Origin of the sequence: Streptomyces camponoticapitis, from assembly GCF_014646115.1 — a bacterium.
Taxonomy (GTDB): Bacteria; Actinomycetota; Actinomycetes; order Streptomycetales; family Streptomycetaceae; genus Streptomyces; species Streptomyces camponoticapitis.
Genome location: NZ_BMMV01000016.1, coordinates 114,191 through 171,861, shown reverse-complemented (window position 1 = coordinate 171,861; position 57,671 = coordinate 114,191). Strand labels below are relative to the sequence as shown.

Here is a 57,671-nt window from a genome sequence, read left to right as displayed (position 1 = left end):
CCCCGGCAATGTCACGGCGCTCCTCGCCGAACGCTGGCCCACCGCCCACATCACCGGCTTCGACCTCTCGCCCGAGATGCTGGCCGAGGCGGAGAAGGAGTACGCGGGCCCCACGCCCGGCGGCGGCCGGCTGGACTTCCGGCCCGCGGACGCCGCGCACTGGACACCCGACGAGCCGTACGACCTGATCGTCTCCAACGCCGCGCTCCAGTGGGTCCCCGACCATGCCGAGTCCTTCGCGGGCTGGATCGACGCCCTCACCCCGGGCGGCACGTTCGCCTTCCAGGTCCCCGGCAACTTCACCGCCCCCAGCCACGCGCTCCTCGGCGAGCTGTGCGAGACCCCGCGGTGGAGCAGCCGCCTCGACACCCACGGCCGGCGCTTCGTCCACATCCTGGACCCGGCCGACTATCTGGTCCGCCTCACCGACCTCGGCTGCACGACGGACGCGTGGGAGACCACGTACCTCCAGCTGCTCTCCGGCGAGGACCCGGTGCTGGACTGGGTCAAAGGCACGGCTCTGCGTCCCGTCCTCACCGAGCTCGCCGACGACCCGGAGGAGACGGCGGAATTCCTCGGCCAGTACGGCGACCTGCTGCGCAAGGCGTACCCGCCGGGCCCGCACGGCACGGTGTTCCCGTTCCGCCGGATCTTCGCGGTGGCGAGAAGGCCGGTCTGACGCCCGTCCGGGCCGGCGTCCCGGACATGACGTCTCCCCGATGAGCGACACGCGGTCCGGCCGCACCGGGACGACACGGCCTCGTAGCGTCCCGGTGTCGTCGCGTTCCGGCCTCGTAGCGTCCCGGTGTCCGTCCGCGGCTGAGCCGGGGGCGGCCGGGCGGCCCCGGCTCACACCTTGCGGTGCCCTATCAGCCGTGGCTTGGCCTCCAGATTGCCCAGACCGTGCCAGGCCAGATTCACCAGATGCGCCGCGACCTCGTTCTTCTTCGGGCGGCGGGTGTCCACCCACCACTGGCCCGTGAGCGCCACCATGCCCACCAGGGCGTGGGCGTACAGCGGGGCCAGCTTCGGGTCGAAGCCGCGGGCCTTGAACTCCATGCCGAGGATGTCCTCGACCTGCGTGGCGATGTCGCTGATCAGTGAGGCGAACGTGCCGGTCGACTGGGCCACCGGCGAATCGCGGACCAGGATCCGGAAACCGTCCGTGTACTCCTCGATGTAGTCGAGGAGCGCGAACGCCGCCTGCTCGCACAGCTCGCGGGGATGGCCCGCGGTGAGGGAGCTTGTCACCATGTCGAGCAGCTGGCGCATCTCGCGGTCGACCACGACCGCGTACAGCCCCTCCTTGCCGCCGAAGTGCTCGTACACCACCGGCTTGGAGACCCCCGCCTTCGAGGCGATCTCCTCCACCGACGTGCCCTCGTAGCCCTTCTCGGCGAACAGGGTGCGGCCGATGTCCAGCAGTTGCTCGCGACGCTCCTTGCCGGTCATCCGGACCCGGCGCGAGCGCCGGGGCGCTGCGGAGGTCCGGCTCTTGTCGGTGTCGCTCTTACCGCCGTCGATCGCCACGTTGCCAATCATGCCGCGTTGGGATGGTCAATTCTCCGTCGGGCGTTCAGCCGTCCGGCGTCGGGCCACCGCACACTGTGCACCCAGCCGAACACCTCGAACCAGCGGATCAGCCGGGCACTGGAGTCGATCTGACCTCGCAGCACACCGTGCCGGGCGCTCGTCGGGTCCGCATGGTGCAGGTTGTGCCATGACTCGCCACAGGACAAGACCGCCAACCACCACACATTGCCTGACCGGTCACGCGACTTGAACGGACGTTTGCCCACCGCGTGACAGATCGAGTTGATCGACCACGTCACATGGTGCAGCAGCGCGACCCGGACCAGCGAACCCCAGAAGAACGCCGTGAACGCGCCCCACCAGGACATCGTCACCAGCCCGCCGATGAGCGGCGGCAGCGCCAGCGACACGAAGGCCCACAGCAGGAACTGCTTCGAGACCCGCCGGATCGCCGGGTCCCTGATCAGATCCGGCGCGTACTTCTGCTGCGACGTCTGCTCCTCGTCGAAGAGCCAGCCGATGTGCGCCCACCACAGGCCCTTGAGCAGCGCGGGAAGCGTCTCGCCGAACCGCCACGGCGAGTGCGGGTCGCCCTCCGCGTCCGAGAACTTGTGGTGCTTGCGGTGATCGGCGACCCAGCGGACCACCGGACCCTCCACGGCCATCGACCCCGCCACGGCCAGCGCGATCCGCAACGGGCGCGCCGCCTTGAAGGAACCATGGGTGAAATACCGGTGGAAGCCGACCGTGATGCCGTGGCAGCCGATGAAATACATGGCGACGAGCAGGCCCAGGTCGAGCCAGCTCACACCCCATCCCCAGACCAGCGGAACGGCGCCGAGCAGGGCGATGAAGGGCACGACGATGAAGAGGAGCAGCGTGATCTGCTCCAGCGAGCGTTTGTTCTCCCCGCCGAGCGTGGCGGAGGGAACCGAGGCGGCGAGGGGCAGGGAGGAACCGTCCGGCGCAGGCTGGGCCTGTGAGGAGTCGCCGAGAACGTCAGGGCTTGTCGACATGGGTGTGTCCCCTGGAGGTGTGGAATGCGGCATTCTGCCTGTCTACGGGCGCGTAACCTACGGCAACGTAAGTATGGCAGCGTGGAGGCACGCGACAAGGGGCCTGTGGATAACGACGCGCGAAGGCCACCTATCCTTGTGACGTCGGACAGCGCGGTCCGGTCGAACAATCTCTCCAGAACCTCTCCTCCCGACGTGCTCGAACACTGCAAGGAGCCGCACCTGTGAGCAGTGCCGACCAGACCCCGACCGCCGCCGGAACGGCCGCCGACCGGCCGTCCGCCGCCGAGGGCACCGTGACCGAGAGCAGCACGACCGCCAATGTGGAGCTGCGCTCCGACATCCGCCGGCTCGGCGACCTCCTGGGCGAAACACTCGTACGCCAGGAGGGCCCGGAACTCCTCGACCTCGTCGAGCGTGTCCGCGCCCTCACCCGCGAGGACGGCGAGGCAGCCGCCGCGCTGCTCGGTGACACCGACCTGGAGACCGCGGCGAAGCTCGTGCGCGCGTTCTCCACCTACTTCCACCTCGCCAACGTCACCGAGCAGGTGCACCGAGGCCGTGAGATGCGCGACCGCCGGGAGGCCGAGGGCGGGCTCCTCGCCCGTACCGCCGACCGTCTGAAGGACGCCGACCCCGAGCACCTGCGCGCCACCGTCAAGAACCTCAGCGTCCGGCCCGTCTTCACCGCGCACCCCACCGAGGCCGCGCGCCGCTCGGTGCTGAACAAGCTCCGCCGGATCGCCGAACTCCTCGAAGCCCCCGTCATCGCCGCCGACCGGCGCCGCCACGACCTGCGGCTCGCCGAGTCCATCGACCTGATCTGGCAGACGGACGAGCTGCGCGTCGTACGGCCCGAGCCCGCCGACGAGGCCCGCAACGCCATCTACTACCTCGACGAACTGCACGCGGAAGCCGTCGGCGACGTCCTTGAGGACCTCGTCGCCGAGCTGGAGCGCGTCGGCGTCGAACTGCCGCCAGGCACCCGCCCCCTCAGCTTCGGCACCTGGATCGGCGGCGACCGCGACGGCAACCCGAACGTCACCCCCGCCGTCACCTGGGAAGTGCTGATCCTCCAGCACGAGCACGGCATCAGCGACGCGCTGGAGCTCATCGACCAGCTGCGCGGCCAGCTCTCCAACTCCATCCGGTACGCCGGCGCCACCCAGGAACTCCTGGACTCGCTCGCCACCGACCTGGACCGGCTCCCCGAGATCAGCCCCCGCTACAAGCGCCTCAACGCGGAAGAGCCGTACCGCCTCAAGGCCACCTGCATCCGGCAGAAGCTCGTCAACACCCGCGAGCGCCTCGCCAAGGGCACCCCGCACAACGAGGGCCGTGACTACCTCGGCACCGCGCAGCTGCTGGCGGACCTCACCCTCATCCAGACCTCCCTGCGCTCCCACCGCGGCGGACTCTTCGCCGACGGCCGGATGGACCGCACCATCCGCACGCTCGCCGCGTTCGGGCTCCAGCTCGCCACCATGGACGTACGCGAACACGCCGACGCCCACCACCACGCGCTCGGCCAGCTCTTCGACCGCCTCGGCGAGGAGTCTTGGCGGTACGCGGACATGCCGCGCGAGTACCGGCAGAAGCTGCTCGCCAAGGAGCTGCGCTCCCGCCGGCCCCTCGCCCCCACCCCGGCGCCGCTGGACGCCGCCGGCGAGAAGACCCTCGGCGTCTTCCACACCGTCAAGCAGGCCTTCGAGCGCTTCGGCCCCGAAGTCATCGAGTCCTACATCATCTCGATGTGCCAGGGCGCCGACGACGTCTTCGCCGCCGCCGTCCTCGCCCGTGAGGCCGGACTGGTCGACCTGCACGCCGGCTGGGCGAAGATCGGCATCGTGCCGCTCCTGGAGACCACCGACGAGCTGCGCGCCGCCGACATCATCCTCGACGAGATGCTGGCCGACCCCTCCTACCGGCGGCTCGTCTCGCTGCGCGGCGACGTCCAGGAGGTCATGCTCGGCTACTCCGACTCGTCCAAGTTCGGCGGCATCACCACCAGCCAGTGGGAGATCCACCGCGCGCAGCGCAGGCTCCGCGACGTGGCCCACCGCTACGGCGTCCGCCTCCGCCTCTTCCACGGCCGCGGCGGCACCGTCGGCCGCGGCGGCGGCCCCTCGCACGACGCGATCCTCGCGCAGCCCTGGGGCACCCTGGAGGGCGAGATCAAGGTGACCGAGCAGGGCGAGGTCATCTCCGACAAGTACCTCATCCCGGCCCTGGCCAGGGAGAATCTGGAACTGACCGTCGCCGCGACCCTCCAGGCGTCCGCGCTGCACACCGCGCCGCGCCAGTCCGACGAGGCGCTGGCCCGCTGGGACGCCGCGATGGACACCGTCTCGGACGCGGCCCACGGGGCGTACCGCGAGCTCGTCGAGGACCCGGACCTGCCCGCGTACTTCTTCGCGGCCACCCCGGTCGACCAGCTCGCCGACCTGCACCTCGGCTCACGCCCCTCCCGGCGCCCGGACTCCGGCGCCGGACTCGACGGGCTGCGCGCCATCCCGTGGGTCTTCGGCTGGACCCAGTCCCGGCAGATCGTCCCCGGCTGGTACGGGGTCGGCTCCGGTCTCAAGGCGCTGCGGGAGTCGGGTCTCGACCCGGTCCTGGACGAGATGCACGAGCACTGGCACTTCTTCCAGAACTTCCTCTCCAACGTGGAGATGACCCTCGCCAAGACCGATCTGCGGATCGCCAGGCACTACGTGGACACCCTCGTGCCCGACGAGCTGAAGCACGTCTTCACCGCCATCGAGACCGAGCACGCGCTCACGGTGCAGGAGGTCCTGCGGATCACCGGCAACGAGAAGCTGCTGGGCTCCAACCCGGTGCTGCGGCAGACGTTCGCCATCCGCGACGCCTACCTCGACCCGATCTCCTACCTCCAGGTCTCGCTCCTCGCGCGCCAGCGCGCGGCGGCGGCGCGCGAGGAGACACCGGACCCGCTGCTCTCGCGGGCGCTGCTGCTCACGGTGAACGGGGTGGCGGCGGGGCTGCGCAACACCGGCTGACCGCGAGTCTGTTCAACGGGCGAGCGCCGGACGGGCCGACGGGTCCGTCCGGCGCTCGTGCCCGTCCAGAGGCGCCGATCCGGGGGGTCCGTTCCGAAGGCCGGCGTCAGAGCGCGAAGAACGCCGCCGCCAGCAGCACCGCTCCCGCGATCGCCGTACCCCACGCGGTACGCGTCAGCCGCAGCCCGCCGCCGACCACCGGCGCCGCCAGCAGCAGCGCGCCGCCGAGCGGCACCCACGCGAGCAGGCCGCCGGACGAGCCCGAGCGGACCAGTTCGCCGGAGCCGGGCTTCCGCACCACCTCGTACTCCTGGCCCTTCTTCACCGCCACCGACCGCTCGATCGGAGTGCCGGCACGCGGGCCGGCGCTCCCCTCGGGGTCGTACGTCCCCGTACAGGTCGTCCCGCCGCACTCGGTGACGGCCAGCGTCCCGTGCTCGCGGCCCTTGGAGAGCAGCACGTGCTGCGCCGTACCCCAGGACGTCCAGAAACCCGCGACGACCAACAGCGCGGCGACGAACGCCATCGCGGCACGACGGCCCACCGACAGTGCCAGTTGCGACGAGCTCCGCTTCATGGATCGCGATCCTTGGCCATCCGGACGCAGTCGGTCAACTTGTGGCAGACAAATGGTCGTTGAGTGGACAAAGAATGGCGGTGTATGTGCGTGTGTGTCAGGAGTTGTACGCGCTCTGCGCCCGCTCCAGCCCTTCCGTCACCAGACACTCCACGGCGTCGGCCGCGCGGTCCACGGAGAAGTCCAGCTCCTTGCGCTCCACCGAGGAGAAGTCCTTCAGCACGAAGTCGGCGACCTGCATCCGCCCCGGCGGCCGGCCGATCCCGAACCTGACCCGGTGGTAGTCGGGGCCCATCGCCTTGGTCATCGACTTCAGACCGTTGTGACCGTTGTCGCCGCCGCCCAGCTTCAGGCGCAGCGCGCCGTAGTCGATGTCCAACTCGTCATGGATCGCCACGATGTTGGCCGTCGGCACCTTGTAGAAGTCCCGCAGCCCGGCGACCGGGCCCCCGGACAGATTCATGAACGACAGCGGCTTCGCCAGCACCACCCGCCGGCTGCCGGGACCCATCGGCCCCACCCGGCCCTCCAGGACCTGGGCCTGAGCCTTCTGGGCACGCTTGAACGAGCCGCCCATGCGGCCCGCGAGGAGATCGGCCACCATGAAACCGACGTTGTGGCGGTTGGCCGCGTAACCGGGGCCGGGGTTGCCCAGGCCCACGATCAGCCACGGGGCGGTCGCATCGGTCGTCATCTGCGCTGCGTCTCCTTGAGGACGAAGAAGAACGGGGTGGCGGGCACCGGCCCGCCACCCCGTCGGGCAAAGCGTTTCAGGACCCGTACCCGGGCCCCGTACTCAGGACGAAGCCGAGGCTCAGACCTCCGCGGCGGCCTCGTCCGCGCTGTCCTCGGCCGACGGCTCCTCCGCCTGCGCGGCCAGGACCTGGATGACGACCGCGTCCTCGTCCGTCACCAGCGTCGTGCCCTCGGGCAGCGGGACGTCCTTCGCCAGGATGGAGGCACCGGCCTCCAGGCCCGCGACGGAGACCGTGACGGACTCGGGGATGTGCGTGGCCTCGGCCTCGACGGTCAGGGTGCTGAGCACGTTCTCCAGCAGGAACGGGCCCGGGGCCAGCTCGCCCTCGGTGTGCACCGCGACCTCGACCGAGACCTTCTCGCCGCGCTTCACCGCGAGCAGGTCGACGTGCTTGATGAAGCCCTTGAGCGCGTCACGCTGGACGGCCTTGGGGATGACGAGCTCCTTGCGGCCCTCGATGTCGACGCTCAGCAGGGCGTTGGCCGTCTTCAGCGCCATCATCAGGTCGTGACCCGGCAGGGAGATGTGGACGGGCTCGGCGCCGTGGCCGTAGACGACCGCGGGAACCTTGTTCTCACGACGGGTACGGCGGGCGGCGCCCTTGCCGAACTCGGACCGGATCTCTGCGGCGATCTTGATCTCAGCCATGGCTGCACTCCTCGTAGATGATTCATCGGTGACGACGGAACTGGTGGTCACCCGGCCACGACAGGCCTGCTACGAAGAGCGCGTCGATAACGGACAGCCGCGAATGAAAGCGGCCTCCCTCGCCGAGCAACTCACTGAGTCTACCCGGCGGGGAGGCCGCCCAGAAATCGATCTTCAGAGCCCCGCGCCGGGGGCCTCAGCAGACGTACGACGCGGGTGCGCCTACGCCTGCTCGTCGAAGAGGCTCGTCACCGAACCGTCCTCGAACACCTCACGCACCGCACGCGCGATCGTCGGCGCGATCGACAGGACCGTGATCTTGTCCATCTCCAGATTGCCCGGATCGGGCAGCGTGTCCGTGAAGATGAACTCGCTCACCTGCGAATTCTTCAGCCGGTCCGCGGCCGGACCCGACAGCACACCGTGCGTCGCCGTCACGATGACGTCCTCCGCGCCGTGCGCGAACAGCGCGTCCGCGGCGGCGCAGATCGTGCCACCCGTGTCGATCATGTCGTCCACCAGGACACAGACCCGGCCCTCGACATTGCCCACGACCTCATGGACCGTCACCTCGTTCGCGACGTCCTTGTCACGGCGCTTGTGCACGATCGCGAGCGGCGCGTCCAGCCGGTCGCACCAGCGGTCCGCCACCCGTACCCGGCCGGCGTCCGGCGAGACCACCGTCAGCTTCGTACGGTCGACCTTCGTCGCCACGTAGTCCGCCAGGATCGGCAGCGCGAACAGATGATCCACCGGGCCGTCGAAGAAGCCCTGGATCTGGTCCGTGTGGAGATCCACGGTCAGGATGCGGTGCGCGCCGGCCGTCTTCATCAGATCCGCGACCAGACGGGCCGAAATAGGCTCACGCCCACGGTGCTTCTTGTCCTGCCGGGCGTATCCGTAGAAGGGCACGATCACGGTGATGCTCCGGGCGGAAGCCCGCTTCAGAGCGTCGATCATGATCAGCTGTTCCATGATCCACTTATTGATCGGAGCGGTGTGGCTCTGGATCAGAAAACAGTCCGCACCCCGGGCCGACTCCTGATAGCGCACGTAGATCTCACCGTTGGCGAAATCGAAAGCCTTGGTCGGCACTATCCCGACGCCCAGAGTGTGGGCGACCGCCTCGGCCAGCTCGGGGTGGGCGCGGCCGGAGAAGAGCATCAGCTTCTTCTCGCCGGTCGTCTTGATCCCGGTCACAGCACAGTCTCCTCAGACGTGTTGATTGCTGCTGCACCCGCGCGTCCCTGCGAGCCAGCCGAACGTGAGCATCTATCACGGTACGCGCTGAACGGAGCGCCTGTTTCCGGTCAGCTTTCGAGCGCGAGCTCGTCGGAGGCCGCCGCGGCGGCCTGCGCGGCGGCACTTCCCGGACGCTTACGAGCCACCCAACCCTCGATATTCCGCTGCTGGCCCCGCGCGACGGCCAGCGAACCCGACGGCACGTCCTTCGTGATGACCGAGCCGGCGGCGGTGTAGGCACCGTCCCCGACAGTGACAGGCGCCACAAACATGTTGTCTGAACCTGTCTTGCAGTGTGAGCCGATCGTCGTGTGGTGCTTCGACTCGCCGTCGTAGTTCACGAACACGCTCGCCGCACCGATGTTCGTCTGCTCACCGATCGTCGCGTCACCCACGTACGACAGATGCGGCACCTTCGAACCGTCCCCGATCGTCGCCTTCTTCATCTCGACGAACGTCCCCGCCTTCGACTTCACGCCGAGCTTCGTGCCGGGACGCAAGTAGGCGAACGGGCCCACCGAAGCCCCCTCGCCCACCTCGGCGTCGATGGCCACGGTGTTGTCCACGCGGGCGCCCTCGCCCACCATCGTGTCCGTCAGACGGGAGTTGGGACCCACCTCCGCGCCCTCCGACAGATGCGTCGAGCCGAGCAGCTGCGTCGCCGGGTGCACGATCACGTCCGGCTCGTACGTCACCGTCACATCGATCAGCACCGACCCCGGGTCCACCACCGTCACACCGGCCGTCATCGCCTGCTCCAGCAGCCGCTCGTTCAGCAGCCGGCGCGCCTCCGCCAGCTGTACGCGGTTGTTGATGCCCAGGATCTCGCGGTGGTCGCCAGCGACCGACGCGCCGACGCGGTGCCCGGCCTCGCGCAGGATGCCGAGGACATCGGTCAGATACTCCTCGCCCTGGCTGTTGTCCCTGCTGACCTTGCCCAGCGCGTCCGCGAGCAACTGCCCGTCGAAGGCGAACACCCCGGAGTTGATCTCCCGTACCGCGCGCTGCTCTTCCGTCGCGTCCTTGTGCTCCACGATGCCGGTGACCGCACCGCTCGCCTCGTCCCGCACGATGCGCCCGTAACCGGTCGCGTCCGGCACCTCGGCGGTCAGCACGGTGACGGCGTTGCCGTCGCCCTCGTGCTGCGCGGCGAGTGCGGCGAGCGTCGAGCCGGAGAGCAGCGGGGTGTCGCCGCACACGACGACGACGGTGCCGTCGGGGGCCTGCCCCAGCTCCTCCAGGGCCATCCGGACGGCGTGCCCGGTGCCGTTCTGCTCGGCCTGGAACGCGGCGCGCACACCGTCGTACGTGCCGGAGAGATGCCCCTCGACCAGCTCCCGCGCGTGCCCGACCACGACCACGAGATGTTCGGGCTCCAGCTCGCGCGCGGCGGAGACGACATGACCGACGAGCGAGCGCCCGCAGATCTCGTGCAGAACCTTGGGGGTCTTCGACTTCATGCGGGTGCCCTCACCCGCTGCGAGGACGACGACGGCGGCCGGGCGGTTGGCGCTCACGGGAATGCCCTTCGGCTTCGGATGCTTGGCGTGACGGACATCCGCAGGATACCGGGGGGTTTCGGGGCGGAAACGAAGGCGGGTCCTGACCGGAGAGGTCAGGACCCGAAACCGTGTGGCTCCCCCGCCAGGACTCGAACCTGGACAGATGGCACCAAAAGCCACAGTGCTGCCAATTACACCACGGGGGATCATAAGTGCTAAAACGGACAGCTTGCTGAGCGGGCCGAATCGGCAGCCAACACTATGCCGTACCAACCCCCTTCCACGCGACGTCATAGGTCGGCGCTCCGCGTGTTCGTGTGCTGATAGCACTCGTCGCGCACTCCCCGGAAATTGACTCGCGGGCGCCCTTAGGCTGGACGGCATGACCACAACGGGGGCACGCGAGGAGGCCGAGGGTCCGACCGCCCGCGGGCTCTGGTGGTGGAGACGGCGGCGCAGTGTCGTGCTGGACGTGGGGCTGGCCGGTGTGTCCGCCCTGGAGTGTGCGTTCGAGGGGATCCGGTTCGCGGGCAATGCCCAGCTGCCGGTGGCCCTCGGGGTGGTCTTCGGGGTGCTGGTCGGGTCCGTGCTGCTGTTGCGGCGGCGGTGGCCGATGGCCGTCGTGCTCGTCTCCGTCTCCGTCACCCCCGCCGAGATGGGTGTGCTGCTCGGTGTGGTCGGGCTCTACACGCTCGCCGCCTCCGACGCGCCCCGGCGGATCATCGGGGCGCTCGCCGGTATGTCGCTCGTGGGGACGCTCATCGTCGCCTTCGTACGGACGCGGCAGGATGTCGTGGGCTCGGACCTCGCGTCCGCCACGCGCTGGTACATACCGCTGATAGCGGTCTTCATGGCGCTGAGCCTGTCCCTGCCGCCCGTGCTCCTCGGCCTCTACGTGGGAGCCAGGCGCCGGCTGATGGAGAGCCTGCGGGAGCGCGCCGACAGTCTGGAGCAGGAGTTGTCGCTGCTCGCCGACCGGGCCGAGCAGCGGGCGGAGTGGGCCCGTACCGAGGAGCGGACGCGGATCGCGCGGGAGATGCACGACGTGGTGGCGCACCGGGTGAGTCTGATGGTGGTGCATGCCGCAGCGTTGCAGGCCGTGGCGTTGAAGGACCCGCAGAAGGCCGTGAAGAACGCGGCGCTGGTGGGGGACATGGGGCGCCAGGCGTTGACGGAGCTGCGGGAGATGCTCGGTGTGCTGCGTGCCGGGGAGCAGCAGGCGGCGCGGAAGGTGGCCGACGCGGGGCCGGGGGGCGGTGCGGGCGGTTCGGCGGTGCCGTTGGCCTCGGTGGGTGCCGCGGCGGCGGCGGCCGCCGCTGCCGCCGCGGCGGAGGACGGGCCCGGCATGGGTGACATCGAGACGCTGGTCGGTCAGTCGAGGGACGCGGGGATGGTGGTGGAGTTCGCGGTGCAGGGGGTGTCGCGGGCGTACGCGCCGGAGGTGGAGCAGACCGCGTACCGGGTGGTGCAGGAGGCGTTGACGAATGTGCACAAGCACGCGGCGGGGTCGAAGGTGATGGTGCGCCTGGCGCACCGTGAGGCCGAGATAGCGATGCAGGTGGAGAACGGACCGTCGTACGGCGCCGCCGACGCCGGGCTGCCCAGTGGCGGCAACGGGCTGGTGGGGATGCGGGAGCGGGTGCACGCGCTGGGCGGGGTGTTCGTGTCGGGCGAGACGGACGCGGGGGGGTTCCGGGTCTCGGCGGTGCTGCCGGACCGGGCCGCCGCGTAGGGCGGTCCCGTACCGGGGCGCTCAGTCCGACGTGAGCCGCTGCGGCTGCGCGCCCGTCACCAGCGCCGCCAGGGCGTGGTCGATGTGGGGGCCCAGGAACCAGTCGCCCGTGTGGTCGATGGAGTAGACGCGCCCCGAGGCGTCGACCGCGAGTACGGCCTGGCCGTCGCCCTCCTCGCCGATCGGGCTGATCTCCGTGTCCAGGGAGCGCCCGAGGTCGCCGAGCGTGCGGGCGAAGTGGATCCCGGCCAGCGGGTCGAACCGTACGGTCGTCGGCGCGATCTGGCGCCCCGGTCCGGGCCCGGTCACCGAGAGCCCGCCGAACTCCGCCCAGATCTCCACGACGGCGGCGAACACGGCGTGCACGTGCCCCGCGGGGGTGATGTGGGCGCGCAGTGTGTCCGCCCACTCCTCGGCCTGCCGCATGTCCCAGCGGCCCGGCTGCCAGCCCGCCTCGCGCAGGGCGACGTCGACGTTGACGGGGAATCTGGTGGTGGTGAGGTCGGGCACGGGGTGGTCAGCCCTTCTGCGTCGGGTCGACGGGGCGTACGCCGAAGTGGGCGAGCATCGCCGAACAGGAGCGGCAGGGCGGCGCGTAACTGCCGTGGAGCGGGTCGCCGTCCTCCCGGATGCGGCGGGCGGTGAGTTTGCCGTGCTTGAGGGAGCGGCGGGCCTCGCCGTGGGTGAGGGCCTTGCGCTGGGCCCGTTTGGAACGGGAGCCCTCGACGGCGGTGAGGTGCCGGGACAGCAGGATCGCTTCCGGGCAGCGCCCGGTGAATCGTTCCCGCTGACCGCTGGTGAGCGTGTCCAGGAAGTCCTGTACGAGGGGGTGCAGGGCGGGCGGCTGGTCGGCCTTGCCGGCGGTGCACGTGAGATTTTCGCCACGCACGGAGAGCGCCGCGGCGACGGCGGGCAGGATGCCGTCGCGGCGCTGGCGCAGGGCGGGCGGCCGGTGCGGTTCGGTGCTGCTCCAGCTCAGGCGCGGGTCTCCGGAGGCGTCACCTGCCGAGGCCGCGGCGGTGGTCCTCGCCGCTCGCCCACCGGCGTCGTCGGTGCCGGGGCGCTCCGACGGCGCCCCCGAGCCGTCGGGTGCGCGGAGTCGTGGATCGCCCGAAGTGTCCTGCTGTGCTGTGTGCAAAGCGTCGTTCCTCTCTGCCCAATCCCCACGCAATCCCCCGAGTTGCGGGGGACAGCCTGCCAAATGTGACATGCCGTGGGGAAGCCGGGGCGGTATCGGGGCGCGCCGTCGTCACTGCGTGACCTGCGGTGACCGTTTGTCACCGGCACCCGAACGGGCGTATCGGCGGCGGTCTTCGAGGGGCTGGACGGGGCGGCGTCCCCTGTTGCTTCACCGCATAGGCTGTGCCGAACCAGTCAGAAGCCAGCAGGGGGCATCCGCCATGACGACAGGTCGGCTCGGGCAGCAAGCCGCGCCACCGAATGCGGCCTACGCCGGGCAGGTCGTGCATTTCCCGGACCCGGTCCGGGCCTCCCGCCACCCCAGGGGTGTGCCGGTGGACGGCAACGGCTTTCCGGACTTCTCGCCGTACGCGCGCGCGGCCGCCGAGATCGCCGAACCCCCCGAGGGTTTCGGCGTGGACGAGCTGCGGCTCACGGACTACGTGTCCGCCAACGCCGCGCTGCACGCCGCCGGTCACGACCTGTGGGACACCATCCCCTCCGTGGCCACCCCGCACGGCTGGACCTGGCACCACGCGGCGGGCTCGCGCCGGCTGCTGCTGGTTCCGGTGGAGGTCAAGGCGCTGCTGCGGCATCACGGCGGGCTGGCCACGACGCTGGTGGATCACGGCAAGCGCGGGACACGTCCTCTTCAGGAGACGAGGCCGGTGCATTTCGGGCTGCCGAAGAGTTCGGTGTCGGTGACCGAGCAGCAGCTGCTCGGTGTGGAGGAGGATCTCGGTTACCGGCTGCCCGGCCCGTACCGCACCTTCCTGAAGGCGGCGGGTGGTTGTGCCCCCGTCGGCGCCGCACTCGACGCGGAGCTGGGGCTGCTGGTGGACCAGCCGTTCTTCACGGTGCGTGAAGAGGCCGCGGTCAACGACCTGTTGTACGTCAACAAGTGTCTGCGGGACCATCTCACCAAGGACTATCTGGGCGTGGCGTTCGTCCAGGGCGGCATCCTGGCGCTCAAGGTGCGGGGAGATCAGGCCGGTTCGGTCTGGTTCTGCGCGTACGACGACGCGCGTGACCGCGACGGCTGGAGCGTGCAGGAGCGGGTGGAGCGCCTGCTGCTGCCCTGTGGCGCGGACTTCGACGCCTTCCTTACGAGGCTGGCGGGCAATCCGCCGGAACTGGACACGGTGGCGAACCTGATGGTGGACGGCGGCTTCGCCCGCGCCGTCCCGGTGGAGGGGTGAGCGCGATGGTGACATTCGCTCAGGCGCAGGAACGCGCGGACGAGTGGGTCAACGGCGACGTGCCCGCGTATCAGCACCGTGAGGTGCGGGTGCGGGAGTTCGAGCTGGGGTTCGTGGTGTGGGCCGAGGACCGCGCGGACGGTCCGAGGTCGGACGGCGGAGTGCAGCGGCTGGTGATCGCGCGGGACAGCGGTGAGGCGACGCTGTGGCCGGGGCTGCCGGTGGGTGAGGTGATCCGGCGGTACGAGGAGGAGTACGGGTCGCAGGCGGGGGCTCCCGAGCCGCCGAGGGCGCCGCAGCGCATCGATCTGAACCAGACGTCCTTCCTGCTGACGCCGCCGGAGTGGTTGCAGGACGCGGCGGACAAGTTGGGGACCCCGGGGGCTTCGGGCGCGGGCGCGGGGCCCGGCTCCGGCGCGGCTCCCGCCGGACCGTCCGTCCCCGCTCCCGCTTCCGCTCCCGGACCGTCGGCCGCTCCGGCGGCCGGGGCGACCCCGTGGGCCGGCACGGACACCAACGCCGCCGGTGACGACGGATCCGTGGGTCTCCCGGCGACGGTCTTCGCGCCCCCGCTGTCCGGGATGGACGACGACGGTACGCCGCCGCCCGGTCTGGCGGCCGAGGCGCCGACGGCGCTGATGTCGGGCGGCAGTCAGCTGCCTCGTACGACGGTGGCCCCGGGCCTCGGTCCGGCGTCCCCTCCTCCGGGGAGCCCCGGGGACATCGCCGACGCGGCGACGAGCAAGGCGACGGGCCCGCCGCGCGGCGCGCGTGGCGGCCCGCCGGCTCCGCCCGGTGCCCCGGGGGTGCCCGGCGCCCCCGGCACCCCCGGTGGTCCGCCGCCCGCTCCGGGTGCGCCCGGCGCGCCGGCCGGTGGCTACCAGCCGACACAGCTCGCCTCGCACCTCGGCCCCGGTGGGCCCGCCACCCCTCCGCCTCCGCCGGGTGCGCCTGGTACTCCTCCGCCCGGTGGTGTGCATCACGCGGCGACGATGTTGGCGGATCCGAGTCAGGGTGGTCAGTCGCCGTCGGGGGGCGGTCCGCGTCCTCCGGGTCCGCCCGGTGCTCCGGGCATGCCTCCGCCTCCGCCGGGTGCGCCTGGTACTCCTCCGCCCGGTGGTGTGCACCATGCGGCGACGATGTTGGCGGATCCGAGTCAGGGTGGTCAGTCGCTGTCGGGGGGCGGTCCGCGTCCTCCCGGTCCGCCGGGTGCTCCGGGCATGCCTGGGATGCCGCCGGGTCCGCCCGGTGCCCCGGGTGCGCCAGGTACTCCTCCGCCCGGTGGTGTCCACCACGCGGCGACCGTGCTGGCCGGGCCCGGCGGCGTACCGGGTCCGCCGCCCGGCGTCCCAGGTCCGCCCGGTCCGCCCGGTGCGCCTCCCGGCGCCCCGCCCGGCACGTACGGCTATCCGCAGCAGCCCACCGGTATGCCGACGGTCGGCCCCGGCTACCAGGCCGTGCTGCGCTACCGCGCGCCCGACGGCTCCGAGGCCCAGCTCATCCGCCGCTCGGCGCCCGGGACCCCGCACCCCGAGTGGCAGATCCTGCACGAGCTGCGCGCGATGAACGTGCCGCCGCAGCAGGTCCTCGAACTCCACACCGAGCTGGAGTCCTGCGAGCTGCCCGGCGGCTACTGCGCGCGGATGATCCGGGAGACCTGGCCGCAGGTGCGGATCACCAGCGTCGCGCCGTACGGCAGGGACCATTCAAGCCGTCAGCAGGGCATGCGGCATCTGCTCACCCACCAGGGCGAGTTGCACCAGGTCGCGGACGGTCCGGCCCGTCCGGCCCCGGTACGCGCCCCGCTGCCGCAGGTGCCGCCCGCGCAGCCGGTGCCGCCGGAGGCGATCGCGCAGGAGCTCGCGGGCGCGTTCGGCCCCCAGGGCATCTGCCGCTTCGACCAGCGCGCGGTGTCCCGTCAGGGCGTACCGGAGATCGTGGCGCGCACGCTCGTCTGGGCCGGCCTGCCGGGCGACTTCGGCCCGTTCTTCTGGGCCCAGCCCGCGCAGCCGGTGGTGCCGACGCTGGCCGAGCTGGCCGCGCAGCGGCAGGTGCAGCCGGCGGCGGACGCGGGCTCGTACCTGGTGATGGGCAGTGACTTCGGCCGGGCGATCTGTGTCCAGTACGGAACGGCGCACATCATGGCCGTCTCCGTGGAGACGGGTCCGGGGGGCCAGACGATCCCGCCGCAGTTCGTGAACACCGGGCTGCCGGAGTTCACCCGGTCGATGGCGCTGCTCGGTCGCATGTGGCGGCTGCGTTTCGGCCTGAATCCGGAACAGGCGGGCCGCTGGACCGTCGATTTCCAGGCACAGCTCGCCGCGATCGATCCGGCGGCGCTGTCGTCGCCGGAGAGCTGGTGGTCGGTGCTGCTGGAGCAGATGTGGGACGGGCTGCTCTGACCGTACGGCCCTGATCCGGCGGTGAGATCCGCCACGCAGAACCGCGCCCGAGGCGCCCTCCGTGATTCACGGGGGGCGCCTCGGCCGTTGCGGCACGTGCCTCGGGCGATGGCTTGAACGCGTCGGCCGCGCGATCGGCGGCGGAAGAGGAATCCGGCGCCCGGCGTCAAATGCCGCATCCTTGAGCAGGATGGACGGGTGGGGCGTTTCGCGGGGACGCCCGTCCCGTCACCGTATGTTCGGAGAGAGGCTTCAGTAATGGCTGCTGCACGCGCATCGGCTCACGGCTTCGACTCCGTACGGGGCCGTGGTTACCGCCCCGAGCAGGTCGACCGGCGGGTCACGGAGCTGTCGAGGGACCAGGAGGTCGCCGAGGCGCAGGAGCGGCGGCTCGCGGCTGCCGCGGAGCGCCTTCAGTTGGAGGCGGAGCTGCTGCGGCAGCAGGTCGAGGCGCTGCCGCCGCAGACGTACGACTCACTGGGCGAGCGCGCCCAGAAGATACTGGCCCTGGTCGTCGACGAGGCGGACGGGGCGCGTGCGGCCGCGCGGGACGACGCGCAGGCGCTGACCGACGCCGCCGCCGACGCGGTGCGCGGGGCGCGTGAGGCGGCCCGCGCGTACACGGAGGCGGTCACCGCCGATGCGGACGCGTACGCGAACCGGTCCCTGGAGGACGCCCAGGGCGCGGCCGACGAACTGCGCACGGCCGCGCGCCGGGACGCCGAGGAGCTGCGGGACGCGGCGCTGGCGCGCTTCGACGAGATCCGGCAGCGTACGGAGGCGTTGCTCGCCGAGCTGGCGCGGGAGCACGCGGACCGGCTGGCCGCGAGCGAGCAGGAGTTCGCGGGCCGCGAGGCGCAGGCACAGGAGCGCCGGACAGAGCTGGCGGCCCGCGCGGACGCCGGGCTCGCGGACGCGAAGCGTGCCTTCGCGGAGGCCGAGGAGAGCGCCCGGCACATCCAGGAGGACGCGGCGGCGCGCGCGGAGGAGCTGATCGCGCGGGCGCGGGCGGCGGAGGAGCGGACCGTACGGGAGACGGACCGCATCCTGCGGGAGCACACGGAGGTCCGCGAGGAGGTCCAGGCGCGGATGACGCATGTCCGCAACAGCCTGGCGGCCCTGACGGGCCGGGCGCCGGCGGAGAGTTAGGGACTGTCGGCCTGCTTCAGGAGGCGCCGGTCGCGGGGTCGGTGGCCTGGTGGGGCTGGGTGCCCGGGGCCGGGTCCGGCGGCGGGTCCTGGTGGACGGGGAAGCGGCGCGGCGCCACGAAGAGGAGCACCAGCAGGCAGAGGGCGGCGGCGCCGGCCGCCCCCAGGAAGACGGCGTCGACGGCCGAGTCGACCGCGCGGCGCAGGAAGTCGGCCGCGCGGTCGGTGAGGGCCGCCGGGTCGTCCAGGGCGTGCGACACGGAGTCGAGATCGCGCGGGAGGCCGGTGCCCGGCGAGTCGGCGAGCCTGTTGCCGATGACGCCGTTGGCCAGCGCTCCGAAGAGCGCGGCGCCCACGCTCTGACCGAGCTGGCGGTAGAAGAGGATCGACGCCGTCGCCGTACCGCGCTCCGACCAGCCGACCGTCCCCTGCACGGCGATGATCAGCGGGAGTTGGAACAGCCCGAGCGCCGCGCCGAGCAGCAGCATCAGCAGCGCCGGCTGCCATGCCTGGCCGGGGAAGGGCAGCAGGGGGAAGGCCAGCAGGACCAGCAGTGCGAAGGTCATGCCGGTGACGGCGGTGAGGCGGAAACCGATCCGGTTGTAGACGCGGTCGCAGAGGGCCGCGCTGATCGGCCAGGTCAGGGTGATCGCGGAGAGTACGAAGCCGGCGGCTATCGGGCCGAGGCCGAGGACCGACTGGGCGTACGTCGGCAGGAAGACCGTCGGGGCGATCATCAGCAGCCCGAGCGCGCCGAGCGCCAGGTTGACGGCGGCGATGGGACGGCGGCGCCAGACCCAGCCGGGGATGATCGGGTCGGCCGCGCGCCGTTCGACGAGGACGGTGACGGCGGCGAGCAGCGCGGTGCCGGTGAGGAGCGCGATCGAGGGGGCGGAGAGCCAGGGCCAGGCGACACCGCCCTGGACGAGCGCGGTGACCAGGAGCGTGCCGGTGGCGAAGACGGCGAGCGCGCCCGCCCAGTCGATACGGGGGCGGGGCCCGGCGCCGGTCCTGGGGCGGGGAATCCGCTTCTTGCGCGCGGATTCCCCCGCCTCGCGGCCGCTCGCGGGCGCGACCTGGCGGCCGGGCTCGTGGAGATGGCGGACGGTGAGGTACAGCGCGAGCGCGCCGACCGGCAGATTGATCAGGAAGATCCAGCGCCAGTCCGCGTACCCCGCGAGCAGTCCGCCGAGCGCGGGGCCCGCGACGGCGGACGTGGCCCAGACGGTGGAGAGCTTGGCCTGGATCTTGGGGCGTTCCTTCAGCGGGTACAGGTCGGCGGCGATGGTCTGCACCGTGCCCTGGATCGCACCGCCGCCGAGGCCCTGGACGACGCGGAAGGCGACCAGGGAGCCCATGTTCCACGCGGTGGCGCAGAGGACCGAGCCGATGAGGAAGAGGACGATGCCCGCGATCAGGACGGGCTTGCGGCCGAAGGTGTCGGAGAGCTTTCCGTACACGGGCAGGGTGACCGTCGCGGCCAGCAGATAGCCGGAGAAGAGCCAGGAGAAGATCGAGAAGCCGCCGAGGTCTCCGACGATCTGCGGGACGGCGGTGGACAGGATCGTGCCGTCCAGCGCCGCCAGTGCCATGCCGAGCATCAGGGCGGCGACGACGGGACCGCGGCGGGGCTCGGGTACGACGGGGGTCACTGGATTCCTTCCCTATGCAGGTATCTCCGGGAACAGCCTCTCACTCGACACTCCCGCCGCGGCAGGGTGCAGGTTGGTCCCGGAGTGAACCCTCAGGGAGGCTCCACCTGAGGGTGGAGAGCCCTTAGGTGGTCCTCCCTACTTCCGCCGGGGGCCGGTTCGTCCCGCTGGAGGATGAGAGGAGCGGTGCCCGTTCTTTAAGTTGGTCTTACACCGCAGGGGGCCGGTCGGGGGGCCGGTCGGTGACGGGGGGGAAGGGGCCCGAGGGGGGGCTACCACCAGGAAATGCTGAGGGAAACCCCAGCAGAAGTGTGAGCCTTTCCCCAGCGCGCCGGAGTACCTGGGGCGAGCAGACTCAAGGCACTGCGGGACGACCGCACGGGACGACCGCACTCACGAACGTACGGCGCGAAGAACCGCCGCTCAGCACTCAGCACTCCGCACCACACCACACAGCGCGAGGCGCCCATCCGTGCCTCACGACGCCTGATTATCAACAGACTTAGGAGACTTACCGTGACAACGGCTGTAACCATCCCCAAGCACGGGGGCACGGGAGGGCGTTTGGCCGTCGCCGCGCGAGCGCGGCAGGTCGTCAAGGCCTACGGCTCCGGGGAGACCCGGATCGTCGCGCTCGACCATGTCGATGTGGACATCGCCCGCGGGCAGTTCACCGCGATCATGGGCCCGTCGGGCTCCGGCAAGTCGACGCTGATGCACTGCCTCGCCGGGCTCGACACGGTCACCTCGGGGGAGATCTACCTCGACGAGACCGAGATCACGAAGCTCAAGGACAAGAAGCTCACGCAGCTGCGCAGGGACCGGATCGGCTTCATCTTCCAGGCCTACAACCTGCTGCCGACGCTCAACGCCCTGGAGAACATCACGCTGCCCATGGACATCGCGGGCCGCAAGCCAGACCGGCAGTGGCTCCAGCGGGTCGTGGAGACCGTCGGTCTCGCCGACCGGCTCAAGCACCGGCCCACCCAGCTCTCCGGCGGTCAGCAGCAGCGCGTGGCGGTCGCCCGCGCCCTCGCGGCCCGGCCCGAGATCATCTTCGGCGACGAGCCCACCGGAAACCTGGACTCGCGGGCCGGCGCCGAGGTGCTGAACTTCCTGCGCAGGTCCGTGGACGAGCTGGGACAGACCATGGTGATGGTCACCCATGACCCGGTCGCCGCGTCGTACGCGGACCGGGTGCTCTATCTCGCGGACGGCCGGATCGTCGACGAGATGCGCAACCCGACCGCCGAGCAGGTCCTCGACCGTATGAAGAACTTCGACGCGCGGGGGCGGACGTCGTGACCGTCGTCAAGACATCGGTGCGCAACTTCCTCGCGCACAAGGGACGCATGGCGCTCTCCGCCGTCGCCGTCCTGCTGTCGGTGGCCTTCGTCTCGGGGACGCTCGTCTTCACCGACACCATGAACACCACCTTCGACAAGCTCTTCGCCTCGACCTCGTCCGACGTCACCGTCAGCCCCAAGGGTGCCGCGGCCGCCGACGAGATGCCGTCGCAGACCGGCAAGCCCGAGTCGCTGCCGGCGTCCGTCGTCGCACGGGTCGAGAAGTCGCCCGGCGTGAAGTCCGCCGAGGGCGCGGTCAGCAGCATGAGCGTCACGGTCGTCGACTCCGAGAACGAGAACGTGGGGGCGTCCAGCGGCGCGCCGACGATCGCGGGCAACTGGACGCGGAACGACCTCCGTTCGATGGAGATCACCTCCGGGCACGCCCCGCGCGGCCCCACCGAGGTCATGGTCGACGCCGACACCGCCGACAAGCACGGCCTGAAGCTCGGCGACGAACTGCGCACCATCGTGGTCACGGGCGACATCAAGGCGAAGATCGTCGGTATCGCCACCTTCAAGGTGACCAACCCGGGCGCGACGATCCTCTACTTCGACACCGAGACCGCCCAGCGCGGACTCCTCGGTGAGACCGGCCGGTTCACCCAGATCAACGTCGTGGCCGGCCAGGGGGTGAGCGACACCCAGCTCAAGACGGACCTCGCGGGCTCGCTCGACGGCGCGTACAAGCTCCAGACGCAGAAGGAGATGACGGACTCGGGCCGGGAAAGCGTCGGCTCGTTCCTCGACGTGATGAAGTACGCGATGCTCGGCTTCGCCGGGATCGCCTTCCTCGTCGGCATCTTCCTCATCGTCAACACCTTCTCCATGCTGGTCGCCCAGCGCACCCGGGAGATCGGCCTGATGCGGGCCATCGGGTCCAGCCGCAAGCAGGTGAACAGGTCGGTGCTGCTGGAGGCCGTCCTGCTCGGCGTCGTCGGCTCGATCGCCGGTGTCGCCGCGGGCGTCGGGCTGGCCGTGGGCCTGATGAAACTGATGTCGGCCATCGGTATGGAGCTGTCCACCCAGGACCTCACCGTGAAGTGGACGACCCCCGCGGTTGGGCTGGCGCTCGGGGTGATCGTCACCGTCCTCGCCGCGTACATACCGGCTCGCCGGGCCGGGAAGATCTCGCCCATGGCGGCGCTGCGGGACGCCGGTACGCCGGCCGACGGCCGCGCCGGACGGATCCGGGGCACGATCGGCCTGCTCCTGACCGCCGGCGGTGTCGCCGCGCTCCTCACCGCGACGCAGGCCGAGAAGGCGAGCGAGGGCTCCCTGTTCCTCGGTCTCGGCGTGGTGTTCACCCTCATCGGCTTCGTCGTCGTCGGCCCGCTGCTGGCCGGCTTCTTCGTCCGCGTCCTCAGCCTGTTCGTCCTGCGGGCCTGGGGTCCGGTCGGGCGGATGGCCGAGCGCAACGCGCTGCGCAACCCGCGGCGTACGGGAGCCACGGGCGCGGCCCTGATGATCGGACTGGCCCTGGTGGCGTGTCTGTCGGTGGTCGGTTCGTCGATGGTCGCCTCGGCGACGGACGAGCTGGACAAGTCGGTCGGCGCGGACTTCATCATCCAGTCCAGCAGCGGTCAGCCGATCGTGCCGCAGGCCCAGAAGGCGCTGGAGGCGGCGCCCCACACCTCGCACATCACCGAGTACAAGTCCATCGAGGCCAAGCTGACCACGCCCGACGGGAAGACCGTCAGCGAGGATCTGGCGGCTGCCGACTCGACGTACGCGCAGGATCTGCGCCGCGAGACCGTCGCGGGGGAGCTGTCCGCCGCGTACGGCAAGGACGCCATGTCCGTCGGCGACACGTTCGCCGAGGAGCACGGTGTCAAGGTCGGGGATGTACTGACCGTCGCCTTCAAGGGCGGCGAGACCGGCAAGCTCAAGGTCGCGGCGATCACGTCGGACGACGTGTCGGTGGACAAGGGCGCCAAGTACCTCTCCATCGCCACCGCCGAGCGGTATCTGTCGGCGGAGCGGCTGCCGAAGAACATCCTCATGTTCGCGGCGGCCGACGACGGCAAGGAGAAGGAGGCGTACGCGGCGCTGAAGGACTCGCTCGCCCCGTACCCGCAGTACAAGGTCCAGGACCAGACGGACTTCAAGCAGGATCTGAAGGACCAGATCGGCCAGCTGCTCAACATCGTCTACGGTCTGCTCGGACTCGCGATCATCGTGGCGGTGCTGGGAGTGGTGAACACCCTGGCGCTGTCGGTCGTCGAGCGGACCAGGGAGATCGGACTGCTGCGGGCCATCGGCCTGTCGCGCCGTCAGCTGCGCCGCATGATCCGCCTGGAGTCGGTGGTCATCGCCCTCTTCGGAGCGCTTCTCGGCCTCGGTCTGGGCATGGGCTGGGGCACCGCGGCACAGAAGATCCTCGCCCTGGAGGGCCTGGGGGTCCTGGAGATCCCCTGGCCGACCATCGGCGGAGTGTTCGTGGCCTCGGCCTTCGTGGGACTGTTCGCCGCTCTCGTCCCGGCCTTCCGGGCCGGCCGCATGAATGTCCTGAACGCCATCGCCACGGATTAGCGGCCGCCGAAAGGCCGCCGAACGGCGGCCGTTCGGCGGGCCAACGTAGGTTTTCGGCTCCGGTGGGTGTCCTCCACACCCACCGGGGCCGATGCCGTTTTTCCTGGTCGGGGTGGTGCTGACAACAAGCTGCGCGCGTAGATGCAGCAAGCTGACACGGAGCCGCCCCCCATTTCGAGACACCCGCTGCCATCGTCGTCCCACCGGAAGTGATCCGGTCCGACGGAACGATTCAACAGGGGGAATTGTGCTCGGTGTACCGCACTGCAACTCCACGAAGACCACGGCCCGTTCGCGCACCGCACGTCTCGCTCGCTCCGCACGTACCGCCCGGTTCGCACGTACCGCTCTCGCCCTCGGTGTCTGCACCGCGGCGCTGACCCTGTCGGCGGGGACCGCCGCCGCCGCCCCCGCCCCCGCAGCCCCGCCGGCCGGCGCGGTGACCACCTGTCAGTCGGCCGCCGAGTCCCTCCCCGCCCCGGTCGCCGGCGAGGTCATGGCCCTGTGCAAGCTAGTCAACGGCTGGGACTGAGGCGCGGCCGGTGCGGTTTCAGCTCCTCGGGCCGCTCAGCATCGCCGACGGCCCCGACACCGTCGTCCTCCAGCCCTCCAAACCCACCATTCTCCTCGCCTCGCTGCTCCTGCACGCCAACTCGGTCGTCTCCGCCGACTACTTGCAGCGGACCATGTGGGGCGAGGAGCAGCCGGCCACCTCACGGGCGGCCCTCCAGACCTGCGTCCTGCGGCTGCGGCGGCTGTTCACCAAGCACGGGGTCACCGAGACGCCCATCGAGGCGGTGCCCGGCGGCTACCGCATCACGGCCGGGCCCCGGCATCTCGACCTGATCGGATTCCGTGAAGAGGTGCGGCGCGCCGCGGAGACCGCCGACCCCGAGAGCGAACTGCACGTCCTCAAAGGGGCGTTGTCGCTGTGGGAGGGCTCCGTCCTGGCCAATGTCCGCTCCGACGTGCTCCACCGCGACGAGGTGCCCCGGCTCGTGGAGGAGCGGCTGCGGACCCTGGAGCGCGCCTGCGATCTCACGCTCCGGCTCGGCCGCTGCGGCGAAGCGCTGGTGGAGCTGTGGAGCGCCAGCCGCGCCCACCCCGGACATGAGCGGTTCCGGGAACAGCTCATCGAGGCCCTTTACCGCACGGGCAGGCAGACCGAGGCACTCGCCGAGTACCGGATGGTCAAGGAGTATCTGCTCGACGAACTGGGCTTGGACCCCTCGCCCGCGCTGCGCCGGCTGGAACTGGCCATCCTGCGCGGCGAGGACCTGGGACCCGCGGACGACCGGCACCCGGCCGCCGCCGCGTACGTCTCCGGCGGCGCCGGAGAGCGCCGGCTCGCCGCCGCACCCGCCGCCCCGGCCGCGCCGCCGTCGGCGATCGTGGGACCTGTCCCGGCCGTGCACTCCTTCACCGGGCGCACCGCCGAGAGCGCCGCGCTCCTGGAACGGCTGACCGCGCCCGGCCAGGAACCGGTCACCCTCCTGGTGTCGGGGGCGCCCGGCATCGGGAAGACCGCGCTGGCCCAGCATCTCGCCCACCAGGTCAGGGACAGCTTCCCGGCGGGGCTGTTCATGGTGCGCATGGTCGCCCCGGACGGTACGCCCCGGGGCCCCGACGACGCGGCGGCCGAGGTGGCCGCCGCCCTGCGCGACCAGGTACGCGGCGAGCGCGCGCTGCTCGTGCTGGACGACGTGGTCGACGCCGACCAGGTCCGACCGCTGCTGCCGGCGAGCGCCGACGGCGCGGCGATCGTCACCAGCAGGCGCGGCCTCGCCGGCCTCGTCGCCACCCACGGCGGCTGGGTGCTGCGGCTCGGCACCTTCGCCGGGGAGGAGTCGCAGGGGCTGCTGCTCGCCGTACTCGGCGCCGAACGCGTCGAGGCGGAGCCGGAGGCGGCCCGGCGCCTCGCCGAAGCCTGCGGCCACCACCCGCTGGCCCTGCGCATCATCTCGGCCAGGCTGCTCACCCGGCCGGCCCTGCGGCTGGCCGACTCCGTCAGCTGGCTGGCGGAGGACCCGCTGGCCCGGCTCTCGCTCGCCGACTCGCCCGAGCTGTCGGTGCACCGCGTGCTCGGCGGGGCGCTCGACCGGCTCGACCCCCGGCTCGCCGACGCCTTCCTGAAGGTCGCCGCGCAGATCCCCGACCACTTCACGGCCGAGGACAGCGTGCGCGTACTCGGGATGTCACCCGTCGAGGCGGACGACGTACTGGACCGGCTCGCCGACGCCGGACTGCTCGAAGAAGGGCCGCCCGGCCCGTACCGGGTGCACGAACTGCTCCGTGTGTACGCGCGCAGAACCGCGCCGTATCGATCCCGACCGATACAGAAGGTGTGAATCCCATGGCTGCAGAAGCGACAGCGACCCCGACGGCCGTCGCGCCTCCGGCCGCGCAGGCGGCACAGGCACAGGCACCGGCGGCACAGGCACCGGCCGAGACGGCACCGGCACCGGCGGCCTCCGCCGCGACCGCCTTCGACGCCCTCGCGGGCACCCGCCCCCGCGTCCGCCGCGACGTGCTCTTCACCGAGACCCCCGGCGGGGTCCTCTTCCACAACGCCGACGGCGGCTTCCACCTCACCGGCCGAACCGCCTACCGCTTCGCCTCGCTGATGGTGCCGCACCTCGCGGGCCACCACCGCCTCGCCGACATCTGCCAGGGATTCGGCCCCGCCCAGCGGGCCATGGCCGCCGAACTGGTCAAGACGCTGTACGAGCGCGGCTTCGCCCGTGACATCCCCGAGGACGAGACGTCACCCGGGGATTCCGCCGCCCCCGTCCCCCACGGCCTGACCGAAGCGGTCACCACCCGGTTCGCCGCCCAGATCGCGTACGCCGACCACTACGCCGACGGCGCCCTCGCCCGCTTCCACCGCTACCGCACCACCCGCGTCGCGATCCTCGGCACCGGCCCGGTCGCCCGCTGGTGCGCGCTCAGCCTCGTCCGTAACGGCGGCGGCCGTCTCGCCGTCGAAGGAGACACCGGAGGCGACCGGACCCTGCTCGCCGAGATCGCCGAACTGGCCGCGCGGGACTGCCCGGTGACCGTCGACGGCCTTCCGGCGAACCCCGGCTGGAGCGCGCTCGACGGCTACGACATCGTCGTCGTCACCGGAGCCGACGCCTCCCTCCGCACCCACGCGCTGCTGTTGGCGGGCGTGCCGGAGGGCAAGACCCTCATCCCCGCCTGGACGTTCGGCCGCCGTTCGGTCACCGGGCCGCTCAGCAAGGCCGGTTCGGCGGGCTGCTGGTCCTGCGCGGTGCTGCGCCTCGGCGGCAACACCGACGCCGGAACCGCCGCCGACATCTGGAGCGAGGTCGCGGGCGGAGCCGCCGGCCGCGCCGCCGGACACTCCCCGCTGACCGGCCCGCTCGCCGCGATGTCCGGCAACCTCCTCGGCTACGAGATCTTCCGACTCACCACCGGCGTGCTGCCCGCCGAGACGGAGGGACAGGTACTCGTCCAGGACCTCGAATCGCTCGACGTCATGGCCGAGCCCGTCCAGCCCCACCCGCGCTGCGCGCTCTGCGCCCCCGCCGCCGCGCCCCGCCGCCCCGCCCTGCCCGGTGGACTGACGCTCCCCGTCACCCCGACCGTGGAGAGCGCGGGCGAGGCGGAGGCCCTGGTCGAGGATCTCAACCGGATCAGTACGGCGCTGGTACGTCCCTTCACCGGCATCTTCGGCCGGTACGACGACGAGAGCCTCACCCAGACACCGCTCAAGATCAGCCGTGTGGAGATGGCCGTCGGCCATGGACCGCGCAGGCGGATCGCCGCCTTCGACGTGCACCACCTGGCGGGCGCCCGGCTGCGCGCGCTGTACGCGGCGGCCGAGACCTACGTCGAGCACGTCGTGCCGGTCACTCCCGACAGCGACGCGACCGCGCCCGCCGTCGCCCCCGACCGGCTGACCACGGGCAGTGGCACCGGCGCGGCCGTCGAGACGGTCGGCGCCTGGCTCACCGCGGCCTCGCTGCTGACGAAGGAGCCCGTGCGCGTACCGGCCGCCGCGGTACGGCCGTTCGGCCCGTACAACGCCGGGCGTCTGCACCAGCCGACCACCGCCGGCGCGGGCGCGGGCCCGAGCCCGCAGGAGGCGGCGGGCCGCGGTCTGCTCTCCGCGCTCGCCCACGGCGCGCTGCTGCGGGCCGTACGGGGCGAGGCGCGCTGCGCGCTCGTCACCTCGCCGGCGGCCGGCGAGCAGGACGCCGATCCGGAGCTGGTGTTCCTGCTCAAGTCCGTGCCGAACGTGGGCATCAGGGCCGAACTCGTCGACCTCGGCGAGGAGGCGCACTCCGGCGCCCATGTCGTCCTGGCCCGCGAGGTGGACAACGGCCGCTGGGCCGTCGCCGCCGGGCTCTCCCGGACCACCGCAGCCTGCGCCGCCCTGCGCGATCTGCTCGGCCAGGTGCAGCTCGACACCGAGGACCCGGAATCCACCGTCGATCTCGGCGACCCGCTGATGGGTGAACTCGCGCCCGCCACCGTCCTGTTGACCGACGAACCGATCGCCGCCGACGCGACCGCCACCACCTTCGAGGCGGTCCTCGACCGGCTGCGCGAGGCCGGGCGTGACGTGCTGTACGTCGACACCACCCCGGCCGACCTGCCCGCCGGCGGCATCAGCACGGCGCGCGTCCTGCTCACCACCGGCGTGGAGGGTGCGCCCGATGCCGGCTGATCCCTGGGAGCGGTCCGCCCGCGACCTCGCCACGCTGATGCGCCGCGGCTTCGGCGCGGTCTCCGCCCTGCCCGTGCCCGCGCTGGACGTCGCGCCGCTCGGCGTGCGCGACGCCTTCGCGGACGAGGAGCCGGCACCTGAAGTGGGTGTGCCCGTACGGTTCTACGGCCGCCACGCGGTCGTCGGCCCGTTCCCGGCGGACGGTGCCGACGACGCCGGGGGCGCGGCCCGACACCGCCCCTGTGTCCGCTGTCTCGCCCGCCGTTGGCAGGCAGTGCGCTCCGTCGCGCTGCGCGAGGCCCTGGAGCTGGGCTCCGGAACCAGGGCCGCCGGGGAGTCGCCGTACATCACCCCGTTCACCGCCGACGCCCTCGCCGGGATCGTCGCCGCCCGACTCGCCGGGCAGGGGCCGTCGACCGGCTCCTTCCCGGCGGTCCACCTGGTCGATCTGGAGACCCTCAGGACACGGCACTACCCGCTCGTGCCCGACCCCGAGTGCCCGCACTGCGGACGGGGCGAGGAGGACACCCCCGAGGGGGCCGTCCTCACGCTGAAGCCCGCGCCCAAGCACAAGCCCGGCAGCTTCCGGATCCGCGACATCAGCGGGTACGAACTGCCCTCGGAGCCGTACGCCAACCCCGTCTGCGGCTCGCTGGGCCCCTCCGTCGTGCACGACATCTCCTCCACGTCCACCTCGGCGACCATCGGCTGTTTCTCGATGCGCTCCGGCGACTATCTGCGCGAGACGTTCTGGGGCGGCCACGCCGACACCTTCGCGCAGAGCGTGCGCATCGGTGTGCTGGAAGGACTGGAGCGGTACGCCGGGATGCGCTCGCGCGCCAAGGCGGCCGGTGTGCAGGGTTCACTCGACGGGCTCCGGGCAGCCGGGGAACGCGCCCTGGATCCGCGTGAAGTCGGTCTGTACTCCGAGGAGTTCCACCGTGCGAACCCGCGTGTCACTCCCTTTCACCCGGACCGCGAACTCCCCTGGGTCTGGGGCTACTCGCTCCGCGACCACAAGCCGATCCTCGTGCCTGAGGTGCTGACGTACTATCACGCGCCCGGTCTGGAGAACCGGTTCGTGCAGGAGAGCTCCAACGGCTGCGCGTCCGGGGGCTGTATGGAGGAGGCCGTCTACTTCGGCCTCATGGAGGTCGTGGAACGCGACGCCTTCCTCCTCACCTGGTACGGGCGCGCCGCCCTCCCCGAACTCGACCCGCGCACCAGCACCCGCGCCGCCACCCGGCAGATGGTCGACCGCCTGGAGATGTACGGCTACGAGGCCCGCTTCTTCGACACCCGGATCAGTTTCCCCATCCCGGTCGTCACCGGCGTCGCCGTCCGCCCCGACGGCGGCAGGGGCCGGATGTGCTTCGGCGCGGGCGCCGGGCTCGACCCCGAGTCGGCCCTGGCGGGGGCGCTGTGCGAGATCGCCACGGACGCGGTCAACCTCCAAGGCCGCACCGAGCGGGACGAGGTCCGGCTGCGCGCCATGGCAACCGACTACGACAAGGTCGCCGCGCTGCACGACCATCCGCTCGCCTACGGCATCCCCGAGATGGGGAACAACGCCCACTTCCTGATCGGCGAGCCGGGCGCGCCCCGGCCGCCCGTGCGCTCCCTCGCGGAGGCGTACGGCGACGGATCGCTGCCGCCCGTTTCCGACGACCTGCGCGACGACCTCGACCGGTGTGTCCGTGCCGTGACCGACAAGGGATTCGACGTGGTCGTCGTCGACCAGACCATGCCCGAACAGCGCGACCTCGGTCTGACGACGGTCTCGGTGCTCGTCCCCGGCCTGCTGCCCATCGACTTCGGCTGGACCCGGCAGCGCGCGCTCGGTATGCCCCGGCTGCGTACCGCCCTGCGCGAGGCGGGGATGCGCGACCACGACCTGACCGACGCCGATCTGAACCTGGCGCCGCACCCCTTCCCCTGACCCGAACCCCTGAGAGGAGTCCCACCATGGGGTACGCCCATGACTACGCCGCCGCGATCATGCAGCGGGGCCGGGTCCCGATGGCACCGGCCGATTTCGTGCCGAACTGGTCCGACGGGCCGCGCAAGGCGAAGTACTACCCGGGGGTCGACAGCCTGCCGCTGCCCGCCGCCGGCTACCCGGCCGACGCGAGCCTGGACCGCGCCTTCGGCGACAGGTCGGCGACGGGGGAGGGGACGTTCGATCTGACGTCGCTCTCCGGCATGCTCCTCGACTCGTACGGCCTGACCGGCCGCCGGCTCGGTGTGCAGGCCAACACCGACCTGAGCGCCCTGCCGTTCTACCCGCTCGCCAACTGGTCGCGGGGCTCCGCCTCCGGCGGCGGTCTCTACCCCGTGAGCGTCTACTGGGTGTCCGGACCGCGCGGCCCCGTCACGCCGGGCGTCCACTACTACTCCACCCGGCACCACACCATGCAGCGTCTGCTCACCGGAGATGTCTCCGGGGAGGTCCGCGCATCGCTGGGCGGGCACGGCCCGGACACCGACCAGTATCTGGTCCTGGGCATCAAGTACTGGCAGAACTCCTTCAAGTACAACAGCTTCTCCTTCCACGCCGTGAGCATGGACCTCGGCGCCGCGGTGCAGACCTGGCGCATGTGGGCGGGCGCGCGCGGGCTGTCCGTCGAGCCGGCGATGTGGTTCGACGAGGCACGGCTCCAGAAGCTGCTCGGGGTACGGGGCGACGAGGAGGGCGTGTTCGCCGTCATCCCGCTCAACTGGGCCGGCGAGCACGGCGGTTCGGCCGTCAAGACCCCCGGGCCGGGCCCCGGGAAGGTCTCCGTGAAGCGCCGTGACATCGAGCGCTCGCGCGAGGTCTTCACCTTCGACGCGCTGCTGAGGATGCAGGCGACCACCTCCGCGCACGCGACCGAGCGGCCCGCTCCCGGTGCGCTCGCCCCGGCCGCCGCGCCGCCCGCCGACCCGGACCTGCCCCTCGCTCCGCTGCCGGCCGCGCGGCCGATGCCCGCCGACGTACGCACGGCGCTGCGCCGCCGTCGCAGCAGCTTCGGCCGCTTCGACGCGAGCCGGCCGGTCACGGGTGAGCAGCTGGCGGCCTGTCTGGCCGCGGCCGGCGCGGGCTCGCGCCTCGGCGGCGACACGGGCACGGGCACCGGCACGGGTGGGAGCGCGGGCGGTGAAGGCGTACGGCTCGCGAAGCTGTACGCGTTCGTCAACCACGTCGAGGGCCTGGAGCCCGGCGCGTACGCGTACGACCCCGACGCCCATGAGCTGCGACTGGTCAAGGCGGGCCGCCCCGGCGAGTTCCTCCAGCGCAACTACTTCCTCTCCAACTACAACCTGGAGCAGGCCGGCGCCGTACTGGTCCCCACGATCCGTACGTCCGCCGTACTCGACGCCGTCGGCGACCGCGGCTACCGCCTCGTCAACGCCACCATCGGCGCCGTCGCGCAGTCCCTCTACACCGCGTGCGGCGCGCTGGAGCTGGGCTGCGGTGTCGCACTCGGCTTCGACAACGTGTCGTACATCGAGGAGCTGGGGCTCGACGCGACCGGCGAGGCCCCGCTCCTGATCATGATGGTCGGCAACGAGCGTCCCGCCCCCGCCGACTTCCGGTACGAGATCGCCTGAGCCGATGACCTATCCGGAGGGGGACAGGGATGCCTGACCAGGCGTACCAGACACACCACCAGGACCCGAGACGCGCGTTCATGCTCCGCGTCGCCGGGCTCCCGATCGACACCGTGCGCGCCCTGCGCTGCCCGGCGACCCGCCGCTGGGCGGACACCGTGCTCGCGGAGGAGGAGCGGCTTCGGGTGGCGGGGGAGCGGGTCGGCGATCTGCTGCACGACCTCGTCGGCCGCACCGGCGACGGCGCGGACTCCGGGCCCGGAGAGGCCGCCGACCGCCGCGCGCTGCTGAAGCTGCGCCGCGAGGTGTTCAACAACCGGCTGCCCCAAAGGCCCGGCGAGGCACTGGAGTTGGTGGCCGGACGCGACGCGGCGACGGGTGAGGCACTGTCCCGCTGGCTGCTCGACCGCCGGGAGCTGGCCGGACTGCGGGCCACCGGCGCCGGTCTCTTCGCCGGCGAGTGCGCCGAGGCGCGTGCCGCGCTCCGCGAGATCGCGGGCGAGGACCGGCTGCGCAAGGGGCTGCTGCTGGCCTCACCCACGCTCGACGCGCAGATCGACGCCTTCGTACGACAGGGTGAGGGCAAGCCCGACAAGCGCCGCAGGAAGATCGAGCGCTCGCTGCTGTCGTACCTCTACCGGACCGTCTGCAAGACCAGCCCGTTCTCCACGTTCACCGGTGTCGCGCTCAGTGAGTTCGAGGACGGGCCGGCCGGGGACGGCGGCTTCGAGGTGCGGGTCGCCGAGGAGTGGACCGGGCACGCGCGGCTCAACGTCGTCGCGCTCGGCCGCCTCGCCGAGTGCGTGATCGCCGATCCCGTACGCCGCGCCGATCTGCCCGTGGCCCCGGCGTCCGGCTGGGGCAGGGACGACGACCGGGTGCGTTACGTACGCCGCTGGGTCACCACCGGCGACGACGACACGGCCGTCACCTTCGACGCGGTGAAGGACCGGCTGTTCTTCCTGCGCCGCAGCGGCACCCTGGAGCGCCTGCTCGACTTTTTCGAGGAGCACCCGGCCCTGCGCTACGGCGAGTTGGCGGCCTGGCTGGCCGACGACGCGGGGGCCGGGGCCGACGAGGCCGAGCAGTATCTCGCCGCGCTGCTGGACCTGGGGATGGTCCAGGTCCCCGCGCTGCGTACGGCGGTTCACGACACCGACCCCCTGCGGGCCTTCCAGCGTTCGCTGCGCGAGCTCGGCCGCCCGTGGGCCACGGAGCTGGCCGGGCGGCTGGACGAGGCCGTCGCGCTGACCGACCGGTTCGGCGGCGCCGGGCCGGCCGAGCGCCGCCGGGTGATCGCCGCGCTCAGGGCCACCCTCCAGGACATCCAGTCCGGACTCGGCGCCGAGAGGACACGCGTGCCGCGGACCCTGCTGTACGAGGACGCGGCCGCCGGACGCGAGACGGCGATGGACCTCGCCGCCTGGCGCGAGCTGACGGCGGAGCCGCTGAGCAGGGTGGAGAGCGTGCTGCCCGCCTTCGACCTGACGCTCCCTCAGCGGGTCACCTTCAAGGGCTTCTTCCTCGCGAGGTACGGCCAGGGCGGGCGCTGCGACGACCTCCTCAAACTGGTGCACGACTTCCACGAGGACTTCTTCGACCAGTACATGACGTTCACCGGGAGCCGTACGACGTTCGACGCGGACGGGCGGTACGTGCCCGAGGTGAACTGGCTCGGACTGCCGCAGCTCAAGGCCATCGACACCGCGCGGCAGATGTTCGTCGAGCGGATGCGCGCGCTCTGGGCGTCGGGCGGCGGCGACGGTGACGGCGGTGACCTCGGTGAGATCGACCTCGACGCCGGATTCCTCGCCGACGTCGCCGCCGAACTGGCCCCGGCCGCGCCGAAGTTCGCCCCCATGAGCCACCACATCCAGCTCGCCGACCGCCCCCACGACCCACTGGTCGTACTCAACCGCTCCTACGGGGGTCTGTCCTTCCCCTTCAGCCGCTTCACCCATTGCTTCGACGGGCTCGACACCGCGCTGCTGGCCGGCGCCGCCCAAGTGCGCCCGCCGGGCGCGGTGTTCGCCGAGGTCACCGGCGGCCCCGTCACCAGCAATCTCAATCTGCACGGGCGGCTGACCGAGTACGAGATCGTCTGCCCGGGCGAGACCGGCACGCTGCCGGAGGAGTACCGCATCCACCTCGACGACCTCTACATCGAGCATGACGACGACGGGACCGCCGACCGGCTGGTGCTGCGCTCCGCACGGCTCGGCCGCGAGGTCGTCCCCGTCTACCTCGGCTATCTCGTCCCGCTCGCCCTGCCCGAACTGCCCCGCACCCTGCTGCTCCTGTCGCCGACCTCGATGGCCCCGCTCAACGTGTGGGGCGGGGTCCCGGAGGGCGAGCCGGTGGGCGGCGTCAGCCGCAGACCGCGCGTGCGGCACGGCAGCGTCGTCCTGAGCAGGCGCAGCTGGAGCGCGCCCGCGGCGGAGCTTCCGCTGCACGCGCCGGGCGTCTCCGACGACGAGTGGTTCCTCGGCTGGCACCGCTTCCGCCGGGCGACCGGGCTGCCCGACCGGGTCTTCGTGACCGTCTCGGACAGCGGGGCGCGTGGCGCGACGGGCGCCAAGCCGCAGTACCTGGACTTCGACAGCGCCCTCTCACTGACCGCGTTCGAGGCGCTGCTCAAGACGGCGGAGGCGCGCGTCGTCTTCCGCGAGATGCTCCCCGACGAGGACGGGCTGCACGCCGTCTCCGGCCGTGGCCGTCATGTCTCCGAACTGGCCGTGGAGACGCTGGCCGGAGCGCCCCCGCTGCCCGCGCCCGAGAACCGCCGCCCGGAAGACCTCGCACCCGAAGACCTCGTACCCGCGGAACTTCTGTCCGCCGACTCCGCACGGAGGGACGCCTCATGACCGGCACCGCACCCGTCCCCGGCGACTGGCAGGCCACACACGTCTTCTACGCCGCCAACCCCCGGCCCTTCCTCCTCCAGTGCGTGCGCCCGCTCGTCGCCGAGCTGGAGGCGGAAGGACTGATCGACAACTACTTCTTCATGAACTACTGGCTCGAAGGCCCGCACGTACGGCTGCGGATCAGGCCCGTCTCCGAGGCCGTGGCCGCCACCGTGCGCACCCGCACCGAGCGTGCCGTCGACGCCTTCCTGGCGGAGCGGCCCGCGCTGTACGAGGTCGACTCCGGCTTCCTCAACGACTTCTACAACACGCTGTTCGAGATCGAGTTCCCCGGCAGCGAGCGCGGCCACTACATGGACGACCAGGGCCGGATGAATCTGCGCCCCAACAACTCGCGCAGCGCCGAGCCGTACGAGCCGGAGTACGGAAAGTACGGCGGCCCCGCCGGGATCGAGCTCGCCGAGTGGCACTTCCGGCACTCCAGCGACCTCGTCATCGAGGCCCTGCGCACCAAGAACCTGCATCTGCGGACCGTGCTGCTCGGCACCTCGGCGCAACTGATGATGGTCATGGCGGGGACCTTCCTCCCCGACGACCGGGAGCTCACCGAATACCTGGAGAGCTACTACGAGTTCTGGCACACGGCCTTCCCCGGCACCGGCTTCATCGGCACCGTCGAGTACGACAGGAACTACGCGGCGATGGCACCGGGCCTCACCGACCGGTTCGCGCGCATCAGGTCCGCCGTCGGCGCCGGTGAACCCGGCCGGCTGCCGGCCTTCCTCGCTGGCTGGGCCGAACACTGCGCCGAACTGAACCGGCGCGCCCGCGAGTTGACGCTCAACGGTGATCTCGTCTTCCGGTCCTGGGACGGCGAGCGGGACGAGCGGGTCACGGACCCGGCGGTCGCGCTGCCGCTGCTCCTCTCCCCGTACATGCATATGACGAACAACCGGCTGCACGTCACCATCCGCGACGAGGCCTATCTCTCGCACGTACTGGGCCGGACCCTGCGGGAGGCGGTGGCCGCGCCGTGACCGTCCCCGTGGACCACCGGCCGACGGACCGGTACCGGCCGAGCCTGCGCACCGGCGTGCTGGTCAGTGAGGCGTTCCTGCTCGGCGCGAGGACCGTGCATCTCGTCAAGGACCCGCGGAGCGGCAGGTCGTACGAGGTCGGGGTCAAGGAGCACTTCCTGATCGCGCGCATGGACGGCACGCGTGGTCTGGACGAGCTGGGCGCCGAGTACGCGGCGGAGTACGGCAAGCGCCTCGGCGACGCCAACTGGCAGCGGTTGCTGGGCATGCTGGGGGTCCGGGGGCTGCTGGCGGGCGGCCCCGCGAGCCCGCAGACCGAGACCACCGACTCCTGGGGCGGGCCGCCCAGGCGCACCCTGCTGCGCGGCACGCTCCCCCTGGTCGCCGACGCCGACGCGACCGCCGAGCGCCTCCACCGCGCCGTCGGCTTCCTGCTCGCCGCCCCCTTCATGGTCCCGCTGCTGCTCCTGATCACCGCCATGGAAGCGGTCGCCGTCGCGCGGCTCGGCGAACTCGTCGACGGGGCGGTGGCACTCTTCACCAACCCGGTCCTGCTCGCCGGCGCCGCCGCCCTGCTCTGGTTCAGCACCGCGCTGCACGAGCTGGCCCACGGGGTGGTGGCGAGACGCTACGGCGGGCAGGTCGCCGAGATCGGACTGCGCTGGCGCCTGCCCGTCGTGATCATGTACTGCACCGTCGACAACTACCTCTATCTGCGCGACCGCTGGCACCGGATCGCGACAGCAGGCGCGGGCGCGGTGATGAATCTGGCCGTGCTGCTGCCGTTCTGCGCGGTGTGGCTGTTCGCGCCGGTGGACGACGCCACCGGCGAGGCGCTGGCCGGGCTGCTGCTCCTCGGCAGTGTGCAGGCGCTGGCCATGCTCGTACCGTTCCCGCCGCTCGACGGGTACAAGATCGCCGCGCAGCTCTGCGGCGCGACCGGACTCGCCGCGTCCAGCAAGGAGTACGTACGGCTGGCGGTGCGGCGCGACCCGGCGGCGAAGGCGTATCCGCGCCGGGCCCGTACCGCCTATCTCGCCTACACGGCGGGCTCGACGCTCGTACTCGCCGCGATCCTCGCCGCCGTCGTCGCACTGATCGTCCACCTGCTCGCCAGGTGATCCCGCCCGGCTGAACCGCGCCCCCGCCCCACCGCTCACGTGATCTCAAGGAGACCCGCATGACCCCCACACCCACCGGCACCGACGGCCCCGCCGTCGTCCTCGACACGATCCACAAGCGGTACGGGGAGAAGCGGGCGGTCGACGGCATCTCGCTGACCGTCCCGCGCGGCGAGTTCTTCGGTCTGCTCGGCCCCAACGGCGCGGGCAAGACGACGCTGGTCGAGATCATGGAGGGGCTGCGCCGCCCCGACTCGGGCTCGGTCACCGTCCTCGGCCGGCACCCCTGGCCGCGTGACCCGGAGCTGCTGCCCCGGCTCGGGGTGCAGACCCAGGCGTCCGCCTTCTTCGTACGGCTCACCGCGCGCGAGCACCTGGAGACGGTCGCCGCGCTCTACAGGGCGGACCGGGCGGCGGCCGAGCGCGGTCTCGCCGCCGTCGGCCTCACCGAACAGCGCGACGTGCGCGTCGACGACCTCTCCGGCGGCCAGCGCCAGCGGCTGGCCATCGCCTCCGCGCTCGTCCACGACCCCGAACTGATCTTCCTCGACGAGCCGACGGCGGCCCTCGACCCGCAGGCCCGCCGCGCGCTGTGGCAGGTGCTGCGCGCGCTCAAGGGCGCCGGGCGGACGATCGTCTACACCACGCACCACCTGGACGAGGCCGAGGCGCTCTGCGACCGTGTCGCGATCGTCATCGACGGCCGGATCGTCGCACTGGACTCACCGGGCAAGCTCGTCGCCGCCAGCAGTTCGGTCACCCGTCTGCTGGTCCCCGCCGAGCGGCTCTCGCTCGGCGACGCGCAGGCCATTCCCGGAGTGCTGCGGGCCACCGAGGACGGCGACTCGATCGTCCTGGAGACCGAGGACTCGGGCCCGGTGCTCTCCGCCGTGGACGCGCTCGCCGGACTGCACGGCGTGCAGACACGCACGGCCAGCCTGGAGGACGTGTACCTCGAACTGACCGGCAGCCCGCGGTCCTAGGGGGTGTCCGGCCGATCTTGCCGGACAGCCCCGGCCCGCGCCCGACGCGCGACCGAGAACCAAGAGACGGAGCAACGACCATGAGCACTACGAGCGCATCGGGCACCCAGCCCACGACGCCCGGTCCCGGTACGTCGACGCCCCCGGCACGTACGCGCGCCATGAGCGCCTACTCCGCGCTGAGCCAGGCCGGTTACAAGGCGTACACGCGGGACAGGACGACCCTCTTCTTCACCTTCGCCTTCCCCCTCCTCTTCCTGGTCGTCTTCGGCCTGATCTTCCACGGCATGACCGTCGAGGAGAGCGGACGCCCGTACATCAACTACATCGCGCCCGGCGTGCTGTCGTGGGGCGTCGCCAACGCCGCCGTCTTCGGCGTCGGGTTCGTCATCATGCAGTGGCGCCGCGACGACATCCTGCGGCTGATCCGGATGACACCCACACCGCTGCCCACGATCCTCGGTTCGCGCTATGTGCTGGCGCTGGCCATCGGCACCGTGCAGGCGGCGATGTTCATCCTCGTCGCGATGCTGCCGTTCTTCGGCCTCGAACCGGCGGGGAGCTGGCCACTGGCGCTGCCGGTGCTGTTCCTCGGCATCACCGCGTTCCTCGCGGTCGGCGTGATCGTCGGCTCGTTCGCGAGGACACCGGAGGCGGTCGCCGCCGTCGCCAACTGTCTGATGGTGCCGATGGCGTTCCTGTCCGGGTCGTTCTTCCCGCTCGACGCCATGCCGGGCTGGATGCAGAACGTGTCCCTGGTGCTGCCGCTGCGCTACTTCAACGACGGCATCTCCGCCGCCATCACCGGTGACGGGGGCGGCGGCGACATCCTGGTGGCGTGTGGTGGCATCACCGCCTTCGCCGTCGTCTTCGGCGCGATCGCGCTGAAGACCTTCCGCTGGAGCGACCAGTCATGACGACAGCGACCGGGACACCGACGACCGGGACACCGACCGCGGCCGCCGCCGACGGCACCCCGCTGGAGCGCGCCCGTGCCCGCCTCCAACAGGGCCTGACCGCGCGGTACGAGGCTTCCGGCCCGCGCACGGCGGAGCTGCCCGCCCCCCTCGTGCTGCCCCTCGGCGGCGCCGACGTGCTCGGTTTCGGGCACCGGGACCCGTACGCCGTCCCGCGCCCGAGCGCCAACGTCCAGCTCACCTCCCGGGCCGCCCTCGTCGGGCCCTGGGGCGGCGACACCGAGGCCGCCTGCGGCCAGTGCCTCGCCATGCGCTGGCAGCGGCTGCGCAGCCGCTCCGAGCGGGAGGCGCTGGAGCTGGGCCACGAACCGCACGGCGCCGCCGACTGGCCGCTGCTCACCGACTACGCCGTCGACGCGGTCTGGGCGGCGTATCTCGCCGTCCACACGGGGGAGTTCACGCCGCCCGCCACCACCGGCGCCGACCGCGAGCTGCCCCAGGTCACCCGCGTCGACCTCGGCACCCTCGCCACGGCGACCTTCCCGCTGCTGCCCGAACCGCTCTGCCCGTCCTGCGTCCCCGGCCGCCCCGACACCGCGGACGCCGCGCGCATGCGGCTGACGGCCCGGCCCAAGCCGGACCCCGACGGTTACCGGCTGCGCCCGCTCGGCGCGTACCCGCTGCCGACCGCCGCGCTCGCCAACCCCGTCTGCGGCGCGCTCGGTTCGGACACCTGGATCAACCCCGCCTCCACGACGACGGCGCCGGTCGCCGGCACCCACTTCGTGCGCGGTTACGCCGGACTCAACGACGTCACCTGGAGCGGCCAGGCCAACAGCTACTCCACCAGCCGGACCCTCGCCTACCTGGAGGGACTTGAGCGGTACGCGGGCACCCACCGCCGCCGAGGCACGACGCCGGTCGTCGACTCGTACAACAATCTCGCCGCCGACGCGCTGAACCCGGCGGACTGCGGCTTCTACTCGGACGCGACGTACGAGAAGGACCATCTGGTCAGCCCGTTCGACCCGGACCGGCCGATCCCCTGGGTGTGGGGCCACTCGCTGCGCGACGAGCGGCCGATCCTCGTCCCGGCGCGGCTGGCGCACTACAGCGCGGGCGTCGACGCCGACAACTTCGTCTTCGAGTGCTCCAACGGCTGCGCCACCGGCGGGAGTCTGGAGGAGGCGATCCTCTTCGGGCTGCTGGAGCTGATCGAACGCGACGCGTTCCTGCTCGCCTGGTACGGCCGCGCCCGGCTCACGGAGATCGACCTCGGCTCGTGCCGGGGCGGCGCGATCCGCACCATGCTCGACCGGGCCTCGCTGCACGGCTACGACGTGCACGCCTTCGACACCCGGATGGACCTCGCCGTACCCGTCGTCACCGCTCTCGCGGTCCGGCGCGACGGCGGTCTCGGCACGCTCTCCTTCAGCGCCGCCGCCGGATTCGACCCGGAGGGCACCGTCGACGCGGCCCTCTCCGAAGTCCTCACCTACATCCCCCACCTGCCCTACCAGGTCGCCGAACGCGAGGGCGAGCTGCGCGAGATGGCCGGCGACTACCGCAAGGTCCTGCACCTCAAGGACCACGCGCAGCTGTACGGCCTGCCGGAGATGACGCACCACGCGCGCGAGTATCTGGAGCCGACGGCCGTGCGCACGCTGGAGGAGACGTACGCCGACTGGGCCCCCGTCCGGCCGCGTACGGGCGATCTGCTGGACGATCTGCGGCTGCTGCGCGACGAGTTGGCGAGCGCGGGCCACGACGTGATCGCCGTCGACCAGACGACGCCGGAGCAGCGGCGGATGGGGCTGCACACGGTCAGTACGACCGTGCCCGGTCTGCTGCCGCTGGACTTCGGCTGGACGCGGCAGCGCGCCCTGCTGATGCCCAGACTGCGGACGGCCCTGCGGGCGGCCGGGCGCCGTCCGGACGACCTGCCGGAGCGGGAGATCAAGGCGGTTCCGCATCCGTTCCCGTAAGTCCGCGGGGGGTCTGCCGGGTCTCGCCCCCGGCAGACCCCCCTGACGACTCGGCGCGCACGACGGCGACCGGCCCCTCGCCCGGTTCGGGCTGAGGGGCCGGTCGCTCGCTGCGAAGCCGGATCAGGCGGAGCAGGAGGTGGTGCTGGTGGTGCTGGAGCAGGTCGACGTCGAGGAGGACGACGTGGAACCGGCGAGGACGACCTCGACCGCGTCCGAGTAGTCCGAGATCTCGAAGGTCTCCGACTCGAGCTCCAGGATCTCGTCGGCGAGGGTGGCGAGACCGGTCTTCGGGGCCATGGGGTTCTCCTTCGGTCACCGGGGCTTCACCGGCTTCTCCGGCGGCGCTCCCTTGCGATGTCCTCATTCCACCCGCGCCCGCTGTCAGTTCGGCCCGGCTTTCGCTGTCACACCGCTGACACCCGGTGTCAGCGGAATGTGCGTTCCGGTGCGCGTCGCCTGCCGCACGCTCGAACTCGAACCTCAAGCAAGGAGGTGAACGGCGCATGATCGACGCGCTGAACGACGACACACCCCGAGCGGCCACGCCCGCGGCCGACCCCCCGTCCCCGGTCTCCCCCCTGCGCCCGGCCGCCGGCCCCGCCGCCGTACCGCGCGACACCCTGCGGGACGCCCTCGGGCTCTATCTCGAACTGCACGCCCACCCCGAGCTGTCCGGCGCCGAGGTCCGGACCGCCGGGCGCCTCGCCGCCCGGCTGGAGGGCGACGGCGCGAGCGTCACCCGGGGCGTCGGCGGCCACGGCGTCGTCGGCGTCCTGCGCAACGGCGCGGGCCCCGCCCTCATGCTCCGCGCCGAGCTGGACGCCCTGCCCGTCGGCGAACGCACCGGCCTGGCGTACGCGAGCACCGTCCCCGGCACCATGCACGCCTGCGGCCACGACCTCCATCTCGCCTCGGCGGCGGGCGCGTTCGCCCTGCTCGCGCGGGAGCGGGACAGCTGGAGCGGCACCGTCCTGGTCGTCGGGCAGCCCGCCGAGGAGACCCTCGAAGGAGCGGAGGCGATGCTCGCCGACGGTCTCTACGAACGGTTCGGCGTCCCCGACGTGGTCCTCGCCCAGCACACCGCGCCCATGCCCGCCGGGATCCTCGCGCACGGCCGGGGCCCGATGATGGCGGCGAGCGCCGCGCTGGAGGTCGTCGTCCACGGCTACGGCGGCCACGCCGGCACCCCGCAGCTGACCGTCGATCCCGTCGTGACCGCCGCCGCGACCGTCATGCGCCTCCAGACGGTCGTCTCCCGCGAGACCGCGCCGTCCGACCAGGTCGTCCTGACCGTCGGTTCCCTGCGCGCGGGCCGACGCGGCAACGTCGTCCCGGACTCCGCCGAGTTGAGCGTCACCGTCCGCGCGGCCACCGACCACGCCCTGGAGCGGGCCCTGTCGGCGGCGGAACGGATCGTACGGGCGGAGTGCGCGGCATCCGGCTGCCCCAGGGACCCCGACATCACGCTCGTCTCCCGGGCACCCGCGCTGCTGCCCGACCCGGCGGTGACGGCGAGCGTACGAGCGGCCCACGAGCGGGAGTTCGGCCCGCACCGGGTGGTGGACTGGCCGGGCTCGATGGCGACCGAGGACTTCCCCCGCTTCGCCGTCGGCGGCGTGCGGACGGCATACTGGATGGTCGGTACGGCGTCCCCGAGCCAGTGGCGCGCCGCACGCTCGGGCGGCCGGCCGGTACCGCCCAACCACTCGGCGGAGTTCGCCCCCGACGCGAGGACCGCCCTGCCGGCCGGTATCGCGGCCATGGCGACCGCCGCCAGGCAGCTGTTCAAGGAGACACGGTGACGATGACGGCCCAGTGGCACGGGTTCACGGACGTCGAGGACGTCCCCCGGTACGTGGAGGTGGTGACGGTCCGCGAGGACAGCACGGCCCCGTCCGCCGAGACGACGGCCGTCCGCCTGGTCGGGCTGCTGCCGCCGCACTGGAGATGCGTTCCCGAGGTCGCGGGGGACCGGGTGCGGCTCTGGATCGAGCGGGAGCGCGGGACGAGCGACACCGACATCCGCCGCAGAGTCCGGGAGGTCCTGGCGGACACGGCGCTGCGGGGCTGGACGGAACAGCGCTGAAAGCTGTCTGACGCCCCGTCAATTGTTGGCGCGGCCACCGGCCCGCCGACTCGCCCTCAGATCCAGCCCCGTTCGCGGGCCAGCAGCGCGGCCTGCGCGCGGCTGGCGGCGCCGAGGGCCTGGAGCAGGTCGGCCACGTGTCTTCGATACGTACGGACGGAGATCCCCAGGTCCCGGGCGCCCGCCTCGTCCTTGCCCGCCGTGCACATCGAGATCAGCACCTGCTGCTCCATTCCGCTGAGCCCGCCCACCGCGCCGGCGGTCTCCTCCTCGACGGCCAGCAGATCCTCCGCCTGCGCCCAGATCTTCTCGAACAGGGCGATGATGTTGGCGACGAGCCCGCTCTTGTGCGCCAGCAGCGCGCCGCGCGCGGTGTTCTGCGGATCGACCGGCACCAGGGCCGTACGGCCGTCGTACACCAGGATCCGCTCGGTGATGTTCTCCGCGACCCGGATCTGCGCCCCGCGTCCAACCAGCTCGCGCAGGTACTCATAGGTCGGCAGGTCGTCCAGCGCGGCGGTGTGCACCACATTGCGGATGCGCACCCCGCGCCGCAGACATCGCAGGTCCAGCGGGCGGGACCGTTCGATGTTCTCCGGCGAGAGCTTCGTGTACGGCTCCACGGACAGGATCTCGTCGCGCGCGAAGAAGGCGAGGTCGTCGATCCGGTTCCGTATCTCCGTCAGGCCCTCCAGCTGCTCGATGCCCTGCACCGGGGGCATCCGTGAGCCCTGCTCCGCGCGTAGGCCCTCCACCAGATCACGCGCCTGCATCACCAGCCGCAGCTCCTCGTGGAGCGCGTTGAGCCGCGCGTCGGTCAGCCGCGCCAGCGCCACGCCGGGGTCGGCGGGCGAGACCCGGTGCTGATCGCTGTCGGGGTGGAGCAGGCCCAACTCCCGCAGCCGGTCGAGGCTGCGCCTGGCCTCGTCCTGTTCGGTGTGCACCAGCAGATGGATGTCGTCCGCCGAGGTGTCCGGATTGCGAAGAAAGTGGCGGTAGATCTCTTCCTCGGTCGGAGTGACGCCGAAGACGGACATCTCGTTGTCGCCCAAGACTTGGCCTCCGCTACTTGATCGGTTCACGCCGAGGGTTGGGGTGGGGGTGTCGGTGCAGCTCGGAGGGACGCTGGGGAGAGTAAAGGCAACCCCATGGTTCTGTAACTGATCCCGCGGGGAACTGCGCGGTGGACATCGGTGAACCCGGTGTGACGCGGGGCCTGTGCGCCCGGCGCGCCGGGTTGCGAACCGGGCTCGCGGACGCACGCGGATCGCCCTGTGTCCGGTCTTCGGCAGTCTCCCCGATGGGATCCGTGTAGTACATGGCGTGAACGGCGGTAACCCGCGTGTGCCGGCGGACGATGGGCTTCCGATGACTGGAATTTCGCCTACCGGGGCGCGGTCGGCGAAGTCCGCGACCACCCGGTCGCGCAGAGTGACGTCAAGGCCGTCCCGGTGGCCGTCGGGGCCGCCCGGGCGGCCCCCGTCCCCTCCCGCGCGGCGGCTGTCCGTCCGGGGTCGTACGCTGGGAGCCCCCGGCCCGTGAGACGTGTCGGGCCCTTCGCGTTGAGGTGACACGCCTCGCGTCGGTTCATCAGCCCCCCGCCACACCCCTGGATCCGGACGGAAACCCCTTCATGAGCCTGCACGGTCTGCTCGACGCCGTTGTACGAGACCCGGCGCTCGCCGAAGCGGTCGGCGCCGCCGCCGACGGGCACCGCTCGCACGTCGATCTGGTCGGTCCGCCCGCGGCCCGCCCCTTCGCGGTCGCCGCGCTCGCGCGCGACGCGCGCCGTACCGTGCTCGCCGTCACCGCGACCGGCCGGGAGGCCGAGGACCTCGCGGCCGCGCTGCGGTCCCTGCTGCCCGCCGACTCCGTCGCGGAGTTCCCCTCCTGGGAGACGCTGCCGCACGAGCGCCTGTCGCCCCGCAGCGACACCGTCGGCCGCCGGCTCGCCGTGCTGCGCCGGCTCGCGCACCCCCGCACCGACGATCCGGGCGCCGGACCGGTCAGCGTTGTCGTCGCGCCCATCCGCTCCGTGCTCCAGCCGCAGGTCAAGGGACTCGGCGACCTGGAGCCGGTCTCGCTGACCAGCGGTGGCACCGCCGATCTGAACGAGGTGACCGAGGCGCTGTCCGCCGCCGCGTACGCCCGGGTCGAACTGGTCGAGAAGCGCGGTGAGTTCGCCGTCCGGGGCGGCATCCTGGATGTCTTCCCGCCCACCGAGGAGCACCCCCTGCGGGTGGAGTTCTGGGGCGACGACATCGAGGAGATCCGCTACTTCAAGGTCGCCGACCAGCGGTCACTCGAAGTCGCCGAACACGGACTGTGGGCGCCGCCCTGCCGTGAGCTGCTGCTCACCCCCGAGGTGCGGGAGCGGGCCGCCGCGCTCGCCGAGGTGCACCCCGAGCTGAGCGAGATGCTCGGCAAGATCTCCGAGGGCATCGCGGTGGAGGGCATGGAGGCCCTGGCACCGGTCCTCGTCGACGACATGGAGCTGCTGCTCGACGTCCTGCCCGAAGGCTCGATGGCGCTGGTCTGCGACCCCGAGCGGGTCCGCACCCGGGCCGCCGACCTCGTCGCCACCAGCCAGGAATTCCTCCAGGCGTCCTGGGCCGCGGGAGCCGGCGGCGGCGAGGCGCCCATCGACGTCGGCGCGGCCTCGCTCTGGGGCATCGCGGACGTCCGGGACCGGGCCCGCGAGCTGGGGATGATGTGGTGGTCGGTGGCGCCGTTCGCCGCCGACGAGGAGCTGTCGGAGGACACCCTCAAGCTGGGCATGCGCGCGCCCGAGACCTACCGCGGCGACACCGCCCGCGCCCTCGCCGACACCAAGGGCTGGCTCGCCGACGGCTGGCGCACCGTCTATGTAACGGAGGGCCACGGCACCGCCTCCCGTACGGTCGAGGTGCTCGGCGGCGAGGGCATCCCCGCCCGGCTCGACACCCCCGAGGCACGCGGCGGCCAGGGCCTCGCCGAGATCTCCCCGGCCCTCGTGCACGTGGCGTGCGGCTCGATCGACTACGGCTTCGTGGACGCGGCGCTGGGGCTCGCCGTCCTCACCGAGACCGACCTGTCCGGCCAGAAGGCGGCGGGCAAGGACGGCGTGAGGATGCCGACCAAGCGCCGCAAGACGATCGACCCGCTCACCCTGGAGGCGGGCGACTACATCGTCCACGAGCAGCACGGCGTCGGCCGGTACGTCGAGATGGTCCAGCGCACCGTGCAGGGCGCGACCCGCGAGTACCTGCTCGTCGAGTACGCCCCCGCCAAGCGCGGCCAGCCCGGCGACCGCCTCTACATCCCCACCGACCAGCTCGAACAGGTCACCAAGTACGTCGGCGGCGAGGCCCCCACCCTGCACCGCCTCGGCGGCGCCGACTGGACGAAGACCAAGCAGCGCGCCAAGAAGGCCGTCAAGGAGATCGCCGCCGACCTGATCAAGCTCTACTCGGCCCGGATGGCGGCGCCCGGCCACGCCTTCGGCGCGGACACGCCCTGGCAGCGGGAGCTGGAGGACGCGTTCCCGTACGTGGAGACGCCCGACCAGCTCTCCACCATCGCCGAGGTCAAGGAGGACATGGAGAAGACGGTCCCGATGGACCGGCTGGTCTGCGGCGACGTCGGCTACGGCAAGACGGAGATCGCCGTACGCGCCGCCTTCAAGGCCGTCCAGGACGGCAAGCAGGTCGCCGTCCTCGTCCCCACGACACTGCTGGTGCAGCAGCACTTCGGCACCTTCTCCGAGCGGTACGCGCAGTTCCCCGTCGTCGTGAAGGCGCTGTCCCGCTTCCAGAGCGACACCGAGGCGAAGGCGACCCTCGAAGGGCTGCGGGAGGGGTCGGTCGACATCGTCATCGGCACGCACCGCCTCTTCTCCTCCGAGACGAAGTTCAAGGATCTCGGCCTGGTCATCGTGGACGAGGAGCAGCGCTTCGGCGTCGAGCACAAGGAGCAGCTGAAGAAGCTCCGCGCCAACGTCGACGTGCTGACCATGTCCGCGACGCCGATCCCGCGCACGCTGGAGATGGCGGTGACCGGCATCCGCGAGATGTCGACCATCACCACCCCGCCCGAGGAGCGGCACCCGGTGCTGACCTTCGTCGGCCCGTACGAGGAGAAGCAGATCGGCGCGGCCATCCGGCGTGAACTGCTGCGCGAGGGCCAGGTCTTCTACATCCACAACCGCGTCGAGTCGATCGACCGCGCCACGGCCCGGCTGCGCCAGATCGTCCCCGAGGCACGTATCGCGACCGCGCACGGCCAGATGTCCGAACAGGCCCTGGAACAGGTCGTGGTGGACTTCTGGGAGAAGAAGTTCGACGTCCTCGTCTCCACCACGATCGTGGAGTCCGGCATCGACATCGCCAACGCCAACACCCTCGTGGTGGAACGCGGCGACAACTTCGGCCTCTCGCAGCTCCACCAGCTGCGCGGCCGGGTGGGCCGCGGCCGCGAGCGCGGCTACGCGTACTTCCTCTACCCGCCGGAGAAGCCGCTGACCGAGACCGCGCACGAACGCCTCGCGACGATCGCCCAGCACACCGAGATGGGCGCGGGCATGTACGTCGCGATGAAGGACCTGGAGATCCGCGGCGCGGGCAATCTGCTCGGCGGCGAGCAGTCCGGGCACATCGCGGGCGTCGGCTTCGACCTGTACGTACGCATGGTGGGCGAGGCGGTCGCCGACTACCGCGCGGCGGTCGACGGCACGGTGCAGGAGGAGCCGCCGCTGGAGGTCAAGATCGAGCTGCCGGTCGACGCGCACGTCCCGCACGACTACGCGCCCGGCGAGCGGCTGCGCCTCCAGGCGTACCGCGCGATCGCCTCCGCCAACTCGGAGGCCGACATCGCCGCCGTACGGGAGGAACTGACCGACCGTTACGGCAAGCTCCCCGAACCGGTCGAGAACCTGCTGCTGGTGGCGGGGCTGCGGATGCTGGCGCGCGCCTGCGGGGTCGGCGAGATCGTTCTCCAGGGGCCCAACATCCGCTTCGCGCCGGTGGAGTTGAGGGAGTCGCAGGAGCTGCGGCTCAAGCGCCTCCATCCCCGTACGGTGATCAAGCCGACGGCCCATCAGATCCTGGTGCCGCGGCCGACGGCGGGCAGGATCGGGGGCAAGCCGGTGGTCGGACGCGAACTGCTGTCGTGGACGGGGGAGTTCCTGGCGACCATCCTGGGGTCGTGACCCTCGCCAGACGTACACCCCCGCGCTCCGCCCGTCGTCCCCGTCCCCTGGGCCCGCTGCTCGCTGTCGTCCTCGCCGGCTCGCTGCTGGCGGGGTGCGACGCCATCGATTCCGCCGGTTCCGCCGGTTCCGGTTCCGCCGGTTCCGGCGAGGTCGACGGCAGCGCCCCGGACGGGCGGTCGACCAGCCCGCTCAAGAACGCCGACGGCACCGCGCCCGGTCTCGCGCCCCTCACGAAGGACGCGGACCTGGCGGCGGCCCGCGAGCTGATCGGAACGCTGGAGGTGAAGGGGCGCGGGCCGAAGACCGGCTACGACCGGGACGAGTTCGGCTACGCGTGGATGGACTCCGCCGAGGGCGTCCCGTTCGCCCGCAACGGCTGCGACACCCGTAACGACCTGCTGAAACGCGACGGCGAGCAGGTCGAGTTCCGGTCCGGCTCCGACTGCGTGATCGTCTCGATGACGCTGCACGACCCGTACACCGGCAAGGACATCGCCTGGAAGAAGCAGCAGGCGACGGCCGTCCAGATAGACCATCTGGTGCCCCTCTCCTACAGCTGGCAGCTGGGCGCGGCCCGCTGGAACGAGAGCAAGCGCGAGCGGCTGGCGAACGATCCGCTGAACCTGCTGCCGGTGGACGGCCCCACGAACAGCGGCAAGGGCGACTCCGGCCCGGCCTCCTGGCTGCCGCCCAGCAGAGGTGTCCGCTGCGCGTACGTGGTGCGGTTCGCGCAGGTGGCGCTCAAGTACGAGATGCCGGTGACCGCCCCGGACAAACGCGTGATGGAGGCCCAGTGCGCGGGCTGAGCGCACCCCCTTCCCGCGGGGGCGCACAAAACCTGTGGGGCCGGGGGGCCTTACGCCGTTAACCTGCGCGCATGAAGCTGACCGTCACCACTCTCGCCGAACGTCCCGAGCTCGTAGGACCGATGTGGCGGATGCTCGACACCTGGCCCGAGTTCATGCTTCACGACCCCGTGGGCTGGGCGAACATCGGGCGGATCGTCGGCGAGCTGCCCGAGTACGTGCTCGTCGGCACGGACGAGGAGGGGACCGTCGTGGCCCGCGCCTTCAGCGTCCCCTTCGAACTGCACACCGAGGGGCGCGAGAGCCTGCCGCCCACCGGGTGGGACCAGGCGCTCCTGTGGGCGTTCTCCGATCTGCGGCGCGGCAGGAAGCCCGACACCGTCAGCGCCATCGAGATCACCATCGCCACCGACCGGCAGGGGCAGGGCCTGTCCGGCCAGATGCTGACGGCCATGCGCGAGAACGCCGCGAGCCGGGGCTTCTCCGAACTGATCGCCCCTGTACGGCCCAGCGCCAAGCACCTGGAGCCGCACGCCGACATGGGCGAGTACGCCCGCCGTGTACGGGACGAGGACGGACTGCCGTACGACCCCTGGCTCCGTGTCCATGTCCGCGCGGGCGGCGTCATCGAGTCGGTGGCGCCCGCCTCCATGACCATCGGCGGATCGGTCGGCCAGTGGCGCGAATGGACGGGACTCCCGTTCGACAACGACGGACCGGTCGACGTACCCGGAGCGCTCGTGCCCGTGCACTGCGAGGCCACCCGCGGATACGGTGTGTACGTCGAACCCAACGTGTGGGTGCGCCACCGGATCTGAGCGATGGGGCCAGGTGCGGGGGCAGGGGGATTCACGCGACGGGCTTCGGCGGGCCGTGCCGCTGTATACCCTCGATACGCTTTCGCCGACGTCCCCACCGGCCTGTCAGGAGCAGCATGCACGGCCCCGGAATAGCGCAGCCTCCGCCGAGTGCCACACCGACGCCCGGGATGCTCGCCCTCATGCGAGTGATCTTCGTGGCGCTGCCGTTCATGACCTGCGGCTTCCTCGCCTGGGCGACGACGCTGCGGGTGGCGATCGTGACCCGCTCGGTCCTGAACTGGTGGCTGTTCGTGGGGAACGTGGCCCTCAACATCCTGTGGATCGTCTATCTCGCCCAGGACAACACCGACGACTTCAGCAGCCGCGAGGGCAACATCGGCATGATCGGCATGATCTCGACCGGTGCCGCCGCCATCGCCTACTACCTGTTCGCGGACTTCAGGCACTACCGGGGCCGTCCGGCGCCGTATGCGGGCTACTACCCGCCGCACATGGCGCCGCCGTACCAGCCGCCGCCCGCCAACTCCGGTTACGGATACGGGGGTCAGACCCGGCCGATGGGCGGACCGCAGCAGCACGGCGGACCGCAACAGCCGCCCCAGCTCCAGCAGCACCAGCAGCCGCCGTACGCGCGGCCCGGCCCCGCGACCCCCGTCCCCGCACAGCCCAACCCCTCCACCCCGCCGCCCCGGATCGACCAGGTGCGCGCCGAGCTGGACGAGCTGAGCGATCTCCTGCGCCGTGACAGCGGCGAGGGCGACAGACGGTGAACGCCCGCGTCGTCGCGGACCGTTACGAGATGGCCTCGCTCATCGGCCAGGGCGGCATGGGCCAGGTCTGGACGGCGTACGACCAGCGCCTCGGCCGCCGCGTCGCCGTCAAACTGCTGCGCCCCGACAGGATGGCCGCCGAAACCGCCGCCGAGGACATGCGCCGCCGGTTCGTCCGCGAATGCCGGGTCACCGCCCAGGTGGACCACCCCGGTCTGGTCACCGTCCACGACGCGGGAAGCGACGGCGACGAGCTCTATCTGGTCATGCAGTACGTCGAAGGCACCGACCTCGCCGCGCACCTCACCGAGCACGCGCCCTACCCGTGGCAGTGGGCCGCCTCGGTCGCCGCCCAGCTGTGCGCGGCTCTCGCCGCCGTGCACGCGGTGCCCATCGTGCACCGCGACCTCAAACCGCGGAATGTCATGGTCAAGCCCGACGGCACGGTCCTCGTGCTCGACCTCGGCGTGGCCTCCGTCATCGACACCGACACCACCCGCCTCACCCACACCGGATCGGTCATCGGCAGCCCCGCCTACATGGCCCCCGAACAGGTGATGGGCGGCGCCGTCGGCCCGTACACCGACCTCTACGCCCTCGGCGTGGTCCTGCACGAACTCCTCAGCGGCAGCGTGCCGTTCCCCGGCACGACCGCACTCGGTGTGCTGCACCGGCATCTGTACGAGCCGCCCGTACCCGTCCGCCGGATCCGCCCGGACATCCCCGAGGCGCTGGAGGCGCTCGTCCTGCGGCTGCTCGCCAAGGACCCGCAGCACCGCCCCGCCGGAGCGCAGGAGGTGTACGAGGCGCTCGCCCCGCTGCTCCCGACGCGCGGGGTGATCGGCGCTCCCGGCTCCACGGGCGCCGGCGGATCGCTCGGCCCGGCCCGCCCCTTCCTGCGCCCGCTCGCGCCCTGGCCCGACCGCGCGACCGCGCCGCCGCCCGCGCCCGTACCGCCGAGGCCGGAGCACGTGCCCGCCCGGCGCCCGGACATCGCCGCCGCAGTCGACGAGGCCAAGCGTCTCCTCGGCGAGGGCAGCATCACCCAGGCCGTGGACATCCTCGGCGGAATCCTGCCCGCCGCCGCGGCCGAGCACGGCGAACGCTCACCGGTCGTACGCATCCTGCGCAAGCAGTACGCGACGACGCTGATGGACGACGGCCAGTACCGCCGCGCCCTGCCCGAGCTGCGCCGCCTCGCCGACGACCGCGCGGCCGAGGCGGGTCCCGGCGACCCGCAGACGCTCCAGTACGGCTACGACGCCGCGCAGTGCCTCGAACAGCTCGGCGAGGCGCACGCGGCGCTCAACAAGTACCGCTCCCTGCTGTCCTTCTACGAAAGCGCCGCACAGCCGGGCGCCGACCAGTCACGTGTCTTCGACATCAGGCACCGCATCGGGAATCTGCTGCTGGCGGTCGGCGACCACTCGGGGGCGCACCAGCAGTTGCGGCATCTGCTCTACGACGCGGAGCGGGCGTACGGCCCCTACCACCCGCTCCCCGTCGAGCTACGGCGCGGGCTCGACCGCAGGCAGCAGTTCCGGGGCACCACCCGGGGCAGGTAGCTCCGCCCGGCTCCGCCGTTCGCGGCGCCGCCTCCGTACGGAGAGCACGGCGATGCCCAGCAGCACGAGCAGCGACGCGCCTCCCAGGGCGGCGCCCGAGCGCAGCCCCGGCGGCCGGAACGAGCAGTCGACCGAGGTGGTCGTGCCGTCCGGGGCCAGCGGGACGGCCACCAGGCCCAGGGACGACCCGGCGGGCTTCCCGGCGCAGCTCCAGCCGGCGATCCGGGGCGCGGCGACGACGGCCGTTCCCTTGCTGCCGGGCGGCAGTTGGGCCTTTACGCCGTGGTCGGTGACCCGCACGGAGACGGCGCCGGTCTTCTTCATCCGGTCCACGGCGGCGTCCAGGCGGGCACGGTCCAGACAGGCCACCGTCCGGCTGCCCGGTACCCCGCGGTCGAACGTGACGCGCTCACCGGCGCGTTCGGCGATCCCGAGCGAGGTCACGGCCGCGCGCCAGCGGGGCTTGTCGCCGCGCAGGTCGACGGGCGGGGAGTCGCCGAGCCGGGCGGTGCCGAAGTAGTCGGGCGCCCAGAGGAAGACCTCACGGCCGGCCGGGCAGGACCCGGCGACGGGCTCGGAGTAGACGCGCGAGCCGAGCAGCGTCTCCTGGTTGCGGAAGGGCGAAGGCCCGTACCGCGCGGGCGTGTTCTCCGGCGGCCGTACGGTCACCAGCGGCGGCACCTCGGCCCGGCTCAGCTTCGGCGGGGCGCCCTTCTCCGTACGGAAGCGCGCGCCGACCGCGAACACGGCGTCCACGACCGGGTTGTCCAGGCTCTGCACCGCCCGCCCGTTCGACGTCCAGCCGGCGCCGAGCGCGCCGAGCGTACGTGTGAGCACGTCGGGCGTGTGACTGCTGTAGTAGGAGGAGCCCTGCCCGCCGAGCAGCATCGGATCGTTCGCGGTGATCTGCGTACGCCCGGGGTCGGTGCGGTAGCGCGGCCACCCGTTCACGCCGGCGATCGCCTCGGCGCGCTCCTCGTGCGCCGCGTCCCACGCCGGGTAGTGGTCGAGCCGGTCGAGCCGGGCCCGGTCGGCGTACGCGGTGGTCGCCGCCGCCTGCCCCACGAGCCCGCCTACCAGCAGGAGCGCGGCGGGCGCGGCGTACCGGCGCCGGCCCGGCCGTACCACCAGCAGCCCGGCGACGGCCGCGGCGAGCCCGCACGCGAAGAGCGCGAGGGCGCGCCGGCCGGTCAGCGCGTCGGTGGCGGCGAACGCCCCGACCGCGACCAGCACGCCGGTGCCGGCGAGCACCGGGCGGCGGCCCGGCCAGCCGTACGCCAGGCACTGCCAGGCAGCGATCACCAGCAGCCCGGACAGCACGAACGTCTGCCGGTAGGGGCTGCCGTTGGGCGTCGCGAAGGCGTGCCACAGCAGATGCGTCGGACCCCACTGCAAGGACAGCGCGACCCCGCCCGCGAGCCCGGCCCAGGCCAGCCGCTCGCGCCGGGGCACGGCCCGGTTGAACGGCAGTACGGCGGCGAGCAGCAGGGCGCCGCCGCCCAGGAAGACCGCGGGCGTGAAGAAGTCGTACGTCGCGGGGAGCGTCCGGGCGAACACCTCGCTCCAGCCCGCCGGTTCGAACTCCGTCGTCCAGCCCGGATACGCGTGCCCGGTCCCCATCACCACCGGCAGCAGCACGGGCGCGGCGAGCCCGATCCCGAGCAGCACGGTGACCGTGCCGCGCAGCACGACGCCCAGCCGGTCGCGCACCGGCCCGTCGGCGAGCAGGAGTTGGACGCAGAGCACGAGCGCCGCGCCGAGCGTCGCCATGTACGCGGTGTAGAAGTTGGCGATCCACGCGAGGGCGACGACGAGCGGTGCGGGGTGTAGGGGTTGAGAAGTCGTCGGCTCGTATGTGTGTTTGGGTGTGCAGTCGATCGTGTGGCTTGTTGGGGGACTTGGGAGCGAAATGACTAGGTGCTGCTAAATGTTGGTTCATGACGACATCGCAGGTAGCCGAAGGCGCCGGGAATGCACGGTGGACTTTCCGTCTGCGCGTGTCGTCCGGCGCCCGTGGTGGCTTGTTGGCGGAGTGGCGCCGGTGCCGTTGGATCTGGAACGAGTGCTGCGCGAAGTCGAAGCAGACGCACCTGTGGAACAAGACCCGGCCCGAGGGCGCGGAAAAGCGCACATGTGGTCCCGCCCAGCTCGACAAGATGCTGACCGGGGCCCGCAGGGCGAATGCCTGGCTGCGTGAGGGAAGTTCGGTTCCCCAACAGCAGTTGATCCGCGACTTTGGCAAGTCCCGTGCCAGTGCGCAGAAGGACATCAAGGAGCGGCTGCCGGTGCGGCACCGGGCCGGGATGCCGAGGTTCAAGAAGAAGCGTGAGGCGCTGCCGAGTCTGAATTACACCAGGCGCGGTTTCCGGTTGAAGGACGGGAGGCTGCACCTGGCGGGCGGCATCACACTGAGTGTGGTGTGGTCGCGGGACCTGCTTGCCGACCCGACATCGGTGCGGGTCTACCAGGACAGCCTCGGGCACTGGTACGCGAGTTTCGTCGTGCCCGCCACCGTTGAGCACCTGCCCGAGACCGGCCGCGTGATCGGTATCGACTGGGGCGTGAAGGAGACCGCGACCACCACTAGCGACGCCCATGACCTCCCGCACGCGGAGCACGGCAGGAAGGCCGCCGCCAGGCTGTCCGGATACCAGCGGATGATGGCCCGCCGGAAACCGGCGCGCGGGCAGGCCGGATCGAAGGGATACCGCCGGGCGAAGAGGCTGACGGCGACGCTGCACAAGAAGGTCGCCCGGCAGCGGCAGGACACGGGCCGTAAGTGGGCCAAGTCCGTGGTCCGTGACCATGATGCCATCGCGGTGGAGGACTTCCGCCCGAAGTTCCTCGCCAGGTCGACCATGGCGCGCAAGGCGGCCGACGCGGCGATTTCCGCTACCAAGGCGGCCCTGGTGGAGATGGGCCGCAAGCACGGGCGGGCGGTGCATCTGGTCCATCCCGCGTACACCACGATGGATTGCGCACGGTGCGGAGCGAGAACCAAGCACGCACTGCCACTCTCGGAACGAACCTATGCCTGCATCGCGTGCGGAGCTGTGTCCCCCAGGGACAAGAACTCCGCCCGCGTGATGCTGGTCCGGGCTGGTCTCAACCCGGCTGGTGCCGATCGCGGAAGACCCGGCGGGGCGCGGCCCCACCTGGCAGCGTGAACCAGAAATCCCCGATCAGCCCTGGAAGGCGAGGAAACCCCTTACCTTCAGGGAGGGGAGGATTCAAACTTCTGGTGGCCATCACGGCCCTGTCGGGCGTACAGATGGTGATGGTGGGCGTCGTCGGCGAGTACGTCGGCCGCATCTATTACGAGGTGAAGAGGCGCCCCCACTATCTGGTGGCGGCGACCGACGTGGACCGGCCGCGCGGGGCAGCGGCACACGCGACGACGGACCAGGAGCAGGAGCTCGTAGGCACATGAGGGTCCGGGGCCAGCTGATCAGATTCGCCCTCGTCGGGGTCGTCAACACCGGTTCGTACTGCGCCTGTTATCTGGTGCTGCTGATCTGGCTCCCGTATGTCGCGGCACATGTCGTCGCCTTCGTGCTCAGCATGATCGGCTCGTTCTTCCTCAACTCCTACTTCACCTACCGGACCCGGCCGACCTGGCGGAAGTTCTTGCTCTTCCCGCTCACCAACGCGGCGAACTTCACCATCACCACGTGCGGTGTCTATCTGCTGGTCGACGTGCTGGAATTCAGCAGCACCTACGCGCCCCTGATCGCCGCGGCGGCGGCGATCCCGATCACTTTCGTGGTCTCCCGCACGATCATGCTGCGACCCGACGAACCGGACCCGCCGGCGCCGGAGAAGGCGACGGCCGGGCGGCGGTCGGGCGGCGGACCGGACAGGGCGAAGTTTTCGTAACAAGGACAGGGTGACTGGATCGGATCCGCCGCCACTGCCTAACATCGATCAACGCACGGTCGTTGTCACGATCCAGGAGGCACCCTTTGCACCGCCGCCGTCGCACAGCGCTCACTCTCTCAGCCGCGCTCATCGCAGCGGCCCCGCTCCTCACCGCCTGCGGCAACGACGCCCACCCCGGCGCCGCGGCCGTCGTCGGCGGTGAACGCATCGAGGTGTCCACGCTGCAGGCCCAGGTCCGGGACGTACGCGACGCGCAGCAGGCGTCCCCCCAAGCGGCCGAGCTCATCAAGAACACCGGCCAGCTCGGGCAGGTCAAGCTCAACAGCATGATCTTCGACCGGATTCTCCAGAAGGCCGCGGACGACGCCGGTGTGAAGGCGTCCCGCAAGGACATCCAGTCCACCCGCCAGGCCGCGGCCCAGCAGTCCGGCGGCGAGGAGCAGCTGGAGGCGATGCTGCTACAGCAGGGCGCGCTCACCGCGGACCAGATCGACACCGCGATCCGGCGCGAGGTGCTGATGTCGAAGCTGGCGCAGTCGCTGGGCGCCAACACCACCACGCCCGAGGGCCAGCAGCAGGTCCTCGCCGTACTGGTGAAGACGTCCGAGGAGCTGGGCATCGACGTGAACCCGCGCTACGGCGCGTGGGACGTGAAGCAGGTCAGGCTCGGCGAGGCGAGGACGCCGTGGCTCACCCAGGTCACCAAGGAGGCTCCGCCGGAGCAGGCCCCGACGGGCGCGTGAGGCGAGGCCGGGGACCGGAGGTAGGTTTCCTCGGGTGACCGAAGAACCCGCCGTCGCCCCCGGCCGTATCGTCCTCCTCACCGTCAGCCACCGGGTCGCGCCCGGTGTGCTGTCCTGGCCCGCCTGGCAGACGCTGCACGAGGCCGACCAGGTGCTGTGCGCGGACCCGGCGCACCCCCAGCTGCCGTATCTGCGCGAGGCCGGCGTCGCGGTCGCGCTCGCCGCGCCCACCGCCCAGGAACTGGTCGAGGCCTGCGCTGGCGGCCGTACGGTCGTCGTCCTGCCCTCCGGCGAGGGCGACCAGGCCCTCACCGACGGCCTCTCCCGCCTCGCGGGCTCGGGCCGCGTCCAGATGCCCGACCTGGAACTGCTCCCCGGCTCCTACGACCTGCCGGGCGCCCGCCTCCTCGATCTCGTCCAGGTCATGGACCGCATCCGCGCCGAATGCCCCTGGTCCTCCACCCGGACGCACGAGGGCCTCGCCAAGTACGCCATCGAGGAGTCGTACGAACTGGTCGAGGCGATCGAGAGCGGCGACCGCGACGAACTGCGCGAGGAACTGGGCGATGTCCTGCTCCAGGTGGTCTTCCACGCCCGTATCGCGGAGGAGGAGGACGAGCCGTTCTCGATCGACGACGTGGCGGCCACCATCGTCGACAAGCTGATCCACCGTCACCCCCATGTCTTCGGCGACGAGAAGGCCGAGACCCCGGAGGACGTGAAGGCCCACTGGCTCCGCACGAAGGCGGCGGAGAAGGAGCGCGACTCGATCACCACCGGCGTCCCGCTGGGCCAGCCGGCCCTCGCCCTGGCGGCCAAACTCACCTCCCGCGTCGCCGCCTCCCCCCTGGACGTCCCGCTCCCGAAGGGCGAGGGCATCGGCTACGACCTCCTGACCCTGGCCGCCCGCGCGGACCAGGCGGGCGTCGACCCGGAGGCGTCCCTGCGCGCCGCGGCCCGGGTCTACCGGGACGCGATCCTGGCGGCGGAGGCGAAGGGGCGGGGTTCCGAGGGCTAGCCCCTGCGGTCCGAGCGGGACAGGCGGAACGCCGAGACGAGGAAGAAGATCCCGCCGAGCGTGGCGTAGCCGGCGAGGGAGGTCAGCGCCGGGTCGTCCTGTGACGCGCTCAGGAT

General features: G+C 71.8%; 44 protein-coding genes, 1 tRNA gene and 1 pseudogene (2 of these 46 running past the window's edge). 31 read left to right on the top strand and 15 right to left on the bottom strand.

Annotated elements, in window-relative coordinates; genetic code table 11:
* Positions 1–679: the 3' portion of a trans-aconitate 2-methyltransferase gene (locus tag IEY79_RS23655; RefSeq protein ID WP_189109570.1), read on the top strand. 191 nt of this gene lie to the left of the window's left edge; the window shows 679 of its 870 coding nt (coding positions 192–870); its start codon lies off the left edge, out of view; its stop codon occupies positions 677–679.
* Positions 680–849: 170 nt separating this feature from the next.
* Here IEY79_RS23655 and IEY79_RS23650 read toward each other — a convergent pair whose 3' ends face one another.
* Both IEY79_RS23650 and IEY79_RS23645 read right to left on the bottom strand, forming a co-directional pair.
* Positions 850–1,542, bottom strand: a complete 693-nt coding sequence (locus tag IEY79_RS23650; RefSeq protein ID WP_189109569.1) for a TetR/AcrR family transcriptional regulator — start codon at positions 1,540–1,542, stop codon at positions 850–852.
* Positions 1,539–2,549, bottom strand: coding sequence for an acyl-CoA desaturase (locus tag IEY79_RS23645; protein WP_189109568.1), 1,011 nt, complete (start codon positions 2,547–2,549; stop codon positions 1,539–1,541). Before IEY79_RS23645 ends, IEY79_RS23650 begins: the two co-directional genes overlap by 4 nt.
* Before the next feature lie 224 nt (positions 2,550–2,773).
* Here IEY79_RS23645 and ppc point away from each other — a divergent pair, with 224 nt between their 5' ends.
* On the top strand, positions 2,774–5,569 hold the full coding sequence (gene ppc / locus IEY79_RS23640; RefSeq protein ID WP_373292604.1) for a phosphoenolpyruvate carboxylase: 2,796 nt from the start codon (positions 2,774–2,776) through the stop codon (positions 5,567–5,569).
* A gap of 106 nt (positions 5,570–5,675) precedes the next feature.
* Here ppc and IEY79_RS23635 read toward each other — a convergent pair whose 3' ends face one another.
* The 6 genes from IEY79_RS23635 to IEY79_RS23610 all read right to left on the bottom strand — a co-directional run bounded on the left by IEY79_RS23635 (position 5,676) and on the right by IEY79_RS23610 (position 10,501).
* The gene (locus IEY79_RS23635; RefSeq protein WP_189109567.1) at positions 5,676–6,146 is read right to left on the bottom strand and encodes a hypothetical protein; all 471 of its coding nucleotides are present in this window, start codon (positions 6,144–6,146) and stop codon (positions 5,676–5,678) included.
* Between the two features lie 97 nt (positions 6,147–6,243).
* Positions 6,244–6,840, bottom strand: coding sequence for an aminoacyl-tRNA hydrolase (gene pth / locus IEY79_RS23630; protein WP_189109566.1), 597 nt, complete (start codon positions 6,838–6,840; stop codon positions 6,244–6,246).
* A 120-nt stretch (positions 6,841–6,960) separates the two neighbouring features.
* A complete protein-coding gene (locus IEY79_RS23625) occupies positions 6,961–7,551 on the bottom strand; it encodes a 50S ribosomal protein L25/general stress protein Ctc (protein WP_189109565.1) in 591 nt (196 codons plus the stop codon).
* A gap of 222 nt (positions 7,552–7,773) precedes the next feature.
* Positions 7,774–8,751, bottom strand: a complete 978-nt coding sequence (locus IEY79_RS23620) for a ribose-phosphate diphosphokinase (protein WP_189109564.1) — start codon at positions 8,749–8,751, stop codon at positions 7,774–7,776.
* 110 nt (positions 8,752–8,861) lie between these two features.
* On the bottom strand, positions 8,862–10,310 hold the full coding sequence (glmU, locus tag IEY79_RS23615; RefSeq protein WP_189109563.1) for a bifunctional UDP-N-acetylglucosamine diphosphorylase/glucosamine-1-phosphate N-acetyltransferase GlmU: 1,449 nt from the start codon (positions 10,308–10,310) through the stop codon (positions 8,862–8,864).
* Positions 10,311–10,426: 116 nt separating this feature from the next.
* Positions 10,427–10,501: transfer RNA gene (locus tag IEY79_RS23610), tRNA-Gln, on the bottom strand.
* Positions 10,502–10,677: 176 nt separating this feature from the next.
* Between IEY79_RS23610 and IEY79_RS23605 the strand changes: the two genes are divergently transcribed.
* Positions 10,678–12,027 (top strand): sensor histidine kinase, encoded by a 1,350-nt coding sequence (locus tag IEY79_RS23605; protein WP_189109562.1) that lies wholly within the window; start codon positions 10,678–10,680, stop codon positions 12,025–12,027.
* Positions 12,028–12,048: 21 nt separating this feature from the next.
* On the opposite strand, the gene IEY79_RS23600 is transcribed toward IEY79_RS23605, so the two are convergent.
* Together IEY79_RS23600 and IEY79_RS23595 are read right to left on the bottom strand one after the other, a co-directional pair.
* On the bottom strand, positions 12,049–12,537 hold the full coding sequence (locus IEY79_RS23600) for an SUKH-3 domain-containing protein (RefSeq protein ID WP_189109561.1): 489 nt from the start codon (positions 12,535–12,537) through the stop codon (positions 12,049–12,051).
* A gap of 7 nt (positions 12,538–12,544) precedes the next feature.
* Positions 12,545–13,006: a YwqJ-related putative deaminase gene (locus tag IEY79_RS23595; protein ID WP_189109624.1), complete on the bottom strand. Its 462-nt coding sequence runs from the start codon at positions 13,004–13,006 to the stop codon at positions 12,545–12,547.
* Positions 13,007–13,427: 421 nt separating this feature from the next.
* Between IEY79_RS23595 and IEY79_RS23590 the strand changes: the two genes are divergently transcribed.
* The 3 genes from IEY79_RS23590 to IEY79_RS23580 all read left to right on the top strand — a co-directional run bounded on the left by IEY79_RS23590 (position 13,428) and on the right by IEY79_RS23580 (position 17,956).
* A complete protein-coding gene (locus IEY79_RS23590) occupies positions 13,428–14,405 on the top strand; it encodes an SMI1/KNR4 family protein (RefSeq protein WP_189109560.1) in 978 nt (325 codons plus the stop codon).
* Positions 14,406–14,410: 5 nt separating this feature from the next.
* A complete protein-coding gene (locus IEY79_RS23585) occupies positions 14,411–16,807 on the top strand; it encodes an SUKH-4 family immunity protein (RefSeq protein ID WP_189109559.1) in 2,397 nt (798 codons plus the stop codon).
* 258 nt (positions 16,808–17,065) lie between these two features.
* On the top strand, positions 17,066–17,956 hold the full coding sequence (locus IEY79_RS23580) for a coiled-coil domain-containing protein (RefSeq protein WP_189109558.1): 891 nt from the start codon (positions 17,066–17,068) through the stop codon (positions 17,954–17,956).
* 16 nt (positions 17,957–17,972) lie between these two features.
* On the opposite strand, the gene IEY79_RS23575 is transcribed toward IEY79_RS23580, so the two are convergent.
* On the bottom strand, positions 17,973–19,607 hold the full coding sequence (locus IEY79_RS23575; protein ID WP_506360348.1) for an MFS transporter: 1,635 nt from the start codon (positions 19,605–19,607) through the stop codon (positions 17,973–17,975).
* A gap of 516 nt (positions 19,608–20,123) precedes the next feature.
* On the opposite strand from IEY79_RS23575, the gene IEY79_RS23570 reads away from it, so the two are divergent.
* The 13 genes from IEY79_RS23570 (at position 20,124) to IEY79_RS23510 (ending at position 40,676) form a co-directional block, all read left to right on the top strand.
* A complete protein-coding gene (locus IEY79_RS23570) occupies positions 20,124–20,912 on the top strand; it encodes an ABC transporter ATP-binding protein (protein ID WP_189109557.1) in 789 nt (262 codons plus the stop codon).
* Positions 20,909–23,485 (top strand): ABC transporter permease, encoded by a 2,577-nt coding sequence (locus IEY79_RS23565; protein WP_189109556.1) that lies wholly within the window; start codon positions 20,909–20,911, stop codon positions 23,483–23,485. Before IEY79_RS23570 ends, IEY79_RS23565 begins: the two co-directional genes overlap by 4 nt.
* A 247-nt stretch (positions 23,486–23,732) precedes the next feature.
* On the top strand, positions 23,733–24,017 hold the full coding sequence (locus IEY79_RS23560) for a hypothetical protein (RefSeq protein ID WP_189109555.1): 285 nt from the start codon (positions 23,733–23,735) through the stop codon (positions 24,015–24,017).
* A gap of 10 nt (positions 24,018–24,027) precedes the next feature.
* Positions 24,028–25,833 carry an AfsR/SARP family transcriptional regulator gene (locus IEY79_RS23555; RefSeq protein ID WP_189109554.1) on the top strand — a complete coding sequence of 602 codons (1,806 nt, stop codon included), beginning with the start codon at positions 24,028–24,030 and terminating at the stop codon, positions 25,831–25,833.
* Between the two features lie 5 nt (positions 25,834–25,838).
* Positions 25,839–28,178: a TOMM precursor leader peptide-binding protein gene (locus IEY79_RS23550; RefSeq protein WP_189109553.1), complete on the top strand. Its 2,340-nt coding sequence runs from the start codon at positions 25,839–25,841 to the stop codon at positions 28,176–28,178.
* Entirely contained in the window at positions 28,168–30,117 is a 1,950-nt protein-coding gene (locus IEY79_RS23545) for a TOMM precursor leader peptide-binding protein (RefSeq protein ID WP_189109552.1), read from the top strand. Before IEY79_RS23550 ends, IEY79_RS23545 begins: the two co-directional genes overlap by 11 nt.
* 26 nt (positions 30,118–30,143) lie before the next feature.
* A complete protein-coding gene (locus IEY79_RS23540; RefSeq protein ID WP_189109551.1) occupies positions 30,144–31,769 on the top strand; it encodes a nitroreductase family protein in 1,626 nt (541 codons plus the stop codon).
* 29 nt (positions 31,770–31,798) lie between these two features.
* A complete protein-coding gene (locus IEY79_RS23535; RefSeq protein WP_229701067.1) occupies positions 31,799–34,633 on the top strand; it encodes a lantibiotic dehydratase in 2,835 nt (944 codons plus the stop codon).
* Positions 34,630–35,670, top strand: coding sequence for a lantibiotic dehydratase C-terminal domain-containing protein (locus tag IEY79_RS23530; protein WP_189109550.1), 1,041 nt, complete (start codon positions 34,630–34,632; stop codon positions 35,668–35,670). Before IEY79_RS23535 ends, IEY79_RS23530 begins: the two co-directional genes overlap by 4 nt.
* The gene (locus IEY79_RS23525; protein ID WP_229701066.1) at positions 35,667–36,791 is read left to right on the top strand and encodes a M50 family metallopeptidase; all 1,125 of its coding nucleotides are present in this window, start codon (positions 35,667–35,669) and stop codon (positions 36,789–36,791) included. The genes IEY79_RS23530 and IEY79_RS23525 overlap by 4 nt, the downstream gene beginning before the upstream one ends.
* A gap of 59 nt (positions 36,792–36,850) precedes the next feature.
* Positions 36,851–37,774, top strand: a complete 924-nt coding sequence (locus IEY79_RS23520; RefSeq protein ID WP_189109549.1) for an ABC transporter ATP-binding protein — start codon at positions 36,851–36,853, stop codon at positions 37,772–37,774.
* A gap of 161 nt (positions 37,775–37,935) precedes the next feature.
* Positions 37,936–38,691: an ABC transporter permease gene (locus IEY79_RS23515; protein WP_189109620.1), complete on the top strand. Its 756-nt coding sequence runs from the start codon at positions 37,936–37,938 to the stop codon at positions 38,689–38,691.
* On the top strand, positions 38,688–40,676 hold the full coding sequence (locus tag IEY79_RS23510; RefSeq protein WP_189109548.1) for a TOMM precursor leader peptide-binding protein: 1,989 nt from the start codon (positions 38,688–38,690) through the stop codon (positions 40,674–40,676). Before IEY79_RS23515 ends, IEY79_RS23510 begins: the two co-directional genes overlap by 4 nt.
* A gap of 123 nt (positions 40,677–40,799) precedes the next feature.
* On the opposite strand, the gene IEY79_RS23505 is transcribed toward IEY79_RS23510, so the two are convergent.
* On the bottom strand, positions 40,800–40,976 hold the full coding sequence (locus tag IEY79_RS23505; protein WP_189109547.1) for a thiazolylpeptide-type bacteriocin: 177 nt from the start codon (positions 40,974–40,976) through the stop codon (positions 40,800–40,802).
* Between the two features lie 206 nt (positions 40,977–41,182).
* Here IEY79_RS23505 and IEY79_RS23500 point away from each other — a divergent pair, with 206 nt between their 5' ends.
* Positions 41,183–42,481 (top strand): amidohydrolase, encoded by a 1,299-nt coding sequence (locus IEY79_RS23500; protein ID WP_189109546.1) that lies wholly within the window; start codon positions 41,183–41,185, stop codon positions 42,479–42,481.
* A gap of 2 nt (positions 42,482–42,483) precedes the next feature.
* Positions 42,484–42,765: a hypothetical protein gene (locus tag IEY79_RS23495; RefSeq protein ID WP_189109619.1), complete on the top strand. Its 282-nt coding sequence runs from the start codon at positions 42,484–42,486 to the stop codon at positions 42,763–42,765.
* 56 nt (positions 42,766–42,821) lie between these two features.
* On the opposite strand, the gene IEY79_RS23490 is transcribed toward IEY79_RS23495, so the two are convergent.
* Positions 42,822–43,802, bottom strand: a complete 981-nt coding sequence (locus IEY79_RS23490; RefSeq protein WP_189109618.1) for a helix-turn-helix domain-containing protein — start codon at positions 43,800–43,802, stop codon at positions 42,822–42,824.
* A gap of 596 nt (positions 43,803–44,398) precedes the next feature.
* On the opposite strand from IEY79_RS23490, the gene mfd reads away from it, so the two are divergent.
* The 5 genes from mfd (at position 44,399) to IEY79_RS23465 (ending at position 51,915) form a co-directional block, all read left to right on the top strand.
* The gene (mfd, locus tag IEY79_RS23485) at positions 44,399–47,950 is read left to right on the top strand and encodes a transcription-repair coupling factor (RefSeq protein ID WP_189109545.1); all 3,552 of its coding nucleotides are present in this window, start codon (positions 44,399–44,401) and stop codon (positions 47,948–47,950) included.
* Entirely contained in the window at positions 47,947–48,759 is an 813-nt protein-coding gene (locus tag IEY79_RS23480; RefSeq protein WP_373292603.1) for an HNH endonuclease family protein, read from the top strand. Before mfd ends, IEY79_RS23480 begins: the two co-directional genes overlap by 4 nt.
* Before the next feature lie 71 nt (positions 48,760–48,830).
* Positions 48,831–49,577, top strand: a complete 747-nt coding sequence (locus IEY79_RS23475; RefSeq protein ID WP_189109544.1) for an N-acetyltransferase — start codon at positions 48,831–48,833, stop codon at positions 49,575–49,577.
* 182 nt (positions 49,578–49,759) lie between these two features.
* Positions 49,760–50,350 (top strand): hypothetical protein, encoded by a 591-nt coding sequence (locus tag IEY79_RS23470; RefSeq protein WP_229701065.1) that lies wholly within the window; start codon positions 49,760–49,762, stop codon positions 50,348–50,350.
* Positions 50,347–51,915, top strand: coding sequence for a serine/threonine-protein kinase (locus tag IEY79_RS23465; protein ID WP_308426685.1), 1,569 nt, complete (start codon positions 50,347–50,349; stop codon positions 51,913–51,915). The genes IEY79_RS23470 and IEY79_RS23465 overlap by 4 nt, the downstream gene beginning before the upstream one ends.
* Here the strand turns inward: IEY79_RS23465 and IEY79_RS23460 are convergent.
* Positions 51,859–53,685 carry a YfhO family protein gene (locus IEY79_RS23460; protein ID WP_189109542.1) on the bottom strand — a complete coding sequence of 609 codons (1,827 nt, stop codon included), beginning with the start codon at positions 53,683–53,685 and terminating at the stop codon, positions 51,859–51,861. The genes IEY79_RS23465 and IEY79_RS23460 overlap by 57 nt on opposite strands.
* Before the next feature lie 167 nt (positions 53,686–53,852).
* Between IEY79_RS23460 and IEY79_RS23455 the strand changes: the two genes are divergently transcribed.
* From IEY79_RS23455 to IEY79_RS23435, 5 genes and pseudogenes are all read left to right on the top strand, one after another.
* Positions 53,853–55,082 carry an RNA-guided endonuclease InsQ/TnpB family protein gene (locus IEY79_RS23455; protein ID WP_189109541.1) on the top strand — a complete coding sequence of 410 codons (1,230 nt, stop codon included), beginning with the start codon at positions 53,853–53,855 and terminating at the stop codon, positions 55,080–55,082.
* 56 nt (positions 55,083–55,138) lie between these two features.
* A pseudogene (locus tag IEY79_RS23450) lies at positions 55,139–55,345 on the top strand (glycosyltransferase); the annotation flags it as partial.
* Complete coding sequence (locus IEY79_RS23445; RefSeq protein WP_189109540.1) at positions 55,342–55,791, top strand: GtrA family protein; 450 nt, start codon at positions 55,342–55,344, stop codon at positions 55,789–55,791. The pseudogene IEY79_RS23450 and the gene IEY79_RS23445, both read left to right, overlap by 4 nt.
* 86 nt (positions 55,792–55,877) lie before the next feature.
* Entirely contained in the window at positions 55,878–56,537 is a 660-nt protein-coding gene (locus IEY79_RS23440; protein ID WP_189109539.1) for a SurA N-terminal domain-containing protein, read from the top strand.
* Between the two features lie 34 nt (positions 56,538–56,571).
* The gene (locus tag IEY79_RS23435) at positions 56,572–57,555 is read left to right on the top strand and encodes a nucleoside triphosphate pyrophosphohydrolase (protein WP_189109538.1); all 984 of its coding nucleotides are present in this window, start codon (positions 56,572–56,574) and stop codon (positions 57,553–57,555) included.
* Here IEY79_RS23435 and IEY79_RS23430 read toward each other — a convergent pair.
* A protein-coding gene (locus IEY79_RS23430; RefSeq protein ID WP_189109537.1) for a hypothetical protein crosses the window boundary here: on the bottom strand, positions 57,552–57,671 show its end. The gene runs 438 nt beyond the window's last position; 120 of the gene's 558 nt are visible here — the last part of the coding sequence; its start codon lies beyond the right edge, outside the window — the gene reads right to left on this strand; it ends in the stop codon at positions 57,552–57,554. The genes IEY79_RS23435 and IEY79_RS23430 overlap by 4 nt on opposite strands.

Excerpts from the sequence above, each read along its gene's own strand:
- IEY79_RS23510 (WP_189109548.1), top strand. The coding sequence starts at position 38,688 with ATGACGACAGCGACCGGGACACCGACGACCGGGACACCGACCGCGGCC.
- IEY79_RS23495 (WP_189109619.1), top strand. The coding sequence starts at position 42,484 with ATGACGGCCCAGTGGCACGGGTTCACGGACGTCGAGGACGTCCCCCGG.
- IEY79_RS23625 (WP_189109565.1), bottom strand. The coding sequence starts at position 7,551 with ATGGCTGAGATCAAGATCGCCGCAGAGATCCGGTCCGAGTTCGGCAAG.
- IEY79_RS23490 (WP_189109618.1), bottom strand. The coding sequence starts at position 43,802 with ATGTCCGTCTTCGGCGTCACTCCGACCGAGGAAGAGATCTACCGCCAC.
- IEY79_RS23545 (WP_189109552.1), top strand. The coding sequence starts at position 28,168 with ATGCCGGCTGATCCCTGGGAGCGGTCCGCCCGCGACCTCGCCACGCTG.
- IEY79_RS23550 (WP_189109553.1), top strand. The coding sequence starts at position 25,839 with ATGGCTGCAGAAGCGACAGCGACCCCGACGGCCGTCGCGCCTCCGGCC.
- IEY79_RS23445 (WP_189109540.1), top strand. The coding sequence starts at position 55,342 with ATGAGGGTCCGGGGCCAGCTGATCAGATTCGCCCTCGTCGGGGTCGTC.
- IEY79_RS23585 (WP_189109559.1), top strand. The coding sequence starts at position 14,411 with ATGGTGACATTCGCTCAGGCGCAGGAACGCGCGGACGAGTGGGTCAAC.
- IEY79_RS23530 (WP_189109550.1), top strand. The coding sequence starts at position 34,630 with ATGACCGGCACCGCACCCGTCCCCGGCGACTGGCAGGCCACACACGTC.
- IEY79_RS23540 (WP_189109551.1), top strand. The coding sequence starts at position 30,144 with ATGGGGTACGCCCATGACTACGCCGCCGCGATCATGCAGCGGGGCCGG.
- IEY79_RS23520 (WP_189109549.1), top strand. The coding sequence starts at position 36,851 with ATGACCCCCACACCCACCGGCACCGACGGCCCCGCCGTCGTCCTCGAC.
- IEY79_RS23500 (WP_189109546.1), top strand. The coding sequence starts at position 41,183 with ATGATCGACGCGCTGAACGACGACACACCCCGAGCGGCCACGCCCGCG.
- IEY79_RS23460 (WP_189109542.1), bottom strand. The coding sequence starts at position 53,685 with ATGGCGACGCTCGGCGCGGCGCTCGTGCTCTGCGTCCAACTCCTGCTC.
- IEY79_RS23605 (WP_189109562.1), top strand. The coding sequence starts at position 10,678 with ATGACCACAACGGGGGCACGCGAGGAGGCCGAGGGTCCGACCGCCCGC.
- IEY79_RS23505 (WP_189109547.1), bottom strand. The coding sequence starts at position 40,976 with ATGGCCCCGAAGACCGGTCTCGCCACCCTCGCCGACGAGATCCTGGAG.
- IEY79_RS23455 (WP_189109541.1), top strand. The coding sequence starts at position 53,853 with ATGACGACATCGCAGGTAGCCGAAGGCGCCGGGAATGCACGGTGGACT.
- IEY79_RS23645 (WP_189109568.1), bottom strand. The coding sequence starts at position 2,549 with ATGTCGACAAGCCCTGACGTTCTCGGCGACTCCTCACAGGCCCAGCCT.
- IEY79_RS23590 (WP_189109560.1), top strand. The coding sequence starts at position 13,428 with ATGACGACAGGTCGGCTCGGGCAGCAAGCCGCGCCACCGAATGCGGCC.
- IEY79_RS23635 (WP_189109567.1), bottom strand. The coding sequence starts at position 6,146 with ATGAAGCGGAGCTCGTCGCAACTGGCACTGTCGGTGGGCCGTCGTGCC.
- IEY79_RS23580 (WP_189109558.1), top strand. The coding sequence starts at position 17,066 with ATGGCTGCTGCACGCGCATCGGCTCACGGCTTCGACTCCGTACGGGGC.
- IEY79_RS23650 (WP_189109569.1), bottom strand. The coding sequence starts at position 1,542 with ATGATTGGCAACGTGGCGATCGACGGCGGTAAGAGCGACACCGACAAG.
- IEY79_RS23515 (WP_189109620.1), top strand. The coding sequence starts at position 37,936 with ATGAGCGCCTACTCCGCGCTGAGCCAGGCCGGTTACAAGGCGTACACG.
- IEY79_RS23535 (WP_229701067.1), top strand. The coding sequence starts at position 31,799 with ATGCCTGACCAGGCGTACCAGACACACCACCAGGACCCGAGACGCGCG.
- mfd (WP_189109545.1), top strand. The coding sequence starts at position 44,399 with ATGAGCCTGCACGGTCTGCTCGACGCCGTTGTACGAGACCCGGCGCTC.
- IEY79_RS23470 (WP_229701065.1), top strand. The coding sequence starts at position 49,760 with ATGCGAGTGATCTTCGTGGCGCTGCCGTTCATGACCTGCGGCTTCCTC.
- pth (WP_189109566.1), bottom strand. The coding sequence starts at position 6,840 with ATGACGACCGATGCGACCGCCCCGTGGCTGATCGTGGGCCTGGGCAAC.
- IEY79_RS23475 (WP_189109544.1), top strand. The coding sequence starts at position 48,831 with ATGAAGCTGACCGTCACCACTCTCGCCGAACGTCCCGAGCTCGTAGGA.